Here is a 55730-nt window from a genome sequence, read left to right on the forward strand (position 1 = left end):
TGGACCCGGGCGCCGCCGGCCAGCTCTCCCCGGCCGAAGCCGAAGCACTGGCCCAGAAGATCAAGGACGCGGACAAGCCGGTCTTCGTCGCCGTGCTGCCCGCGACCCCCGCCTTCCCGGCGGACAGCATCCTCAGGACCGTGCGTACCGAGACCGGCATCACCGGGCTGTACGCGATCCGGCTCGGCAACGGTTTCGACGCCGGCGCGGACCGCAGCGTCATGGCCCCCCAGGCCGTCCGCAATCTCACCGACGCCGTGAAGGCCGGTGGGCCGGTCGACGCCGCCACCCAGCTCGACAACTTCGTCGACCAGGCGCTCCCGCAGGTCCGCGGCAGCGCACCCGCCTCCTGGGACGCGGGCTCGGCCGCCGACGGCGGCGTCAGCGCCGTCGGCCTGGTCACCCTCGGCGCGATCGCCGCCGCGGGCGGCGCCACCGCGTTCGCGGTCGTCCGCAACAAGCGCCGCCGCAAGGCCGAGGAGGAGCGGGCCGCACTCGAGAAGCTGCGCGTGGTCGTCGACGAGGACATCACCGCCTTCGGGGAGGAGCTCGACCGCCTCGACTTCCACCCCTCGGAGAAGGGCGCGGACGACGCCATGCGCGCCGACTACGAGCGCGCACTCGACTCGTACGACGTGGCCAAATCGCGCATGGGCGCGGCCGGACACCCCTCGGACGTACGGAGCGTCACCGAGGCACTGGACGACGGCCGTCACTCGCTGGCGGTCCTGGCCGCGCGCCGCGGGGGCAGGCCCGTACCGGAGCGCCGCGCCCCCTGCTTCTTCGACCCCCGCCACGGCCCCTCGGCCACCGATGTCTCCTGGTCCCCGACCGGCGGCACCGCCCGCGACGTCCCCGTCTGCGCCGCGGACGCGGCGCGCCTGAAGAACGGCCAGGACCCCATGGCCCGCACCGTCGAGACGGACGACGGCCGCAGGCCCTACTGGGAGGCCGGCCCGGCGTACGGCCCCTGGGCCGGCGGCTACTTCGGCGGCGGTCTCCTGCCCGGCCTGCTGGCGGGCACGTTGCTCGGCACCATGCTCTCCACCCCGGCGTACGCATCCGAGTACGGCGGCGGCGACTTCGCGGGCGGTGACTACTCCGGTGGCGACTTCGGCTCCTCCGACTTCGGCGGCGGGGGCTGGGGCGGCGGCGGCGACTTCGGGGGAGGCGGCGGCTTCGACGGGGGCGGCGGGTTCTAGTCACCGCGTCGGCGCGGCAGCCCAGGGCATGTACGGCAAACGGCGGGGTGCGGACCGGGTGTGCTACTGAAAGAAGCGAATCACTACACCCGGTGATTGTCCGGGATCGCCTTCGGTGTTTGCCTCGTGCGCATGCGAAAAAGCACGAGGCTCAGTTCACTGGTGGCCGCCGCTCTCACCGCGACGCTGCTGACGGCCGGCGCGCTCCCGGCGTCCGCCCGGTCCGACCACACCCCCGTCCAGGAACCCGCTCCGCTGTACCGCTCGGCCGATGCCGTGCCCGGCCAGTACATCGTGACGCTCAGCAAGACCGCGGACTCGACCCAGATGTCGGACCGATTCGGCGTCAGGCCGATGTTCACCTACGAGTCGGCGCTGCACGGATTCGCCGTGGCGCTCACCCCGCTCCAGCTGCAGATCCTGCGCCGGACGCCGGGTGTCGAGTCTGTCGAGGAGGACGCGAGGGCGACCGCGTTCGCAACCGGCGGCAGCGACCCCCGGGCGGCGGCCGCGTCCTGGGGACTGGACCGTATCGACCAGCGCACCCCTGCGCTCGACGGTGCCTTCACGCCGAACAGCACAGGCCGGGGCGCCACCGCGTACATCCTCGACACCGGCATCGACTACGCGCACGCGGAGTTCGGCGGGCGCGCCACGTTCGGTTTCGACGCGGTCGGCGACGGGCGGCTCGGCCAGGACTGCAACGGTCATGGCACGCACGTCGCCGGCACGGTCGGGGGCAGGACGTACGGTGTGGCACGTGAGGTCACGCTGGTCAGCGTCCGCGTGCTGGACTGCCAGGGCACGGGCACCTGGTCGCAGATCGTCGCCGGGCTGGACTGGGTGGCCGCCAACGCCACGCAGCCGGCCGTGCTCAACATGTCCCTGGGCGGCAGGCGTTCCGAGGCCGTGAACAGCGCCGCCACCGCCATCGCCGCCGAGGGGATCCTGCCGGTGGTCGCCGCGGGAAACAGCTCCGAGGACGCTTGTGACATCTCCCCGGCCTCGGCTCAGGACGTGGTGACCGTCGGCGCCACCGACCGGAGCGACGAGCAGACGTCCTTCTCCAACTACGGCGCATGCCTGTGGGTGTACGCCCCTGGAGCGTCCATCGTCTCGGCCGGGCTCGGCGGCGGCACCGTCGCTCTGAACGGCACCTCCATGGCCTCCCCGCATGTCGCCGGTGTCGCGGCGCTCTACAGCGCGAAGCACCCGGAACAGCCCCCGCAGGAGGTCGCCCGATGGCTGGCCGACACATCCACGAAGGATGCGGTGGCCGGCGCCGGCGGCGGCTCGCCCAATCGTCTGCTGTTCACCGACGGGCTCTGAGCGGGCGCGGGCACGACCGAGCGACCGCCCTTGCCGCGGGGGCGGAGGGGCGGTCGGGCTCGTCCGGCCCCTGGTTCCCGGCGCTGTCCGCCGTGGCGGTGCACCACTCGTGTGCTCCGGGCCGGACCGGCCGGGTCGGAGTGCCGGATCGCGGGTGGTCGGGTCAGGCGGCCTGCGGAGCGGCCTTGATCGCGGAGATGTCGAAGGTCAGCTTCACCTTGTCGCTCACCATCACGCCGCCGGCCTCCAGCGCCGCGTTCCAGGTCAGGCCCCAGTCGGAGCGCAGGATCTCGGCACCGCCCTCGAAGCCCACGCGCTCGTTGCCGTACGCGTCGGTGGCGCTGCCGTTGAAGTCCAGGTCGATGGCGAGCGGACGGGCCACGTCCTTGATCGTCAGGTCTCCGGTGATCCGGTACGTGTCGCCGCCCAGCTGCTCGGCGCCGGTGGAGCGGAAGGTCATCTTCGGGAACTTCTCCGCGTCGAAGAAGTCGCCGCTGCGCAGATGGCCGTCACGGTCGGCAATACCCGTGTCGATGCTGGCGATGTCGACGTCGATCGAGGCGCTGGAGCGGGACGGGTCCGCACCGTCCAGGGTCAGGGTGCCCTCGTGGGAGCCGAAGCTGCCGCGGACGTTGGTGACCATGGCGTGCCGGACGGTGAAGCCGATGCTGCTGTGGGCGGGGTCGATGCTGTAGTCGCCGCTGAGCGCCGCCAGCGCGGGATCCACCTCGAGCGTGGAGGTGGCCGGTGAAACGGTGGCGTCGCTGTTCTTGCGGTTGAAGAGGCCCATGACTGCTCCTTGGGGACGGGCGCCGGAGCGCTGTTGTTTAAGCTTCAACGAAAGCGACTGTAGGGCTATTCCGTTCAAAGTTCAACATCTTTGGTGAGTGAGGATTCACCCCAAGGTCGTCGCGGTCCTCCGGCGAGCGCGCGACGACGCCGGGCACCGGCGACCTGCTTCACCCGCACCGTCGCCCCATCGGGAGCGCTGTCCCCACAGGTCACTGGCGGGAGGGGCCCCTGGGTATGAGATCCCGCTCCGCTCTCGGTGCGCTCGCGCTCGCCTCGGGCGCCCTGTCGGCTTCGGCGCGCCCGCGAGGCCGGTACGGGCCGGGCAGGCGAAAGGCTCCGACCGCATCGCGGTCGGAGCCTTTCGCCATGCGTCCCCAACTCGCCTGCGGGGGAGCCGTGTCCACCAGGAGACACCGGGTCGGGGCAGCTCCGCCTCGGCGCCTGTTTCGGCACCGTCTACGAGATCACCCTCGGCGACATCGGCCCGCACGAGTCCGGCAGCGCGAGCGGATCGCTGTCCGCCGTCGGGCAACTCGCCAACAGCATCGGTGCGGCGGCCATCACCACGATCTACTTCCACACCTCCGGCGGCTCGGCGAACGCCGCCGCCCACAGCCTCGCCGTGGTCGCCGCGGCCACTCTCCTCTGCTGCGCCCTGGTGTGGCTGCTGCCCCGCAAGGCCCGGCCCCGGCACCACTGACCGGGAGGGCGGCCGCCCGGGAGCGTGGGCCGGCCGGCGCGCAAAGGGCCGCTGTGCCGGCGGGGACGGCCGGGTGTGGGTTCACGCCAATATCGCGGTGTGAACGGCGGTGGCCGGGTGCACCCGCTCGGCCCAACCCTCGCGAACTTTTGGGAGCCCGGTACTGTGGGCCCGCGCACCACGACACCGCCGACCTGCGTCCCGGACCCTCGCGTACCCCCTGTGATCAGCAAGAATGTGCCCCTCGAGCTACGTGCCACCGGGCGGTGTGCGGCGGCTGTGCGTCACCCCGGGAAGCGCCGGGGCGGATGACGTCCATGAGGTGACGCCCGCCTGAACGGGGTTGTAAGACCCCCACAACGGAAGAGCACTCCCAGCTGGAGAATGACGCTGAGTGCGAAATGGTTCTGTGAGAGCCCCACAGTAGAACGGGCGCGAGACTGTACAGAGTCAACGGCAGGGTTTTCTTGGTCCGGTCCGTAGGGTCGATGCATGACCGTTTTGGACGAGACCACCAGTGAGCCAGTCGACGTCGTCGAGGCCGTCGAGGCCACCGACGCGCGTGGCCGCGTGGCCGAGCTGCACGCCCTGCGCGAGGAGGCCCGGCGAGGCCCCAGCGACCGTGCCACCGAGGCACAGCACGCGAAGGGCAAGCTGACCGCCCGCGAGCGCATCGCGCTGCTGCTGGACGAGGGTTCGTTCCGTGAGGTCGAGCAGCTGCGCCGGCACCGGGCGACCGGTTTCGGCCTGGAGGCCAAGAAGCCGTACACCGACGGTGTCATCACCGGCTGGGGCACGGTCGAGGGCCGCACGGTTTTCGTCTACGCCCACGACTTCCGGATCTTCGGCGGCGCGCTGGGCGAGGCCCACGCCACCAAGATCCACAAGATCATGGACATGGCGATCTCGGCGGGGGCGCCGCTGGTGTCGCTGAACGACGGCGCCGGAGCGCGTATCCAGGAGGGCGTCTCCGCGCTCGCCGGATACGGCGGCATCTTCCAGCGCAACACGCGGGCGTCCGGTGTCATCCCGCAGATCAGCGTGATGCTCGGCCCGTGCGCGGGCGGCGCGGCGTACTCGCCGGCGCTCACCGATTTCGTGTTCATGGTCCGCGAGACCTCGCAGATGTTCATCACCGGACCGGACGTCGTCAAGGCCGTCACCGGTGAGGAGATCACCCAGAACGGGCTGGGCGGCGCGGATGTGCACGCCGAGACCTCGGGCGTCGCGCACTTCGCGTACGACGACGAGGAGACCTGCATCGCCGAGGTGCGCTACCTGCTCGGAATGCTCCCCTCCAACAACCGGGAGAACCCGCCGACGGTCCAGGCCGACGACGCGTCCGACCGGCGTTCGGACGTGCTGCTGGACCTGGTCCCGGCCGACGGCAACCGCCCGTACGACATGCACAAGGTCATCGAGGAGCTTGTCGACGACGGCGACTACCTCGAGATCCACGAGCGCTGGGCGCGCAACATCATCTGCTCGCTCGCCCGGCTCGACGGCCAGGTGGTGGGCATCGTCGCCAACCAGCCGCAGTCCCTGGCCGGTGTCCTGGACATCGAAGCCTCCGAGAAGGCCGCGCGCTTCGTGCAGATGTGCGACGCGTTCAACATCCCGATCATCACGCTTCTGGACGTACCGGGCTTTCTGCCCGGCGTCGACCAGGAGCACGGTGGAATCATCCGGCACGGTGCGAAGCTGCTCTACGCGTACTGCAACGCCACGGTGCCGAGGATCTCGCTGATCCTGCGCAAGGCGTACGGCGGTGCGTACATCGTCATGGACTCCCAGTCCATCGGCGCCGACCTCACCTACGCCTGGCCGACCAACGAGATCGCGGTGATGGGCGCCGAGGGTGCCGCCAATGTCATCTTCCGCAGGCAGATCGCCGAGGCCGACGACCCCGAGACCATGCGCAAGCACATGGTCAAGGAGTACAAGGCCGAGCTGATGCACCCCTACTACGCCGCGGAGCGCGGTCTGGTCGACGACGTCATCGACCCGGCCGAGACACGCGAGGTGCTCATCCGCTCCCTCGCGATGCTCCGTACCAAGCACGCCGACCTGCCGTCCCGCAAGCACGGCAACCCCCCGCAGTAATCCTGCGACGAGACTGGAGCCACGAAGCTCATGAGCACTCCGATCGAGTCCTCCTCCCTCCTCCGCGTCGAGAAGGGCCAGGCGGACCCTGAGGAACTGGCGGCCATCACCGCGGTCCTCATGGCCCGCGCGGCTTCCTCCTCCTCCACCACTCAGCCCCACCGCGGCCGCTCCACCGCCGGCTGGCGCCGCCTGGAGCGCCAGTCGGGCTTCCGCACGGCCCACAGCTGGCAGGGCTGACACCCGTACGGCCTCGCAAGGCCCCCGCTCGCGCAGTTGCGAGCGGGGGCCTTGCGTTTCCCCGCCGGCCCCCGATCCCGGCTGCGCCGTCCCCGCACCGGACGATCCTGCCGGGCAGCGTTCGCCGCTTCGGTCACGAGCAGCAGCCCCCGGCCGCCCCCTCGGGCCCCGGGCACCGCCGTCGCCCGCTGTCGTGCGGCTCGACCCGCACCACCTCTTCACCACGATGGCGTCGGCACAGGGAACAGCCCCGCACTCCTCTCGCTCGGAGTGCGGGGCTGTTCCCTGCGGCCGGACAGGGATCCGGTGCGGAAGGACTACCGAAGGCGGGCCATCAGTGCGTGCTCGACCAGGGTGATGAGGGCGCTCTTGGCGTCCGCGCGGTGGCGGGCGTCGGTGGTGATGATCGGGGTGTCGGGGCCGATCTGGAGTGCCTCGCGGACTTCTTCGGGGTTGTAGGGCTGGTGTCCCTCGAAGCCGTTGAGAGCGACGACGAAGGGCAGGCCGCTGTTCTCGAAGTAGTCGACCGCGGGGAAGCAGTCGGCGAGGCGTCGGGTGTCGACGAGGACGACGGCGCCGATGGCGCCGCGGACCAGGTCGTCCCACATGAACCAGAAGCGGTCCTGGCCCGGTGTACCGAAGAGGTACAGGATCAGGTCCTGGTCGAGCGTGATGCGGCCGAAGTCCATGGCGACGGTGGTGGTGGTCTTGTCGCCGGTGTGGGTGAGGTCGTCGATGCCGGCCGATGCGGACGTCATGACGGCTTCGGTACGCAGCGGGTTGATCTCCGAGACGGCGCCGACGAACGTGGTCTTGCCCACGCCGAAGCCGCCCGCCACCACAATCTTTGCGCTGGTGGTTGAGCGGGCTGCACCGCCGCTAGAGCTTGCGAAGTCCACTGAGCACCCTTTCGAGCAGTGTCACGGCTGGCTGGCCGCCGGCGGCCTCGTCGCCGCCTGGCTGGTGGATGGCGACAAGTCCGGCCTCCGCCAGGTCGGCGACAAGGATCCGGGCAACGCCGAGGGGGATGGTGAGAAGTGCCGAGATCTCGGCGACCGACTTGATCTCGATGCACAGCCGACAGATCCGCTGGTGCTCGGGCAACTGCCCTTGCAGCCGGGACGGATCGGCCGTGGTGCTGACCAGTGCCTCGATGGCGAGCTGGTAACGCGGCCGGGTCCGGCCGCCGGTCATGGCATACGGACGCACCAGCGGATTGCTGCTGCCCGACGCCGTCGTGGGCTCAGGACGCTTCCGCGGCTGCACCGGCTGGATACGGGGCTGCTGCGGCTGGTCGTACGGCTGGCCGTACGGCGACTGCGGCTGCTGGTAAGGCTGTTGCGGGCCCTGTCTGCTCGGGGTCGAAGGAAAGTTGAAGCGGTTCGCCTGGGGATCGCCCGGGGGTTGATGACCACCCTCGTATGGGCGTCCGCCTGGGGGTGTTGCCACGTTTCCTCCTCCGACTGCCGGTAGCCGGTCCCTGTCCCTGTGGAGCCGCGCCACCGCACCTTACGGTGCGGTGGCGTGAAACGCACTGTCTGCCTGTTAGTTGAGAAGACTTCCCTGGAGCTCCGCCCGCAGGTCGGGGGTGAGCACACTGCCCGCACGGTCGACCAGGAGGGCCATCTCGTAGCCCACGAGGCCGATGTCGGCGTCGGGGTGGGCGAGTACGGCCAGTGAGGAGCCGTCGGAGATGGACATGATGAAGAGGAATCCGCGTTCCATCTCCACAACCGTCTGGTTGACGGCGCCGCCTTCGAAGATCCGGGATGCTCCCGCGGTCAGCGAGGTCAGTCCGGAGGCCACTGCCGCCAGCTGATCGGCGCGGTCGCGCGGGAAACCTTCGGACATCGCCAGCAGGAGTCCGTCGGCGGAGACCACCACGGTGTGGGACACCCCGGGGGTGTTGTCCACGAAGTTGGTGATCAACCAGTTCAGATTCTGCGCCGCCTGGCTCATCGGGCTCACACTAACGCTCCTGGTTGTAGGTACTACCCGGGCCACTGTGTCGATCGTAAGTGGCCGGTCCGTTCGTGTCCGTCCCCGCGCTGCGTCCCTGCTGGACACCGCGTCGCAGGTTGCTCAACCTGCCACGCACGTCCTCAGGGGCGCGGGAGACCTGGGGGCCGCCCTGCGGCGTCTGCTCCGCCGTTCCCTCGACCAGATTGGCCTTGGGCACGCGCCGCGGGAGGCCGGAGGGGGTGACCCCGCCCGCCTTCGGGTCGCGGAGCTTCTCCGCCCGCTGCCAGCGCTCGTCGTTCTTCGAGCGCCATTCGCTGTCGGAGTCGGAGGAGGGGCCGAAGTTGAACCCCTTGCCGCCGCCGTTGTCGGACCGTCCGCTCTGTGGAGCTTGCGGGGCCTGCTCGGCGGGCTGCTGCTGCCACTGCTGGGGTGACGGCTGCTGCTGCTGCGACGGCTGGCTGCTGCCGCGCCTCGGGAGACCGGCGTTCGTCACCTCGTGGCTGCTGCTCGGAGAGGGTCCCGGACGTTCGAAGCCTACGCGCTCGGGAGCGTTCGTGGGGGCGTCGGGCGCAGATTCCGATTCGGTCCGGTAATCCGGCTCGTACGAGGCCTGGTAGCTGTCCTGATCCGACCACTGTGCCTGGTGGGGCTGGGGGTCGTACGCAGCGTCGTACTGCGGCTGGGCGCTCTGCGGAGCCTGGTAATTGGCCTCCGCATATGCCCCGGCCGAGTGCTGCTCAAGTGACTGCTGGGGCTCGGGGTAGCCGCCCTGCACCTGGTACCCGTCGTACGACGGCTGCTGGTCCTGCGCGTAGCCCTGGGCGTACTCCTGGCCGTACTCGGAGCCGTACTCCTGCTCGCCCTGGGCGTATCCCGCCTCGTCGCCGTACATGGGCTCGGTGCCCTGTGCCTGCGCCTCGAGGGCGGCCCGGCGCTCTTCGCGTGCCAGCGAGCGGCCGACCGGGTCGAGCTGGGTCGAGGGGTCCGCGAGCTGTTCGTAGCGGGAGTCGTCGAAGCCGAGTTCCGCCGCGGTGCGCATCGGGGCGATGCTCTCGTAGGACTGCGGCTGGTGCTGCTCCGGCATGATCGAGGAGACCGTGAAGTCGTCCTCGGGCAGCGCCTCGCCACCGCCACCGTGGGTGATGGCGTCGGGAAGCATGACCAGCGAGGTGGTGCCGGCCTGCTCGCCCGAGGGGCGGAGCTGAACGCGGATGCCGTGACGGTCGGAGAGTCGGCCGACCACGAACAGCCCCATGCGCTGCGAGACGGCGGCGTCCACCGTCGGCGGGTTGGCCAGCTTGTGGTTGATGTCGGCGAAGTCCTCGGCGGTCAGGCCGATGCCCTTGTCGTGGATCTCGATCATGACCCGGCCGTCGGGCAGCCGGGTGGCCGTCACGCGGACCTTGGTCTGCGGCGAGGAGAACGTCGTCGCGTTCTCCAGCAGCTCGGCGAGCAGGTGCACGAGGTCGCTCACGGCCTGGCCGTGGATTTCCGTCTCCGGGACGCCGGTGAGCTCGATGCGCTCGTAGGACTCCACCTCGGAGGAGGCGGCGCGCAGCACGTCGACCAGCGGAACCGGCTGGTTCCAGCGGCGGCCGGGCTCCTCGCCCGCGAGGACGAGAAGGTTCTCGCCGTTGCGGCGCATACGGGTCGCCAGGTGGTCCAGCTTGAAGAGGTTCTCGAGCTGGTCCGGGTCGGCCTCGTTGTTCTCCAGGTCGGTGATCAGGGTCAGCTGGCCCTCGATCAGCGACTGGTTGCGGCGCGAGAGGTTGGTGAAGATCGCGTTGACGTTGCCACGGAGCATGGCCTGCTCGGCGGCGAGCCGGACGGCCTCGCGGTGGACCTGGTCGAAGGCGCGGGCAACCTCGCCGATCTCGTCCTGGGTGTCGATCGGGATCGGCTGGACGCGGGTGTCGACGCGGCCCGGATCGGTGCGCGAGAGCTGGTCGACGAGCATCGGCAGGCGCTGCTCGGCGATGCCGAAGGCGGCGGTACGCAGCTGGCGCATCGAGCGGCTCATCTGGCGGGCCATGAGACCGGCCAGGATGAAGGCGGTGAGCAGCGCGATGATGACGATGGCGCCGTTGACGAAGGCGTCGGTCTTGGCGTCGTCGGAGATGGTCGCGGCCTCGTCCACGGCCCGGTCGACGAGGTCCTTCTCGATCTCGGTGTAGCCGTCGAACTTGGCGGTGGAGCCGCCGAACCAGGTCTCGGGCGTGATGTCCTGCGCCTTGAGCTCGGCAGCAGGCTTGCCCTGGCCGATCTGCGTGGCCATGCCGGTCAGCACGGAGCCGTCCGGGCCCTTGGGCGGGTTCAGACCCGCGGCCTGGAGCCGCTTCCCGCCTTCGGTGGCCTTGGCGGCCATGATCTCCTTGAGCCTGTCCAGGTCGGCCTGGGTGCCGCCGGAGACGTACTCGCCGATGGCGATCTGCTCGAGGTAGTTGTACGAGTTGAACGCCACGAGCTGCCGGCCGCGGACGCCTTCGTCCTTGCTGGGCCTGACCAGCAGGTGGATGCCGATGGAGCGCTGCAGCGACGTGGCTGCCTTGGCCAGCTGGACGGCATAGACGGTACGGCCGTAGCTGGTGATGTTGCCGGTGCCGAGGCCGAGCTCGTTGGAGAACTCCATCAGCGAGTGCTGGACCTTGACGTAGCCCTCTTCGGTCTGCACCGGGTCGAGCGCCTTGGTGTAGGCGACCTGGCGCAGCTTCACCAGGGTCGGCTCCTCCTCGCGGAACAGACCCAGGCGGCGCTTGAGGCCATCCGTCTGCGGCATGTCCTCGACGGCCGCGTCGAACTCGGCCGCGGCGGCGTCCGTGTCCGCATACGCCTCCCTGATGACGGCGCTCTTGCGGGCGTCCTCACTGGTGGCAAGCAGCAGGGGCTGGGCAGTGACGTCACGCTCGTTGAGCAGCGCCTGGCCGTACTTGGAGGCGGCACGCACGACGAGTGCCGTCTTCTCGGCGTCCTGGGCCTCGCTCCAGGTGTCGATCGAGGTCTTCACCTGGAAGCCGCCCATCACCAGTCCGACGAGGACGGGTATGAGCAGGATCGCGTTCAGACGGGTGGGCACCCGCCAGTTGCGCGGGGACAGCCGGCTGGAGCTGCCGGCGACCGGGGGAGTACCGGAGGAACCCGACACATCCGCAGGCGACGCCACTGCGCGCGGCGGCGGGGTGAAGTTGCCCCGCGCCTGCTGCTCTGCGGAGCTGTTCTTGCTTCGCCTCACTCGACCAACAACCTCTCGGCGTCGGCACCTACGTTGTGCCGTGTTTCGTTCAGAGCCGTACTACTCGGGAGTTCGACGAATTCCAGCACGTCGAGGGGTCCCGTTCCAAACACCTGGAATCTGCGATTCCGAGTGGCCTGTGCCTCAGATGAAACGGGCATAAGGAACGAGCCCTGACAAAAGGCGAGGCTCACGTGAGCGCAGTGATACCAGCCGTGTGCGGCGGGTGGTCGCTGCGGGTCAATTCTCTGTCGAAATGTTATGAACATGGAGGCGGGCCGTGTCAAAACAGACACAGCCCGTCCCTCCACAACTACGACAACTGCCGTATAGCGACGTCTACTTGAGCCGCGCCATCAAAGCGTGTTCGACGAGTGTGATCAGGGCGCTCTTGGCGTCCGCGCGGTGGCGGGCGTCGGTGGTGATGATCGGGGTGTCGGGGCCGATCTGGAGTGCCTCGCGGACTTCTTCGGGGTTGTAGGGCTGGTGTCCCTCGAAGCCGTTGAGAGCGACGACGAAGGGCAGGCCGCTGTTCTCGAAGTAGTCGACCGCGGGGAAGCAGTCGGCGAGGCGTCGGGTGTCGACGAGGACGACGGCGCCGATGGCGCCGCGGACCAGGTCGTCCCACATGAACCAGAAGCGGTCCTGGCCCGGTGTACCGAAGAGGTACAGGATCAGGTCCTGGTCGAGCGTGATGCGGCCGAAGTCCATGGCGACCGTCGTGGTGGTCTTGCCGCCGGTGTGGGTGAGGTCGTCGATGCCGGCCGAAGCGGACGTCATGACGGCTTCCGTACGCAGCGGGTTGATCTCCGAGACGGCGCCGACGAACGTGGTCTTGCCCACGCCGAAGCCGCCCGCCACCACAATCTTTGCGCTGGTGGTCGACCGGGCCGCACCGCCGCTAGAGCTTGCGAAGTCCACTGAGCACCCTTTCGAGCAGTGTCACATCCGGCGTGCCGCCGGCCTCTCCGTTGCCCGGCTGGTGAATGGCCACCATGCCGGCCTCCGCCAGGTCCGCGACGAGGATCCGGGCGACGCCGAGCGGCATCGACAGCAGAGCCGACACCTCGGCGACCGACTTGACCTCCCGGCACAGATGGCAGATCCGCTGGTGCTCGGGGAGCAGCCCGGCAAGGAGCGCGGGGTCGGCCGTCGTGCTGACCAGTGCCTCGATGGCGAGCTGGTAACGCGGCCGGGTCCGGCCGCCGGTCATGGCGTACGGACGGACCAGCGGCTGGTCGCCCTCAAAACCGTAGGACGCGTCTACCGAGGCGCCGTACGGATCGTGAGAGGCGGTTGGCGGGGTCATGAATCCTCCGGGCGTGACGGCACGTGGTCTGCGTGACGTCTGAGTGGGCCGGTGGGGGGCCTAACGGCGGCCTGACGGATGTCTGTGCGGTGGGGCGCAATGGGCTACCTGGGTCTGTGCGTGGGGGGAACGGTGACTCAGTGCAGCAGGCTTCCCTGAAGTTCCGCCCGCAGGTCCGGGGTGAGGACGCTCCCGGCCCGGTCGACCAGGAGAGCCATCTCGTAGCCCACCAGGCCGATATCGGCGTCGGGGTGCGCCAGCACGGCCAGCGAGGACCCGTCGGATACGGACATCAGGAACAGGAAGCCGCGTTCCATTTCGACCACGGTCTGGCTGACCGGACCGCCTTCGAAGATCCGGGACGCCCCCGCGGTCAGCGAGGTCAGCCCCGATGCCACCGCTGCCAGCTGATCGGCACGGTCGCGGGGAAATCCTTCGGACATGGCCAGCAGCAGACCGTCGGCGGAGACCACCACTGTGTGGGACACCCCAGGGGTGTTGTCCACAAAGTTGGTGATCAACCAGTTCAGATTCTGCGCGGCCTGGCTCATCGGGCTCAACTAACGCTCCTGCTGGTGAGTCGGGCCGAGGTTGAAGCTGCCGGTCGTGCTGTTCTGCTGCCGGCCTTGCTGGATACCCCGTCGGAGATTGGTCAGCCGGCCGCGCACATCGTCGGGCGCACGGGAAACCTGCGGACCTGTCTGGTGGTTCTGTTCCTGCGCGGTACCCGGCACGAGGTTGGCGCGCGGGACCCGGCGGGGCAGACCGGAGGTGGTGACGCCGCCCGCCGCGGGCTTTCTGACCCGCTCGGCCTGGCGTACCAACTCGTCGTTGGGCGAGGTGCGCCACGTGGCGCCACTCGCGTTCTGCGCGTTGCCCGGGGTTGCCGGGCTCGGCGCAGGGGAGCGCTGCGGTATCGGCGGAACGGAACGTTCCGGCGACGTCGGCGGGATGCCGGGGTCCTGCTGGCCGGCGGACCGGCCACCCTGCGCACCATGGAACCAGTTGGTCTCCAGAGTGTCATACAGGGGCGTACGTCCGTCTCCGGGACCGGAGGCCGGCGGCAGCGCCTCCGGCTGATACGGCGCGGGCAGCCCGTTCGCGGGCCCGTTCGCGGGCCGCGGCGGAGCGAAGCCCGAGGTGTCGCGCGGACGCGGAGCGGGCGCGTTCTGCTGCTGAGCAGAGCTGCCGTAGACATCGGGGCGTACGAACTGGCCTGTGGACGAGCCGTTGCCGCCGGCTCCCGCACCGCGCGGCGGCGGGGAGTTGTAGTCCGGTCGCGGGAACTCGGCCGTCGCACCGGGGCCACGGGTGTCGTGGTCCTCGTGCCCGCGCGGCGCGTCCGCGGAAGGACGCTGCTGCGGGACCGACGGCTGCTCGCTGCCCCAACTGGCGGCCTGGGGGCGCTGCTGGCGCGGCGGTACGGACTCGTCGCGGCGGCCGGACGGACCACCGGGCAGCTCGGCACGCGGACCGCCGGAAGCCGGCAACTGCCGGCCGCGGTCGCCCGCACCGGGCCCGCTCTGTTGGGGGGTCTCGTTACGGGAAGGAGCAGCATGCGCACCACGGGGCGCGCCGAAACCGGCACCCTGACGTGAGGTGTCCTGCTGACCGCCTGTCGGGCCGCCCTGACCGGGGCGCGGAGCCCCGTCACGGGGCGGCAGCGCCGCCCGCGGGGCAGCAGCGCCACCGACCTGTCCACGGGGCGCGCCCGCGCCGAGCCGGCCGCTGGGGGCACCTCCCATGGGGGAGGGTGCACCGCCGGCTGCGCCGCCGAGGCCGGGACGGCTTGCGCCGGCCGGAGCACCGGGCCGCCCGCCGGCCGCCGGGGGAACAGCGCCCTGGCCGCCCGCACCGGGCTTGCCCGGCACCTTCTTGCCGCCGTGGGCGACATCGACGGGCAGCATGACGAGCGCGGTGGTGCCACCGGAGTCGGAGGGACGCAGCTGGATGCGGATGCCGTGTCGCAGCGACAGGCGGCCGACCACGAACAGACCCATGCGGCGGGAGACCGAGACGTCCACGGTGGGCGGCGACGCCAGCCGCTCGTTGATCGCGGCGAGGTCCTCGGGGGAGAGGCCGATACCGGTGTCGTGGATCTCGACGAGCACCCGGCCGTCGGGCAGGGCGTGACCGGTGACCTTGACCTTGGTCTGCGGGGAGGAGAACGACGTCGCGTTCTCGAGCAGCTCGGCGAGCAGGTGCACAAGGTCGTTGACGACGCGGCCGGCGACCTCGGTCGCGGGGACCGCCGCGAGCTCGATGCGCTCGTACTGCTCCACCTCGGAGGCGGCGGCACGGAGCACGTCGACCAGCGGGACCGGACGGGTCCACCGGCGGCCGGGCTCCTCGCCCGCGAGGACGAGGAGGTTTTCGCCGTTCCGGCGCATACGGGTCGCGAGGTGGTCCAGCTTGAAGAGCGAGGACAGCTGGTCCGGGTCGGCCTCGCGGGACTCCAGCTCGGAGATGAGCGAGAGCTGACGCTGGATAAGACCCTGGCTGCGGCGCGAGAGGTTGGTGAACATCGCGTTGACGTTGCCCCGCAGAAGAGCCTGCTCGGCAGCGAGGCGGACCGCCTCGCGGTGCACGTCGTCGAAGGCCGCGGCCACCTTGCCGATCTCGTCCCGGGAGTGCACACCGACGGACTCGACAGAGGTGTCCACGTCCTGCGGGTCGGCCTCGGACAGCTGCTTGACGAGCTCGGGCAGGCGGTCCGAGGCGACCTTGGTCGCGGTGTCCTGCAGCCGCCGCAGCGAGCGGATCATGGAACGGGCCACGACGAAAGCGCCGACGAGCGAGACACCGAGGACGACGAGGATCAGGGCACCGTTGATGATCGCTTCGCGCTGCGACTCCTCGCGGAGCTCACGGGCCTTGCTCTCCATCTGGTCGAGCAGCGTGCCCTCGATCTGCTTCATCGCGTTGATGCGGACCGAGTAGTCGTCGGTCCAGTCCAGGTGCGAACGCTCCGGCAGCCGCTCGAGGTTGCCCTTCGTGTCCAGCACGCGCTTGGCGTACAGCTCGGACGCGGTGATCGTCGGGTTGCCGTTGTCCAGCGGAGCGGTCAGCTCCTCGGAGTCGCCGCCGGCGGACTCGTAGATCGACTTGAAGGTCTTGAGCTCGGTCTTGCCGTTCTCCAGAGCCGCCTTGCCGTACAGCCGGTCGTTCTCTGTCAGGCCCGGGGCCTTGGCGTCGCTGCCGCCGGGCAGCGCCGCGGCGATGATGGCGCGCTGGATGGACGCGTACTCCTTGGCGGAGGAGAAGGCCGCGAGAGCACGCGTCCGCTTGATCATGTCCGGGTTGCTGGTCGCCTGCGCCATGTCCTGGGAGAGGCTCAGCAGCGACTCGATCAGCCGGCTGTAGCTCTCGACGGTCAGGGAGTTGGCATCCTGTTCGTATGCGCTGTCCCGGATCGTGCCGAGGGTGTTGACCTGCACGGCGATCTGGTTCGCGTTGGCGCGGATGCTCTCCAGCGCCTCGTCGCCGTCCGTGTTGGGGATGTCACGCGTGGCCTCGAGGAAGGCCTTGCGCGCCCGGTCGGTCTGGGTACGCGGCCCGGAGACCTTGAAGTCCGTCTCGGGGGTGCCGTTGGCCAGCGGACCGGCGGACAGGTCACGCTCCGCCTGGAGCGCCTGCGCCAGCTCGGTCGCTTCCTGGGTCATCTTGGTGAGCAGCTGCATGTGATCCAGCTGCTTCATGTCGTCCATGGACTCCTGGATACGGAGTCCGCCCAGTGTGGTCGCCGCGACGACCGGCAGGGTGAGCAGGGACACCAGTCGCGTGCTGATGCGCCAGTTGCGCAGCGCTATTCGCGATCCGGTGTCCGTCGGGCCCTTGGAGCCCCTGAAATCCCTGAAGCTCCTGGGCTTGGCCGAAGCCGTGGACCCGTCGCCGGGCGTCGCCGCACCGGGGCGCGCGGCACGCTCGCCGCTGTCGCCGGACCCAGCCGGTCCCTGGTTGTGGGTGTGCTGGGGCGAGGAGCCGCGGTCGGTCCCGCCGCGCGGCTCCTGTTCCGCCGCAGCGCTGCCATCCCTCTTGAAACGTCCCTGCACTAGCGTCGCAACCTCTGGACCAGGCGTCCCCCCGCTTGCACGGTGGGACGGTGTCGGCGTCTTGGGGCGAAGACTGCCCCATGGGTGGTCGTGATTGACCGGCGCTTCCTCCCCCTTTCACCGCCGCTCGACGGCGCTGCGTTGCGCCCTTGCGCGCCGGCATGAAACCCGCGGCGGTGCGTGGAATTCCAGCACAGTGCCGGATCTCCAACAAGAGCGGCGTACCGGGCTGTGACCTTGGTGACGCGATGTGAGCGACGTGTCACAACCCGTAGAAAGGGTTCATGGATGAATCGGGCTTTTTCGTACGAGTCATTTACGGGTGGGGGGTGTCCCAGTCGCGATGATCAGGAGCGGAATGGTGCATTCAGTGGCGCAATGTCCGATTCCGTGACGGTGATCCAGAGTCCGGATTGCCGGAATTCACACTCAAGTCGTGAGGAAACTCACACCTAGATCGTTGAGTCTTCCGGGCTTTGGCTGGGAATTGGATGTTTAGCCTGTCGCTTTACAGGGATAAGCAATCCGTCAACCGGCGCTCACGCAGTGCCCGTAGCACGACGAGGTCTGAAACAACCCATGAAGACGACGATGATGTTCCGCAACATAGCCAACCCCCGGCGCACCACACTCGCCCACCTCACGGACGCGGACGAGCTGCAGGGGCCGGAGCAGCAGGAGCACTCGCTCGATCTTCCCGCCCAGACCGCGAACCCCCGCCGCACCACTCTCATGGACGCGCCGGTTTCCTGAGGGGCCGGTTCGGCTCGGCCGCCGGTGACGTCACTCGCCCATGGGCCGAGCGCCACCCGCTCGGTGACGTCCCCTGCGGGGTGATGCGCACGGCGGGTGCCGCCTGCCGCGTTAGCCTGGAGCGTCAGTCTCCGGCCAGCGAGCAAGTAGTGAGGGGCGACAGCATCCCGTGCGCATCGCCAGATTCTCCATCGACGGCAATGTCGCCTTCGGCGCGGTCGAGGACGGCCCCGACGGGCTCGTCCTCGACATCATCAAGGGCATTCCGTACGCCGACTTCGAACTCTCCGGAACCAAGGTTCCGCTGAGCAAGGTCCGGCTGCTGCCGCCCGTGCTCCCCAACAAGGTCGTGGCCATCGGCCGCAACTACGCGGAGCACGCGGCAGAGCTCGGCAACGAGGTCCCGGACGTCCCCGTCGCCTTCTTCAAGCCCACCACCTCGGTGATCGGCTCCGGTGACGCCATCGAGTACCCCTCGTTCTCCAACGAGCTGCACCACGAGGCCGAGCTCGCCGTCGTCATCGGCCGCATGTGCCGCGAGGTCCCGCGCGAGCGTGTCAAGGACGTCGTCCTCGGCTACACCTGCGCCAACGACGTCACCGCGCGTGACGCCCAGAAGCGCGAGAAGCAGTGGGCCCGCGCCAAGGGCTTCGACACCTCGTGCCCCCTCGGCCCCTGGGTGGAGACCGACCTCGACCCGAGCGACCTCACGATCCAGTGCACGGTCAACGGCGAACAGCGCCAGCTCGGTCGTACGAGCGACATGGTCCGCTCCATCGAGGACCTGGTCGTCCACATCACGGAGGCCATGACCCTGCTCCCGGGCGATGTCATCCTCACCGGCACGCCCGCCGGGGTCGGCCCCCTCAACGTCGGCGACGAGGTCGCCGTCACCATCGAAGGCATCGGCACTCTCACCAACAAGGTGATCAAGCGTGGCTAACGGATCCGTCCGCGTACGTTTTTGTCCCTCCCCGACCGGCAACCCCCATGTGGGCCTGGTCCGCACCGCGCTGTTCAACTGGGCGTTCGCCCGGCACAGCGGCGGCACCATGGTCTTCCGCATCGAGGACACCGACGCGGCCCGCGACTCCGAGGAGTCGTACAACCAGCTGCTCGACTCGCTGCGCTGGCTCGGTCTCGACTGGGACGAGGGCCCCGAGGTCGGCGGCCCGCACGCCCCCTACCGGCAGTCCCGGCGCATGGACATCTACCGGGACGTCGCCGGGAAGCTGGTGGCCGGCGGATACGCCTACCCCTGTTACTGCACCTCCCTCGAGCTCGAGGCCCGCCGCGACGCCGCCCGCGCCGCCGGCAAGCCCTCCGGCTACGACGGCAAGTGCCGCGACCTGAGTGCCGAGCAGAAGGCCGCGTACGAGGCCGAGGGCCGGGAGGCGATCATCCGCTTCCGGATGCCCGACGAGCCGATCACCTTCACGGACCTGGTCCGCGGCGAGCTCACCTTCACCCCGGACAACGTCCCGGACTACGGCATCGTCCGCGCCAACGGTGCGCCGCTGTACACCCTGGTCAACCCGGTGGACGACGCCCTGATGGAGATCACCCACGTCCTGCGCGGCGAGGACCTGCTCTCCTCCACCCCCCGCCAGATCGCCCTCTACAAGGCGCTGATCGAGCTGGGCGTGGCCAAGGAGATCCCGGCCTTCGGCCACCTCCCGTACGTCATGGGCGAGGGCAACAAGAAGCTCTCCAAGCGCGACCCGCAGGCGAACCTCAACATCTACCGGGAGCGCGGCTTCCTCCCCGAGGGCCTCCTCAACTACCTCTCGCTGCTCGGCTGGTCCTTCTCCGCGGACCAGGACATCTTCTCGATCGCCGAGCTGATCGAGAGGTTCGACGTCGCGGACGTCAACGCGAACCCGGCCCGCTTCGACCTGAAGAAGGCCGAGGCGATCAACGCCGACCACATCCGCCGCCTCGATGTGAAGGCGTTCACCGAAGCCTGTGAACCCTGGCTGAAGGCCCCGCACGCCAACTGGGCGCCCGAGGACTTCGACCGGTCCGCGTGGGAGGCGATCGCCCCGTACGCCCAGACCCGTCTGACGGTCCTGTCCGACATCACGCAGAACGTCGACTTCCTCTTCCTGAAGGAGCCTGTCGAGGACGAGGCGTCCTGGACCAAGGCGATGAAGGAGGGCTCGGACGATCTGCTGCGCACCGCCCGCGAGAAGCTCGAGGCCGCGGACTGGACGAGCCCGGAGTCGCTGAAGGAGGCCGTCCTGGCGGCCGGCGAGGCCCACGGACTCAAGCTCGGCAAGGCCCAGGCCCCGGTCCGCGTCGCGGTCACCGGCCGTACGGTGGGCCTGCCGCTCTTCGAGTCCCTGCAGATCCTGGGCAAGGACCGCACGCTTTCCCGGATCGACGCCGCGCTGGAGAAGCTGAGGGCCTAGCCTCGGATCATGCCGATCCGCGCGGTCCTGTGGGACATCGACGACACGATCTTCGACTACGCCCGCGCCGACCGCGCCGGTATGCAGCAGCACCTCGAGGCCGAGGGCCTGGCGGACGGATACGACTCCGTCGACCAGGCCCTCGGCCGTTGGCGCGAGCTCACCGCTCAGCACTGGGAGCGCTTCTCCGCCGGTGAGACGGACTGGCAGGGGCAGCGCCGGGACCGGGTGCGTGCCTTCACCGGCCAGGTCCTGGGCGACGACGATGCCGACGCGTGGTTCGACCGCTACGTGGTCCACTACGAGGCCGCCTGGACGCTCTTCCCCGACGCGGTCCCGGCCCTGGACGAACTGGCGGGCGACTACCGCCAAGCCGTCCTGTCCAACTCCTCGCTCCTCAACCAGGACCGCAAGCTGCGCGTCCTCGGGGTACGCGACCGGTTCGAGGCCGTCCTGTGCGCGGTCGAGCTGGGGGTCTCCAAGCCCGCGGTGAAGGCGTTCCACGCCGCCTGTGAGGCCCTTGCGCTGCCGCCCGAAGAGGTCGCGTACGTGGGGGACCAGCCCGACATCGACGCCGGTGGGGCCGTTGCGGCCGGGCTCGTGGGTGTCTGGCTGGATCGCGGGGGACTCGGCGGGCGGCCCGAGCTCAGCCGTATCACCGGTCTCGACCAGCTCCCCGCCCTGCTGCGGGCGGATACCCGTTTTGGAGCGCCGTCCACCTTCGGGTAATGTTCTTCCTGCGCCGCCCGAGCGGGGCCGAAAGGTCCGGCCGCAAAGCGCAAGCAGAACAAGACCCCCTTCCAGGGGGTTGAGTTTTGGTGGCCTATGGTGTAATTGGCAGCACGACTGATTCTGGTTCAGTTAGTCTAGGTTCGAGTCCTGGTAGGCCAGCTCGCAGAGCTTATCTGCAAAGCCCCCGTTGTGTAGCGGCCTAGCACGCTGCCCTCTCAAGGCAGTAGCGCCGGTTCGAATCCGGTCGGGGGTACAGATCCTTCCCGCGTGATTACTTGGGTCGCACCCGACTGATCGCGATGCAGGATCGCTAGGGCCCCCGTTGTGTAGCGGCCTAGCACGCCGCCCTCTCAAGGCGGTAGCGCCGGTTCGAATCCGGTCGGGGGTACTGGTCTCAAACCACCATGGGCTATGGTGTAATTGGCAGCACGAGTGATTCTGGTTCATTTAGTCTAGGTTCGAGTCCTGGTAGCCCAGCACAGTGTCGATCATGCGATTCCGTCGCGTGGCTCTCAGATCTTGCCCCCGTTGTGTAGCGGCCTAGCACGCCGCCCTCTCAAGGCGGTAGCGCCGGTTCGAATCCGGTCGGGGGTACGTGAAGGAAAGGCCCTCCCCGGTCGGGGAGGGCCTTTTCTCGTGTGCGGCGCTCATGTGTAGCGACGGCGGGACTCCTCCGCCTGTGCCAGTCTGCGCAGGCTCAGCAGCACCGGCTCGTACAGCACGGTGAATGCCACTGCCGCTTCCAGTTGTTCCTCCTCCTGCTCGTACCGCTCGATCAAGTCCAGGTCGACGACAGCCAGTTCGGCCGCGGCTTGGGCGTACGGCAGCAGCTGTGCCACATCGCAGGGGTAGCCGAGCCGGTCCATCGAGGTGATCGCCTCGACCAGCATCCGGTACGCCGGTGACTCGGCCCCCAGTTCGCGGCCGAAGCTCCAGCCGAGCTGCTCCAGCAGTGCGTCGGCGGTGCGGTGCGCGGCCGCGGTGGCGGGGTCCTTCTCGTCCGGGTCCGGGCCGTGCGGGATGGCCCAGACGGCAGCGCCGAGCCGCATGTGGTGGTCGAGGGAGTCGTCGTCGACGGCGGCGAGCACCTCGCGGGCCGTCGCCACCGGTACCCGGCCGACCTGGATCAGGGCCCGCACCAGGCGGAGGCGGCGCAAGTGCTCGTCGTCGTACTCGGCCTGGGTGGCGCTGAGACGGCGCCCCGGGGGCAGCAGTCGCTCACGCAGGTAGTACTTGATCGTCGCGGTGGGTACGCCGCTGCGTTCGCTGAGCTCCGCCAGTCGCATCCGTGTGCATCCTTCGCTTGCATCCTTCATTGGAGAGTGTCACTATCCAATTCTAGATGGATAGCTCCACTATCCAACCTTCTTCGCAAGGGGGAACCCGCGATGAGCAGCAAGCCGATCCAGGGGCGCATGACCGCGGAGTCCGAGGGCGGGGTGACCGTCTTCCTCATCGGTATGCGCATCAACAGCTTCCGGGCGGTCCGCAGTTGGTGGCCGACCCTCAGGGCCATGCCGCGGATGCTGAGGGAGCTGTCGCAGGAGAAGGACAGCGGGCTTCTGGGACATCAACTGCTTCTGGGCGGACCCAGGCTGGTGTACGTGGTGCAGTACTGGGGGTCGAAGGACAAGCTCCTCGCCTACGCCTCGGCGCCGGACCAGGAGCACCGCCCCGCCTGGGCGGCCTTCAACCGCCGGATGCGCGAGGGCAGGGGCAAGGTCGGCTTCTGGCACGAGACGTACGTCGTCCCGGCGGGCTCGTACGAGTCCGTCTATGTGAACATGCCCGCCTTCGGCCTGGGTGCGGCGACGGACGTCGTCCCGGTCGGCCGCCGCGGTGAACGTGCCGCGGACCGGCTGAAGCCGGCGGCCTGAGACCGATTCGGGTGATGTTCGGCGGCCGGCTGCTCCCGCGGCGGCGGTCGCCGGCCGGTGCTGCCCGGGGGCCGTGCCCGGCCGGCTCAGGCACTCGGTGGTACGGGTGTGTCTCGTCCGCGGGGTGGCCGGCGTGCTCGTGTACGCGCTGCACAGCCTCCGCCGAGGGGCTCGCGGACAGGCAGTGGAACGCTCCCGACGACGGATCGGCCCAGGTGTGCTTGAAGCGCACACCCTCTTCGCCCTCGATCGCCGGGATCCGCGCCATGCGCACCTTGCGCAGATGGTCGTCGTGGCCTCGGATCCTGCTGTTCCTGCCGGGCGGCGTCACGCCCCGCAGGGGCGATCCGTCACAGGGCCGTCACCGGCACACAGGTCCGGCCGGCCCCTGCGGCGTCGAAGGGGCCGGCCGGATCTGGACGAAGGGGGTTCAGCCGCGGCGCAGGGCCTCGCTCAGCCGTGCCGCGGCATCGATCACGGCCTGGGCGTGCATGCGGCCGGGGTGGCGGGTCAGCCGCTCGATCGGTCCGGAGACCGAGACGGCGGCGACCACACGGTTCGACGGGCCGCGCACCGGCGCGGAGACCGAGGCGACACCCGGCTCACGCTCGCCGATCGACTGGGCCCAGCCCCGTCGCCGTACGCCCGAGAGCGCCGTCGCGGTGAAGCGGGCGCCCTGCAGTCCGCGATGCAGACGCTCCGGCTCCTCCCAGGCCATCAGGATCTGGGCCGAGGAGCCGGCCTTCATCGTGAGCGTGGAGCCGACCGGCACGGTGTCCCGCAGTCCGGACAGCCGCTCGGCCGCCGCCACACAGATGCGCATGTCGCCCTGTCGGCGGTAGAGCTGCGCGCTCTCGCCCGTGACATCGCGCAGATGCGTGAGCACCGGCCCGGCCGTGGCCAGCAACCGGTCCTCGCCCGCCGCGGCGGCGAGCTCCGCCAGCCGCGGGCCCAGGATGAACCGGCCCTGCATGTCCCGCGCCACCATGCGGTGGTGTTCCAGTGCCACGGCCAGGCGATGTGCCGTGGGTCGTGCGAGCCCTGTCGCCGCGACCAGCCCGGCGAGGGTGGCCGGACCGGACTCCAGTGCGCTCAGTACCAGAGCTGCCTTGTCGAGAACGCCGACGCCGCTAGAGTTGTCCATGCAACGATATTCACGTCTCACACTGTGAAACGCAAGTTCAATTTTCTCCGGAACTTGCGACGCTGTAGTTGCGGCCCGCGGACCAACGGGCTCCGCACAAGATCTCTAGTTGCGTCGGCGGCACAGTCGGCCGGAGGGAAAGCGATGGGTAGGACACTCGCGGAGAAGGTCTGGGACGACCATGTCGTCCGGCGCGCAGAGGGCGAGCCCGACCTCCTTTTCATCGATCTTCATCTGCTGCACGAGGTGACCAGCCCGCAGGCGTTCGACGGTCTGCGGTTGAACGGTCGCCAGGTGCGCCGCCTCGACCTCACCATCGCGACCGAGGACCACAACACTCCGACCCTGGACATCGACAAGCCGATCGCGGACCCGGTTTCACGGGTTCAGCTGGAGACGCTGCGCAAGAACTGCGCCGAGTTCGGGGTGCGGCTGCACCCGCTGGGCGATGTGGAGCAGGGTGTCGTGCACGTCGTGGGTCCGCAGCTGGGTCTGACCCAGCCCGGCACCACTGTGGTCTGCGGTGATTCCCACACCTCCACGCACGGTGCGTTCGGTGCGCTCGCGTTCGGCATCGGCACCTCGCAGGTGGAGCACGTGCTGGCCACGCAGACGCTGCCGCTGGCACGTCCGAAGACGATGGCGATCACCGTGGAGGGCGAACTGCCCGACGGCGTGACGGCCAAGGACCTGATCCTGGCGATCATCGCCAGGATCGGTACCGGCGGCGGTCAGGGCTACATCCTGGAGTACCGCGGCAGCGCCATCGACAAGCTGTCGATGGAAGCCCGGATGACGATCTGCAACATGTCGATCGAGGCGGGCGCCCGCGCGGGCATGATCGCCCCGGACGAGACCACGTTCGACTACCTGAAGGGCCGCGACCACGCGCCCGAGGGCGCCGACTGGGACGCCGCGGTCGAGTACTGGAAGACGCTGCGCACCGACGACGACGCGGTCTTCGACGCCGAGGTGTTCATCGACGCCGCGGAACTCTCCCCGTTCGTCACCTGGGGCACCAACCCCGGCCAGGGCGCGCCCCTGTCGGCGAACGTCCCCGACCCGGCTTCGTACGAGGATGCTTCGGAGCGGCACGCGGCGGAAAAGGCCCTGGAGTACATGGGGTTGACCGCCGGGCAGCAGCTGAGGGACATCAGGGTCGACACCGTCTTCGTAGGCTCGTGCACCAACGGCCGTATCGAGGACCTGCGCAACGCGGCCGCGATCCTGGACGGCCGCAAAGTCGCCGACGGCGTACGGATGCTGGTTGTTCCCGGCTCCGTGCGGGTCGCGCTGCAGGCCGTCGAGGAGGGCCTGGACAAGGTCTTCAAGGAGGCCGGCGCCGAGTGGCGGCACGCGGGATGCTCGATGTGTCTGGGGATGAATCCCGACCAACTGGCCCCCGGGGAGCGTTCCGCTTCCACCTCGAACCGCAACTTCGAGGGCAGGCAGGGCAAGGGCGGCCGCACGCATCTGGTCTCGCCGCAGGTTGCCGCGGCCACCGCGGTGCTGGGCCATCTGGCCTCTCCTGCCGATCTGTCCGACACCCGTACGCCTGCTGGAGTGTGACCACGATGGAAGCTTTCACCACACACACCGGACGGGCCGTGCCGCTGCGGCGCAGCAATGTCGACACCGACCAGATCATTCCGGCGCACTGGCTGAAGAAGGTCACGCGCGACGGGTTCGAGGACGGGCTGTTCGAGGCCTGGCGCAAGAACCCCGACTTCGTCCTCAACCGCCCGGAGCGGGCGGGTGCCACGGTGCTGGTCGCCGGGCCGGACTTCGGCACCGGCTCCTCGCGTGAGCACGCGGTGTGGGCACTGCAGAACTACGGTTTCAAGGCCGTCATCTCCTCCCGGTTCGCCGACATCTTCCGTGGCAACTCGCTCAAGAACGGTCTGCTGACCGTGGTCTTGGAGCAGAAGGTCGTGGACGCGCTGTGGGAGCTGACCGAGGCAGACCCGACGGCCGACATCACCGTGGACTTGGAGAAGCGCCAGGTCCTGGCCGAGGGCATCACCGCCGACTTCGAGCTCGACGAGAACGCCCGTTGGCGCCTCCTGAACGGCCTCGACGACATCAGCCTCACCCTTCAGAACGAAGCGGACATCTCCGCCTACGAGGCGGACCGGCCCACCTTCAAGCCCCGGACGATTGAGGCCTGAGCAGCGCTTTTCCCGAACTGCGCCCTCCACCGACAGGTGGAGGGCGCAGTCGTTTGTTGAGACCCCGTCGGGCGACAACTCGCCCCAGATGGCACAATCGGTGCATGGAACGCGACAGCCAACTCGAGCTCTACGCGGCAGTCGCAGCCAGATTGAAGGAAGCGCACGCAAGAGTGCGCGCACTGCAAGTCCCGGAGGGCGTAAGGATGGCGCTGTCCCGGAAGCTGCTGGTCGTCACGGCAGCGGCGAAGCACGATCTCCCGGACGCGGCAAGGCGTCTGGACCGGTTGATGAAGGACCTCGATGAGGGTCGTTTCCCCGAAGGCGACTGACACCCAGAACTCCGGGGCGGTCGACATCGTTGCGGCACTAGGGTGATTAGCCCGTTTCGTGTTTGATTTGCGGTATATATCTGCCTAACGTGCGAAAAGGCCAGAACGCATTCGTTCCGGCAATGTCTCCGAAGGGGAAGACGTGAACAAGGCGCAGCTCGTAGAAGCGATTGCCGACAAGCTCGGCGGCCGTCAGCAGGCCGCTGACGCTGTCGACGCAGTACTTGACGCGATCGTCCGCGCAGTGGTCGGCGGAGACCGGGTGTCGGTCACCGGCTTCGGCTCGTTCGAGAAGGTCGACCGCCCCGCCCGATACGCCCGTAACCCGCAGACGGGTGAGCGCGTCCGGGTCAAGAAGACGTCCGTGCCGCGCTTCCGCGCCGGCCAGGGCTTCAAGGACCTGGTGAGCGGCTCCAAGAAGCTGCCCAGGGGCGGCGAGGTCGCCGTCAAGAAGGCTCCCAAGGGCAGCCTTTCGGGCGGAATTTCCCGTACGACGGCCAAGGCCGCGGCCAAGAAGGCCACCGCCAAGAAGGCCGCCGCCAAGAAGACGACCGCCAAGAAGGCCGCCGCCAAGAAGACCACGGCGAAGAAGACCACGGCGAAGAAGACGACCGCCAAGAAGACGACCGCGGCCGCCAAGAAGACCGCGACCAAGACCGCGGCCGCCAAGAAGACCGCGCCGGCCAAGAAGGCCACGGCCAAGAAGGCGCCGGCCAAGAAGACAACGGCGCGCAAGACGGCCGCCAAGAAGACCACTGCCAGGAAGAAGTAAGCGGCACAGGGTCACACAGCCACTCACGCGCCGGGCCGGTTTCCCCTTGGGGAGACCGGCCCGCGGCGTGCCCGGGCCGCTGCCGGGGTTTCCGGGGGCTCCCGGGGATGCCTCGAGGCTGTCAGAGGGTCTGCAGCGTCACCAGCGTGATGCGGCGCGCCTCGCCCTCGCCCTCCGTCTCGATCCGCACCCGCTGCCCCGGCCGCAGCAGCCGGAGGCCGCCCGCGTCGAAGGCCGCGGCATCGAACTCCACCGGGGTGCCGTCATCGAGCAGCACGCTCCCGCTGCGGGTTTCGGGGTCGTATGTGTACGAGGTCGCCTGCATGTGCCGCAGCCTATCCGCCCGCCCGGCCGTCCAGAGCGTGAGCTTCGGCCCAGCGTCCGGCCGTGTGCGAGCCCACCCCCAGCGAGAGCGCGGCCGTCAGATCGTCCGCGGTGTCCACGTCCTGGCGTACGGAATCGACGCCCTCGAGAAGGATTTCGGCCGCCCCCGACATCAAATGCCGACGGCGAGAAGGACCGCCGAATGCCGGCCTTAATTCCACGCCTGGTGCGGCGCAGAGCAATGTCGTCCCGATTCCGGTCGCATCCGCCAGAAATGCCCGATTGAATACCGAAGCTGCGACAAGTACACGTGCCAATTCCGTGGGGCGCAATGCGGGCAGATCGGCGTTGAGTGCGGCGACCGGCGCCCGGGCCCGTAGTGCGCGCACCGAATCGGCCCCGTGGACGAGCGCCGCGTTGAGCCCCGAGGCGGGTGCGTCCGGCACGATCCGCGCCCCCAGCGCCGCGAGTGAGGCCGCGGCCGCGGGATCGTCCGTGACGACCGCCACATCACGTACGGCCGGGCAGGCCAGCGCCGCAGCCACGGTGTCCTGCGCGAACGCGAGCGCCAGATGAGGCCGCAGGCCGGCGTCCGCGGCACCCGCCAGCCTGCTCTTTGCCCGGGCAAGGGGCTTCAGCGGAACGATCAGGGACCACAGGAGGGGCGGCTCGGTGCTCGCGGCGAGCTCTGGGTCGATGCGCATCGGGCCCATTGTGGCCCGCTGTGCGAAGGTGCGGGGACCGGGGTGAGGGCCGCCCGCGGGGTCGGGGCGTACCGTGTCCTCGACAGACCAGGGGCCTGGGGCGACACTTGACCCCCAGCAGCCAGGCAGTAGCCCGGTCATAGAGGAAGGTGTCCGAGTGTCCCGCCGTAGAATCGGCTTCTGGTACCGCCTGGCGGCGGTCATCGCAAAGCCGCCGCTGGTTGTTCTGTTCAAGCGGGACTGGCGGGGAATGGAACACATTCCGGCCGACGGCGGATTCATCACCGTGGTCAACCACAACTCGTATCTGGACCCACTGTCCTACGGCCACTTCCAGTACAACACCGGACGCGTGCCGCGCTTTCTCGCCAAGGCCGCCCTCTTCAAGGGCTCCTTCGTGGGCATGATGCTGCGCGGCACCCAGCAGATCCCCGTCTACCGCGAGACCACCAACGCGCTGGACGCGTTCCGCGCCGCCGTGGAAGCCATCGAGCGCGGTGAATGCGTGGCCTTCTACCCCGAGGGCACCATCACCCGCGACCCGCATATGTGGCCGATGGCCGGCAAGACCGGCGCCGCCCGGGTCGCCCTGATGACCCGCGTCCCGGTCGTCCCCGTCGCCCAGTGGGGCGCCAACCTGGCGATGCCGCCGTATGCCAAGGAGAACAAGCTCCGGCTGTTCCCGCGCAAGACTCTCTCGGTGCTCGCCGGACCGCCTGTCGACCTGACCCGGTTCTACGACCTCGAGCCCACCCCCGAGGTGCTGCGCGAGGCCACCGAGATCATCATGGCCGCCATCACGGCGCTGCTCGAGGACGTGCGCGGCGAACAGGCGCCGGGCGATCCGTACGACCACCGCACGGCCCGTGCAGAACAGCGGCGCAGGGCCGCTGAGGAGGAAGCGAAGTGACCCACCCCGTCAAGGCAGCCGTCTTCGGAACAGGCTCGTGGGGTACGGCTTTCGGCATGGTGCTCGCGGACGCGGGCTGCGAGGTCACCCTCTGGGGCCGCCGCGCCGAACTTGTCGACGCCGTCAACACCACCCGTACCAACCCCGACTATCTGCCCGGGATCGAGCTCCCGGCCACCATGCGGGCCACCACCGACCCGGCCGAGGCGCTGCAGGGCGCGGACTTCACCGTCCTCGCCGTCCCTTCCCAGACCCTGCGCGGCAACCTCGCCGCGTGGGTGCCGAAACTGCCCGCCGACACCGTCCTCGTCTCCCTGATGAAGGGCGTCGAACTCGGCACCGCCAAGCGGATGAGCGAGGTGATCGAGGAAGTGGCCGAGGTGCCGGCGGATCGCGTCGCCGTGGTCACAGGCCCCAATCTCGCCAAGGAGATCGCCTCCCGCCGCCCGGCCGCCGCCGTGGTCGCCTGCCGCGACGAAGCGGTCGCACAGCGCCTCCAGGCCGCCTGCCACACCCCTTACTTCCGCCCGTACACCAACACCGACGTCGTCGGCTGCGAACTGGGCGGCGCGGTCAAGAACGTGATCGGACTCGCCGTCGGGATCGCCGACGGCATGGGCCTCGGCGACAATGCCAAGGGCTCGCTGATCACCCGCGGTCTCGCCGAGACCACCCGCCTCGGTCTCGCGATGGGCGCGGACGCGCTCACCTTCTCCGGGCTCGCCGGCCTCGGCGACCTGGTGGCGACCTGCTCCTCGCCGCTGTCCAGGAACCACACGTTCGGCACCAACCTCGGCCGCGGTATGACGCTCCAGGAGACCATCGCCGTCACCAGGCAGACCGCCGAAGGCGTCAAGTCCTGCGAGTCGGTGCTGGATCTGGCCCGTCGGCACGGCGTCGACATGCCCATCACGGAAATGGTCGTCGGCATCGTCCACGAGGGGAAGCCACCAGTGGTCGCGCTCAAGGAATTGATGTCGCGCGCAGCCAAGCCCGAGCGGCGCTGACGTCGCAGGGACCAGCGGGTAGTCTCATCGCGATATGAGCACCGAGAACCTCCCCCAGAGCCCCGAGCAGCAGGTCCGCAAGCCGCGCGTAGCCGTCGTCTTCGGCGGCCGCAGCTCCGAACACGGGATCTCCGTGGTCACCGCGGGCGCGGTGCTGCGCGCCATCGACCGCACCAAGTACGACGTGCTGCCGATCGGCATCACCACCGACGGCCGGTGGGCGCTCACCGCCGACGAGCCGGAGCGGATGGCGATCGCCGACCGCAGGATGCCGAACGTCCAGGAGCTCGCCGAGTCCGACGAGGGCGGCGTGGTGCTCTCCGTCGACCCAAGCAGCCGCGAGGTCGTGTACAGCGAGCCCGGTTCCGTGCCCAAGGCCCTCGGCGAGGTCGACGTCGTCTTCCCGATGCTGCACGGCCCCTACGGCGAGGACGGCACCCTGCAGGGGCTGCTGGAGCTCGCGGGCGTCCCGTACGTCGGCTCCGGAGTGCTCGCCTCCGCCGTCGGCCAGGACAAGGAGTACATGAAGCGGGTCTTCATCTCCTTCGGGCTGTCCGTCGGACCGTACGAGGTGATCAGGCCGCGCGAGTGGGAGCAGGATCCGTCCGCCGCCCGGAAGAAGATCGCCGACTTCGCGGGCGAGCATGGCTGGCCGCTGTTCATCAAGCCCGCGCGCGCCGGGTCCTCGATCGGCATCACGAAGGTCGACGACGTCTCCGGCCTCGACGCGGCGATCGAGGAGGCACAGCGCCACGACCCCAAGATCCTCGTCGAGGCGCTGCTGCGCGGCCGCGAGATCGAGTGCGGGGTGCTGGAGTTCGAGGACGGCCCGCGCGCCAGCGTCCCGGCCGAGATCCCGCCGGTCAGCAGCCACGACTTCTACGACTTCGAGGCCAAGTACATCGACTCGGCGTCCGGGATCGTGCCCGCGCCGCTGAGCGAGGAGCAGACGGCGAAGGTGCGCAGGCTCGCGGTCCAGGCCTTCGACGCGGCCTCCTGCGAGGGCCTCGTGCGCGCGGACTTCTTCCTCACCGAGGACGGCGAGTTCGTCATCAACGAGATCAACACCATGCCCGGCTTCACGCCGATCTCCATGTACCCGCGGATGTGGCAGGAGACCGGCGTGGGCTACCCGGAGCTGGTGGACCGGCTGATCCAGGCGGCCCTTCGCCGCCCGACCGGTCTGCGCTAGATCCCACCCCCAGGGGACCTCGGGCGTGGCCGGCACCGTCTTCTCGACGGCGTGGGCCGGCTCGGCGAGCGGGGTCACGTCATGGGCGTACCGCTCGGACCATCGTGACCTCGACGTAGGTCCCGCGGTACGTGGTCGTGGAGCATCGGGTTGTCGCCGTTCGCCTCCTCGTCTCGGACCGGGGCGCTCATCCTCCGCGGCCGGGGGACGCCGCAGCGCAGTACGATCGCGGCATCGCCCCAGCCGGCGGTCAGTTCGGACGCGGGCTCGGGATCGCGGCGGTCCTGTCCGCGGCGGACTGCGGCAGCTTGTTGTGCAGCGCGGGGCACGGGGAGGCTTCCTCCGGCGGGAGACCGGGAACCGTGACCGACGCCGCCGCGTCCGTGGATGAGCAGCCCGCGGCAGCCGCCAGGACCACGGCGGCTGCGGCGGACAGGGAGAGACCGGCGAGACGAAGGTGTCACCGGCGAAGCGCAGACGGGGGCTAGAGGTGCACGACCGGGCAGGTCAGGGTGCGGGTGATGCCGTCCACTTGCTGGACCTTGGCGACCACCATCCGACCGAGGTCATCGACGGTGTCGGCCTGTGCGCGCACAATCACGTCGTACGGGCCGGTCACGTCCTCGGCCTGGATCACACCGGGAATCTTGCCGATGGTCTCGGCGACCGTCGACGCCTTGCCCACCTCGGTCTGAATGAGGATGTACGCCTGTACCACGGAACCTCCAGGGCGGCACGAGGATCATGTCCCCTACCGTCGGTGGGGAGATCCCAGGGAGCGGGGTCGCCACGGTATCGCGTCGCCGCGGGCCAGGGGGAGACCCGCGCGGCGTACGACGCCCGCAGCGCGGCGTACGGGAAGCAGAAGTTGACGTATCTCTTGACGGTACCGACAGCAGTGACTGCTCGCGACCGCAAGCGCACTGGGGCAGAAGGGGCACAGCGATGAAGGGCACTGTGGGCGAGCTGGGGGAGTTCGGGCTGATCAGGGAGCTGACCTCCCGGCTCACCTCCACCCCCGCGGTACGACTCGGGCCGGGTGACGACGCCGCGGTCGTGGCCGCACCCGACCGCAGGGTCGTGGCGAGCACGGACATCCTGCTGGAGGGGCGGCACTTCCGCCGCGACTGGTCGACGGCGTACGACGTCGGGCGCAAGGCCGCGGCACAGAATCTGGCCGACATCGCGGCCATGGGCGCCGTCCCGACCGCCCTGCTGCTCGGACTGGTCGTCCCGGCCGAACTCCCGGTCACCTGGGCCACCGAGCTGATGGACGGTATCCGGGACGAGTGCCAGGTCGCCGGGGCGGCAGTGGTCGGCGGCGATGTCGTTCGCGGAGATGTGATCACCGTCGCCATCACGGCACTGGGCGATCTGCGCAACCACGAACCGGTCACCCGGGCCGGCGCCCAGCCCGGCGATGTCGTCGCCTACACCGGCTGGTTGGGCTGGTCGGCCGCCGGGCACGCGGTGCTCTCGCGCGGCTTCCGCTCACCCCGCGCGTTCGTGGAGGCGCACCGCAGACCTGAACCGCCGTACCACGCGGGCCCCGCGGCGGCCGGACTCGGCGCCACCGCCATGACCGATGTCAGTGACGGGCTCGTCGCCGACCTCGGACACATCGCGGAGGCCAGCAAGGTCAGGATCGATCTGCGCTCCGGACTGATCGACATCCCCTCCCAGATGAACGACATCGGCCAGGCCGTCGGTGTCGACCCGCTGCAGTGGGTGCTGACCGGGGGAGAGGACCACGCGATCGTCGCGACGTTCCCGCCGGACGCGAAACTGCCGGCGCGCTGGAAGGTGATCGGCGAGGTGCTCAACCCGTCGGCTCTGCCGCAGGTGACCGTCGACGGTGCGCCGTGGACCAGTAAGAGCGGCTGGGACCACTTCGGGGACATCGAGGACGGCAAGTAGATTCGGGGCATGCGTACACCCCTTCGCGAGATACCCCCTCGCGTGCTCACCGTCGCCGGATCCGACTCCGGCGGCGGTGCGGGCATTCAGGCCGACCTCAAGACCATGCTGGCGCACGGAGTGCACGGCATGAGCGTGCTGACCGCTGTCACCGCCCAGAACTCCCTGGGCGTCCAGGGAGCGTGGGAACTGCCCGTCGAGGCCGTACGGGCCCAGTACCGCAGCGTCGTCGACGACATCGGCGTACAGGCCGTGAAAACCGGGATGCTGGCGTCCGCGGAGCTCGTCGAGACGGTCGCGGAACTCCTCGCGACCATGGACGCGCCCGTGGTCGTGGACCCGGTCGGAGTCTCCAAGCACGGAGATCCGCTGCTGGCGGCGTCCGCCCTCGACTCCGTACGGACACAACTGCTCCCCGCCGCCACCGTGGCCACCCCCAACCTCGACGAGGTCACCCAGCTCACCGGTCTGGTGGTCGAGGACGAGGCGGGGATGCGCCGGGCCGCGGAGGCCGTGCTGGGCTTCGGGCCGCGCTGGGCACTGATCAAGGGCGGGCATCTCGCCGGCGACGCGGTGGACCTGCTGACCGACGGCACCGAGGAGCACTGGCTGCGCGCGCCGCGTCACGACAACCGGCACACGCACGGCACGGGCTGCACGCTCGCGTCGGCGGTCGCGGCCGGGCTGGCGAAAGGGATGGGCGTACCGGAAGCCGTTCGGGCGGCGAAGGAGTACGTGACCGGGGCCATCGCGGCCGGATTCGCACTCGGCGGCGGGATCGGCCCGGTGGATCACGCGTGGCGGCTGCGCTGACCGCTCCGCCGCCCGCGCGCGCACCGCAAGGGGATCGGTCGTGCGGGGACAGAAAAAAGCCGGTCCACCGAGGTGGACCGGCTTTTCAGGCAACCGGAAGGCTGCGCCACGACGAAACGTCGGCGTTAGCGCGAGACCTTGCCGGCCTTGATGCACGAGGTGCAGACGTTGAGCCGCTTCGGCGTCCGACCGACCACGGCACGCACGCGCTGGATGTTCGGGTTCCAGCGACGGGACGTACGGCGGTGCGAGTGCGAAATGTTGTTGCCGAAGCCCGGCCCCTTGCCGCAGACGTCGCAGTTGGCAGCCACGGGTCACTCCAAAGACTTCAGATGCACTTACAGTGAATTCCGGCGCGACCGGAATCAGTGATCTGACGGTGGCTTTGCCGGGGGAATGGCCCGACTTTCATCGGGCAACCGGAGCAGCATACAACGGCTGCGTCGGTAGAACGAAACTACCATGCCTTCCGCCGCCCCCGCCCAGGTCACCGGCGGCGAGCGGGTCTACTCTGCGAGGCAGCCGGCCGCCTACGGCCCGCACGGCCGCCCGAGGAGGATCACAGGTGCCTGAGATGGAGGGGCGGCTCGCAGGGCCTCCGCCCGGGGCGGCGGCGGGAGACGGGCGGGCACTGGACGCCGGGGCGGTACGCGTCTGGTGCTCACTGGCCCTGGAGGCCCTGGGCCGCGAGCGCGCGGAGATCGATGCGATCAACGTGTACCCGGTCGCGGACGGCGACACCGGCACCAACCTGTATCTCACCGTGGAGTCGGCGGCCCAGGCGGTCGAGGCCGTGTTCGCCGCCCACGAGACCGGGAGGACGGCGCCCTCCCTCGCCGACGTCGTGCGCGCGATGGCGCACGGGGCGCTGCTGGGCGCCCGCGGGAACTCGGGGACGATCCTCGCGCAGCTGCTGCGGGGCATGGCGGAGCGGATCAGCGACGGGGACCACCTCGCCGGGGCGCTGCGGCGCGCCGCCGAACTGGCACGCGAGGCGGTCGCGCACCCCGTCGAGGGCACCATCCTGACCGTGGCGTCGGCGGCCGCTTCCGCGGCGGAGAGCTCCCCGGCGGATGCGCTGCGAGCCGCGTACGCGGGAGCCCGGACCGCACTGGACGCGACCCCGGGACAGCTGGAGGTCCTCGGCCGCGCGGGGGTCGTCGACGCGGGCGGACGCGGCCTGCTGATGGTGCTCGGGGCGCTGGTCGAGGCGATTGCCGGGGAGGCCCCGGTGGCGCCCGCGCTGGAGCACGTGCGACGGGATCCGCAGACGCAGGAGCCGCGGCCGTGCGCCGACGGGGGCCCCGCGTTCGAGGTCATCTATCTCCTGGAGGCGGACGACAGCGCCGTGGCCAGGCTGCGGACGCGGCTCGACGCTCTCGGCGACTCGCTCGTCGTCGTCGGCGGCGACGGCCTGTGGAACATCCATGTGCACGTCGACGACGCGGGCGCGGCGGTGGAAGCGGGCGTCGAGGCCGGCCGGCCGCACCGGATCCGCATCACCCACTTCGACACGGCGGCGGCCACGGCGACGCCACGGGCACAGGTCCAGCGGGCGGTCGTGGCGGTCGTGCCCGGAGAGGGACTGGCGAGCCTGTGCACCGACGCCGGCGCGACCACCGTGCGCGCGCTCGCGGGTGAACCCCCGGCCAGCGGTGAACTCGTCGACGCGATCCGCCGGGCCCACGCCCGTGAGGTGGTCCTCCTCCCTAACGATCCGGCCCTGCGCCACCCTGCGGCGGCCGCCGCGGAACAGGCCCGCACGGAGGGCATTCGCGTCGCGCTGATCCCCACCCGCTCCCCGGTCCAGGGCATCGCGGCCCTGGCGGTCCACGAGCCGGACCGGCGCTTCGACGAGGACGTGGTCGCCATGACGGCGGCCGCGGGCGCGACGCGCTACGCCGAACTGGCCGTCGCCGAACGCCAGTCGTGGACCTCTGCGGGTGTGTGCCAGGCGGGCGACATCCTGGGCCTGATCGACGGCGACGTCGCGGTGATCGGCGAGGAACTGACGTCAACGGCCCTGACGGTGCTGGAGCGCATGCTCTCGTCGGGTGGCGAGCTGGTCACCCTGATACTCGGCAGCTCCGCCCCCAAAGCCCTTGCGACCAGCCTGGAACGCCACGTCCGCGAGGGCTACCTGGCGGTCGACACGGTGACGTACGAGGGCGGCGACGCCGGGACACCCCTGCTGATCGGCGTGGAGTAGCCGCGCCGGCCCCGTCCGTGCCACGCGTCCCCGGGGGCCCTCGGTGGCGCCCGCCGTCACCGGGCGGACGACCGCTTTCGCCGCCGGCACCTCACGTCGGCCGGTCGCGTGCTCCTTGCCGCGGCGGGCGCGGGGGCGGTCCGATCGGCCGCGTGCCCCCGCGCCGCGGATCCGGCATGTCCAGCGGTACCCGTCCGCAGGCCCGGGGGCCTGCCCCCGGTTTCGGGAAGGGGCGGGGTGAGGGGAGAGGCCCCCTACTCCCGGCCCACGTACCCCAGTACCGACCTCGCCTCCGCGCACCTCGACGATGCCGCCTCTGCGTCCGGCGCCGACTCGTACCGCGTCAGTACCGAACGCGCCCTCGCCTCCGCCGCGTCGGCCCGGCCGAGGTCCGCCTCCAGCCAGGCGGCCATGAGGTCGGATGCCGTGCGCAGGTCCGTGAAGGACTCGCCCGCCTCGGCGAAGCCCTCGACCGCGCGGACCACGTACGACAGAGCCTCCTCGTACGCCGTCCGTGCCGAGCCGTCCGCGTCCCGGTCGCCCGGCTTGCCCTCGCAGCTGTTCGCGATCAGCTCCCCGGTCTGGCGGTAGGTGTCCGCCAGTTCCGCGCGCAGCCGGACAGCGGCCTGGGCGTCCTGCGACGCGGCCAGCGCCGTCTCGCACTCCCGCGCCGCCGACGCCATGAACTCCCGCGCGGCCCCCGGCCCCGCCTGGCCCTCGCGGGTCGCGATCCAGGCCCGTACCCGAAGCGTGCGCACCAGCGCGTGGGTGTCGTCGAGCGACCGCCACAGCTCGCCGGCCCGTTCGTACGCCAGCTCGGCCTCGGAGTCGAGGTGCGCCCGGTACAGCGCCTCGCCCGCCAGGTTCGCGAGCATCGCGTGGTCGCGCTGCCGCGGCCAGCCGCGGGCGATGTCCGCCGCCCGCAGCCAGTGCTCGGCCGCACGGCGCGGCTCCTCGATCGCCGTCATGCAGTCGCCCAGCCACCACAGTGTCTGGACGACCATGCCCTCGCCGTGGGTCTCGGGTGAGAGGTCCGGCAGCACGGACTCCAGCACCGCCGCGCTCTCGTCCACCCGCCCGAGTTCCAGCAGCAGCCCACCGAGCCGGTGGCGTGCGTACGCGCCGGTGCCGGTGGTCTCGCCCGCCTCGTCCGACCAGTGGGCCGCCTCCAGGGCGTGTTCGGCCGCTTCCTCGATGCTGCCGGTGTCGGCGAGGGTCTCGACGAGCTGGAGATGGAGGCGGGCCCTGCCACCGGGTTCAGGGAAGTGCGCCGCGTGCTCCAGTGCGGCACGGGAGGCGCGTTCGGCCGTCTCCAGGTCGCCGAGATGGCGGCTCACCCCGGCGAGCTGGGACTCGGGCTCGACGGCGTACCAGGGCACGCCGGACGCGATGTACACCTCGGCCGAGCGCGCGTACAGCTCCTTGGCCCCCTGCGGATCGCCGCGGAAGGCCGTGATGTTGCCCAGAGAGCCGAGGGCTTCCCCGATCGCGGAGCCCACACCGGGATCGGCGCTGTGCGGCTCGGCGAGCGCGAGGAGTTCGCGTACGGACTCCTCCAGCGCGGTAACCGCGGCCGCCACCGCTTCCTGGTCCCCGGCCTCCTGGATGCGGTCGTTGAGGATCCGGGTGCGGCTCAGCAGGGTACGGCTCGCCTGCCGCGCCGTGGCCGCACCCTCGGCGAACAGGGTGAGGACGCGGTGACAGGGCCCCGCCACCGCTGCCAGCGCCTCGTCGGAGCGGCCGTCGAGGGCCAGACAGTACGCGGCCCTCGCGAGGGCGCTCGCCGCGCGGCCCGGCTCACCGGCCGACTCGTACAGCCCGGCCGCCGCGGTGAAGTGCGCGACCGACTCGGCGGGCGGCTCCTCCGGATTCATGCCCCGGTGCTCGGCGATCTCGGCGCGGTCGATCACCTCGAGGCCCGTTGTCTGCTCACCGGTGGCGCGGACGACCGCCGCCCAGGCGTCGACCGAGTCCGGGTGCAGTGCCTCGGAGAGCTGTCGCGCCTTCGCCAGCAGCCCGGCCGGATCGCCGGCCGGAGCCGAACCGGATGACGGCACGGGCCGACGCGGTACGGACACCTGCCGCACCACCCGGATTCCCAGCGGCAGCCGCTCCAGCAGCGGCTCCTGGTCCATGCGCTCCCGGGTCGACGTGCTCACATACGCGGTGCCGTTGCGTTCGTCGAACCGGGCCGCGAGCGCCAGCGCCTCCTTGCGCGTGTGCACCGCGAGCTCACCGGCACTCCACGTGCGGCCGCCCGGCCCCGGCAGGCTCTGCTCCCCGTGACCGAGCGCGACGAGCCGGTCGGTGAGCAGCGTCGTGACCTCCAGATAGTCCAGCAGGCTGCTGGGCTCCCCGGTGTCGGTGAAGTACGCGGGACGCTCCGCGAGAATCTCAAGTCCCCGCGCCTCGTTGCCGGTCAGCGCACAGAACTCGACATGCCTGGCCACGGTGGCGCGCATGCTCTCCTTCGAGCGCGCCAGCCGGTAGCCGCGCAGATGATGTGCCCGGGCCTCGTCGGCGCGCCCGAGCCGCAGCAGCGGCAGCAGCGAGGACGCGAGCACCGCGTGCGGCTCGTGGGCGCAGGTGAACTCGCCCTCCAGCACCGGCCGCCAGGCCTCGAGCGCCGCCTCCCGGTCGCCCCGGTGGTCCTGCCACGACCCCTGGCCGTGCAGCTCGCAGGCACGGCAGTCGCTCTTGCTGTCCCGGTCGGCGGCCTGCCACGCGTCGTACGCACGCTCGGCGCGCTCCATGTCGCCCAGGTGCCGCGCGATCCGCAGCTCCCCCTGGCGCACGGCCCGCTCGGAGTGCCCGGCTAGCCGGTAGCGGCGCTCCATCTCCGCCTGCCACTTCTCGATGGAGGAGAGCGGAATGTGCGGCTGGTCGATCATGCCGCTGGAGACCCACTTGAACATCCAGAACAGACCGTGGACCTGCCGCTCGTCGAAGTCCTCGGGCCGCTCGTCCCACATTCGCAGCAGCCGCGCGAACGGGACGAACATCTTGTCCTGCTCGGAGCTGTAGTTGTAGACCTCCAGCAGATGGTCGAGACCGTCGATCAGCAGCCCCGTGTCGCCGAGCTGCTCGATCTCGGCGAACAGCCGCTCCGCGCGGGCATTGCGGGAAGGGCCCTCCGGCTCCTCGGAGTTGTCCCGCATCGCCTGGCGCAAGGCGGTGGCATCGAGGGTCATCGGCCGTTCTCCCGATCGTGGGTGGCCCACTCCAGCAGGCCGAGGAAAGCGCGGTTGAGCAGCGCGGAGTCGGCAGGACGCAGCGGACGCCGGGCCATCAGCAGGGCCTGTCCGTACAAGGCTTCCGTTGCTGTCCCCGCCAGCTCGCCGTCGAGCGAACTGATCCTGCGGATCAGCGGGTTGAGATGGTTCAGTACCAGCCGGGCGCGCGGCGCACTGCCGCGCAGCGAACCGAGGATGCCCGCCCACAGATCGTCGGCCTGCTCCTCGGCCTCGGCCCGTGCCTGCTCGTGACGCGCCGCGCGGTCGTCGAGATGCAGGGCCGGGACCGTCAGCGGATGGAAGGCGCGCAGCGCCACATCGCAGCCGAGCGGATCGAGCCGGGCGCGGGCGGCGGCGAGGAAGCCGGCGAGCGCCAGCTCCTGCGCCGGGTCGACGGTGTCGAGATGGGCGGTGACGGTGTCGGCGTCGAGCTCCGAGACGGCCGTCCCCGGCCGCACCCTCGGCAGGCGCTCCACCAGCTCGGTGTCGTACGTGTAGCCGCCGTTGACCACACCGATGCCCTGCGCGGACGCGATCGGCGCGACCTGCCGGTACTCCTCGACGGTCCGGGTGAAGTGCACCACCGGATGCCGCTGCGCGAACTCCTCCAGCGACAGCCGGCCGTCGGTCGTCTCGAACGGCAGCCACGGCAGCATCGTGCGCAGCATGTCGTCGTCGTGCCGGGCCAGTGACTTCACACCCAGGTGGTGCACGGACAGGAACTGCGCGAGACGCTCGGGGTCGCCCGCGGCCAGCCCCGTCAGCCACTCCCGGATACGTCCGCCCAGCGCCTCCCGTACGGCGGCGAGCGTCTCGTCCGCGTACAGCGACTCCCGCGACGCGGTGGGCCGCAGGCTGTCGGTGTCGATGACGCACCGCACGAAGAAGGCCCAGTCCGGCAGGAGTTCGTCGGCCCGGTCGGTGAGCAGCATGCCCTTGAGATGCACCCGGTGCCCCGAACGCTGGGCCGGGCTCACGGCTGACGGCAGTACGTACGCGACCCCGCGTACCCCGGCGACCGGCAGATCCAGCTCGACCGTGTCGAGCGGGGTGAAGCCGAACAGCTGGTGGCAGTGGCCCGCGAGCGCCACGCGGCGCTCGGCGGGACCGGCGTACGCGCGGTCCCACGGCGCCGGGAGTTCGGTGACGGCGCTGTCGCCGACCCGTACGTCGTACGGCAGCAGCGAGCCGAAGTCCCGCGCGAGCGTCAGCACCCGTTCCTCGGCCAGCCATTCGCCGCTGCCGGGCCGGGCGCCGAGGTACACGGTCGTACCGGGCTCCGGCCGGGCGCTGTCCGGCAGGGTGCGCACGGTGTACGAGCCGTCGTCCCGCGCCGCCCACTCCACCGGCGGCGCGTCCGGTGTCCGGGCCGATCGGCTGACCACCCGGATCTCGGCCGCGACGACGAAGCAGGCGAGCAGCCCGATTCCGAACTGGCCGAGGAAATCGGCGCGTGCGGACGCGATGCCGTCGGCACCGGCGCGTTTGGAGCTGCGGCCGATGGTTGCCAGCAGGCTGTGGACATCGGCCTCGGTCAGCCCGATGCCGGAGTCCTCGACGCGCAGCCCGCCGTCGGCGGCGTACAGCCGTACCCGCGCGGGCGCGTCGGGCTGATCGGCGCGGCGGGCGGTGATCGCGTCCACGGCGTTCTGCAGCAGCTCGCGCAGATAGACCTTGGGACTGGAGTAGAGGTGGTGGGACAGCAGGTCCACCAGGCCACGCAGATCGACCTGGAAGGTGTGCGGTGTCGTCTCAGGTGTCGTCATCGTCGCTGCGCCGGTGGGGGGACGGGCGGGCGGCGCGGGTCGGGCGGTCCCGCAGAACGGTGACCGCGGCGTGGGAAGGCGGGGAAATCCGTGAAATCCGCGCCATCCTAGGGGTGGGGGCACGGTGGTGACCAGGTGATATCCATCGGTGCGCGACGACTGTCGGTGTGGTGGTGTGCAATGGATCGCGTGTCCGTACTGGATGAACCACTCAAGAAGTTCCTCTGCCCCGCGACCGCGAAGGTCATGGCCGAGACCCTCGGCCTGGCCGTGCTGGTTCGGGGAGCGACCCCCGGGCCCCCGGCAGAGTGCCGGATCGGGGACTGCCGGGAGGCGTCGTGCTGAGCGAGCCGCTGAAGAAGTCCCTCGGCTCCGCGACCGCGAAGGTCATGGCCGAGAACCTCGATCTGCACACCGTCGGTGATCTGCTCCACCACTATCCGAGACGGTACGAGGAGCGCGGGCAGCTGACGCGGCTGGCCGAGCTGCCCCTCGACGAGCACGTCACCGTGGTCGCCCAGGTGGCGGACTCCCGGGTGCACACCTTCAACGGCGGCCGCGGGCAGCGGCTGGAGATCACCATCACCGACGGCAGCGGCCGGCTCCAGCTGGTCTTCTTCGGGCGCGGCGTGCACAAGCCGCACAAGGACCTGCCGCCCGGCAGCCGCGCGATGTTCGCCGGCAAGGTGTCCATGTTCAACCGCAAGCTCCAGCTCGCCCACCCGACGTACGAACGGCTGGACGCGGACAGCGGCGACGGGGCCGTGAGCGCCTTTGCGGGCAAGCTCATCCCGATCTATCCCGCCTGCAAGGGCCTGGAGTCCTGGAAGATCGCCAAGGCGGTCGACGCGGTCCTCCCGCAGGCAGGGGAAGCAGGTGACCCGCTGCCGCCCGCCCTGCGGGAGGGCCGGGGCTTCGTCCCCCTGCCCGAGGCCCTGCTCAAGATCCACCGCCCGCAGTCCAGGGCGGACGTCGAGGACGCCCGGCAGCGCCTGAAGTGGGACGAGGCGTTCGTCCTCCAGGTCGCCCTCGCCCGGCGGCGGTTCGCCGACACCCAACTGCCCGCGGTCGCCCGCAGGCCCGTGCCGGACGGAATGCTCGACGCCTTCGACGCCAAGCTGCCCTTCACCCTCACCGAGGGCCAGCGGCAGGTCAGCAAGGAGATCTTCGACGATCTGGCGACCGAGCATCCGATGCACCGGCTGCTCCAGGGCGAGGTGGGTTCGGGCAAGACGATGGTGGCGCTGCGGGCCATGCTCGCCGTCGTGGACGCCGGCGGGCAGGCCGCGATGCTCGCGCCCACCGAGGTTCTCGCCCAGCAGCACCACCGGTCCATCACCGAGATGATGGGTGAACTCGCCGAGGGGGGAATGCTCGGCGGGTCCGAGCACGGCACCAAGGTGGTGCTGCTCACCGGTTCCATGGGCGTGGCCGCCCGCAGGCAGGCGCTGCTGGACCTGGTGACCGGCGAGGCGGGCATCGTCATCGGCACCCATGCCCTGATCGAGGACAAGGTGCAGTTCCACGACCTGGGCCTGGTCGTCGTCGACGAGCAGCACCGCTTCGGCGTCGAACAGCGCGATGCCCTGCGTTCGAAGGGCAGGCAACCGCCGCATCTGCTGGTCATGACCGCGACCCCCATCCCGCGTACGGTCGCGATGACGGTCTTCGGCGACCTGGAGACCTCCGTGCTGGACCAGCTGCCGGCCGGCCGTTCGCCGATCGCCACCCATGTGGTGCCCGCCCAGGACAAGCCGCACTTCCTGGCACGGGCCTGGGAGCGGGTGCGCGAGGAGGTCGAGAACGGCCACCAGGCGTATGTGGTGTGCCCCCGTATCGGCGACGACGAGGACGAGAAGCCGAAGAAGACGTCGGCGGAGGACGAGGCGGAGAAGCGGCCGCCGCTCGCCGTCCTGGAGATTGCCGAACAGCTCGCGGCGGGCCCGCTCGCGGGTCTGCGCGTCGAAGTGCTGCACGGGCGGATGCAGCCGGACGACAAGGACGACGTGATGCGCCGCTTCGCCGCCGGTGAGGTCGATGTGCTGGTGGCCACCACGGTGATCGAGGTCGGTGTGAACGTTCCGAACGCCACCGCCATGGTGATCATGGACGCCGACCGGTTCGGTGTCTCGCAGCTGCACCAGCTGCGCGGACGGGTCGGCCGCGGCTCGGCCCCCGGGCTGTGCCTGCTGGTCACCGAGATGCCCGAGGCGAGCCCCGCCCGGGCCCGGCTCGGCGCGGTCGCCGCCACCCTCGACGGCTTCGAGCTCTCCCGTATCGACCTCGAACAGCGCCGGGAAGGCGATGTGCTCGGCCAGGCCCAGTCCGGTGTGCGCTCCTCGCTGCGGGTGCTCAGCGTCATCGAGGACGAGGAGGTCATCGCGGCCGCCCGTGAGGAGGCTGTGGCGGTGGTCGGGGCCGACCCGGACCTGAAGCGGCTGCCCGAGCTGCGTACCGCCCTGGACGCCCTGCTCGACAAGGAGCGGGAGCAGTACCTGGACAAGGGCTGAGAGACTGGTCGCGAAGACTTCGCCCGGACTCCGCTCCCCCGAGCACAGTCCGCTCACCTACTAAGGACCGAGATGACCCGCGTGATCGCCGGCGCGGCCGGCGGACGCCGTCTCGCCGTTCCACCAGGCAACGGCACCCGCCCCACCTCCGACCGCGCCCGCGAAGGGCTGTTCTCCAGCTGGGAGTCGTTGCTCGGCACGCTGCAGGGCATCCGTGTCGCCGATCTGTACGCGGGTTCCGGCGCCGTCGGCCTGGAGGCGCTGTCCCGCGGCGCGGACCACGCCCTGCTCGTCGAGGCCGACACCCGCGCCGCGCGCGTCGTCCGGGAGAACGTCCGCGTTCTGGGACTGCCCGGCGCCGAGGTCCGTACCGGCAAAGCGGAACAGATCGTCACGGGACCGGCCCCCGAGACCCCGTACGACGTGGTGTTTCTCGATCCTCCGTACGCTGTCACGGACGACGATCTTGGCGAGATTCTGCTCACACTCCGCTCTCAGGGCTGGCTCACGGACGACGCGCTCGTCACCGTGGAGCGCAGCACCAGAGGCGGAGAGTTCAACTGGCCCAAGGGCTTCGAGCCGTTGCGGGCCCGTCGTTACGGCGAGGGCACGCTTTGGTACGGTCGCGCCGCCTCTCGTTGCGAAGAAGCACGATGAACGGACCGGAGAGCGAGGGACTTCAGTTGCGCCGCGCAGTCTGTCCCGGGTCATTCGACCCCATTACCAATGGACACCTCGACATCATTGCCCGCGCCTCCAAGCTGTACGACGTCGTACATGTCGCGGTGATGATCAACCAGTCCAAGCAGGGGCTGTTCACGGTCGAGGAGCGGATCGACCTGATCCGCCAGGTCACGGGCGAGTACGGGAACGTGGTCGTCGAGTCCCACCACGGCCTGCTCGTCGACTTCTGCAAGGAACGCGACATTCCGGCCATCGTGAAGGGCCTGCGTGCCGTCAGCGACTTCGACTACGAGCTGCAGATGGCCCAGATGAACAACGGCCTCTCCGGTGTGGAGACCCTGTTCGTCCCGACCAATCCCACCTACAGCTTCCTCTCCTCCAGCCTGGTCAAGGAGGTCGCGGCCTGGGGTGGGGACGTCTCCCACCTGCTGCCTCCCGTCGTGCACCGGGCCCTGGTCGAGCGCCTGGCCGCCAAGGGCTGACCTGACGGTCTGTCACCCGGTGTCGGACGGGCGCCGTCTGCCCGTACAGTCGTTCCGTCCGTCTCCAAACAGCAGTAGAGAGTGGCGAACCACGGTGGACGTGCAGAAGAAGCTCGACGAGATCGTCGAGGCGGTCGGGAGCGCCCGGTCCATGCCCATGTCGGCCTCCTGCGTGGTCAACCGCGCCGAGCTGCTCGCCATGCTCGAGGAGGTGCGCGAGGCGCTGCCCGGCTCGCTGGCCCAGGCGCAGGAGCTCATCGGCGGCCGTGAGCAGCTGGTCGAGCAGGCCCGCCAGGAGGCCGAGCGCATCATCGAGTCCGCGCACGCCGAGCGCGGCTCTCTGATCTCCGACACCCAGGTCGCCCGCCGGTCCCAGGACGAGGCGGACCGCATTCTCTCGGAGGCGCGCCGCGAGGCCGAGGAGATCCGCGCCGAGGCGGACGACTACGTCGACTCCAAGCTCGCCAACTTCGAGGTCGTCCTCACCAAGACCATCGGCTCGGTCGACCGGGGCCGCGAGAAGCTGCTCGGCCGCGGCCCCGCCGGAGCCGGGCAGCACTACGCGGAGGCCGAGGACGACGACGCCCCCGAGTACAGCGCCGACCCTCAGACCCTCAAGCAGCGCGCGGACCAGTACGTCGACGCCAAGCTGGGTGCCTTCGAGGCCGTGCTCTCCAAGACGCTCGACGCGGTGGGCCGCGGCCGGCAGAAGCTGCACGGCCGGATCGCCAGCGACGACCTCGGTGCGCACATGGCCGCCCAGGACGCCGCAGGGGCACACCAGCACACCAGCGACGCCGACTATCTGGCCGGCCTCGCCGAGATCGCCGACCCCCAGCCGCAGGCACCGGCCCCGCAGCAGGACGCGTACGCGTACCAGGCGCAGGCCGAGCCGCAGATGCCCGCCCAGCAGGACCCCTACGCGTATGCCCAGCAGGACGCCTACGCGGGCTACCAGCAGCAGGACCCGTACGCCGCCGCGGGGGCCGGAGCCTACGGGGGGCAGCAGCAGGGCTACGACCAGCAGTACAGCGACCAGCAGTACGGCGGGCCGGATCCGTACGGGTACCCGCCGCAGCCCCAGCAGCAGCCGCCTCAGGTCCCGGCCCAGCAGGGTGCGGCCCTCGACGAGACCAGCCTTTTCGACACCGGCATGATCGACCTGGACCAGCTGCACCGGTACGAACAGGGACGCTGAGACGCCCGGATTGGGTCTACGGCGGCCGTTCCAGTATCCTGGCTCTTCGGTCGCGCGCAGTCTCGCGATCCCGGCTGTCCGCTTCGACTCCGAATCGGGACGGCCCCTCCTCACGATCCGAAAGCAGGAAGAGCCCTGAGCACGCGCCTCGACCACCGCAACCCCCTCGTGTTCGACACGCACGAGCTGGGACGGCGGCCCGGTGCCCTCCAGCGGCTGTCCCGCACGGTGGAGGCGCCCGGTCCGCCGGCGGTCTTCGGTATCGACGGGGTCATCGGTGTACCGGAAGGCGCACCGGTGGAGCTGGACCTCCGCCTCGAGTCGGTCATGGAAGGGGTGCTTGTCACAGGCACCGCCCGTGCAGCGGCCGAGGGGGAGTGCGTAAGGTGTCTGGAGCCGCTGCGCCATGAGGTCGCCGCGGACTTCCAGGAGATGTTCACGTACCCCGACGCCGACGACCGGGGCCGCAGTCACGCTGTGGAGCCCGTCGACGACGCCGAGGACGAGGACACTCTCTTTCTCGAGGACGGCCTGTTCGACCTCGAGCCCGTGCTGCGTGACGCGGTGGTGCTCGCACTGCCGATGCAGCCGGTGTGCCGGGAGAGTTGTGCCGGTCTGTGCTCCGAATGCGGGGTTCGGCTGGACGAGAACCCGGACCACCACCATGACGCCGTCGACATCCGTTGGGCGGCACTGCAGGGACTCGCCGAGACCGTTCAGGACGGCGAGAAGGACAACATGGGCGGCGCCGAAGCGGGCGTCGACGAGAAGCAGGAGAAGTAGCCGTGGCTGTTCCGAAGCGGAAGATGTCGCGCAGCAACACGCGCCACCGCCGGTCGCAGTGGAAGGCTGCGGTCCCCACCCTGGTTTCGTGTGAGCGTTGCCAGGAGCCGAAGCAGCAGCACATCGCGTGCCCGAGCTGCGGCACCTACAACAAGCGCCAGGTCCTCGAGGTCTGAGCGGCTGGTGAGAGGCCCGATGTCTGAGCTGTCCAATGCCAAGAAGCAGGCAGACGCAGTAAACACAGCCAACGCAGCCTCGTCCCACACGCTTCTGGAAGGGCGGCTCGGGTACCACCTCGAGTCCGCCCTTCTGGTACGTGCGCTGACCCACCGTTCGTACGCGTACGAGAACGGCGGTCTGCCCACCAACGAGCGGCTGGAGTTCCTCGGGGACTCGGTGCTCGGCCTGGTGGTCACGGACACGCTGTATCGCACCCACCCCGACCTGCCCGAGGGCCAGCTGGCGAAGCTGCGGGCCGCGGTGGTCAATTCCCGTGCGCTGGCGGAGGTCGGCCGTGGCCTGGAGCTCGGTTCGTTCATCCGGCTCGGCCGGGGCGAAGAGGGCACGGGCGGCCGGGACAAGGCGTCCATCCTCGCCGACACCCTTGAAGCGGTGATCGGCGCGGTCTATCTCGACCAGGGCCTCGAAGCGGCGTCCGAGCTGGTGCACCGGCTCTTCGACCCGCTCATCGAGAAGTCCTCGAACCTCGGTGCCGGCCTGGACTGGAAGACCAGCCTCCAGGAGCTCACGGCTGCCGAGGGGCTCGGAGTACCGGAGTATCTCGTCACCGAGACCGGCCCGGACCATGAGAAGACCTTCACTGCTGCCGCCCGCGTCGGTGGTGTCTCGTACGGCACCGGCACCGGCCGCAGCAAGAAGGAAGCGGAGCAGCAGGCGGCCGAGTCCGCGTGGCGGGAGATCCGTGCCGCCGCGGACGAGCGCGCGGTGGCGGTCAAGGCCTCCGCCGCGACGGCTGCCTCTGACGAAGGGGCCGCCGACGTCCCTTCGGAGTCTGCACCTGCGGACCGGGCCTCGGCCTGAGTCCATGCTTCCGGCTGTTGTCCCCGAGGTCCCTCGCCCCTGGTGAGGGACCTCGGGGCGTTGTGGGTGCGCCCCGCGGCCGGTCGGGGCCCGTGCCTATGGGCCCCATCCGCCGACCGGCGTCAGGGGTGCGGGTGGCGGGGGGCCCGCTGGCACGTCGGGCACCAGTACGCGGAACGGTTCATCCACTTCGCCCGGCGAATCGGCGACCCGCACCGCGGGCACGGTTCACCTTCCCGCCCGTAGACGTTGAGGGACCGGTCGAAGTAGCCGGACCGACCGTTCACGTTCACGTACAGCGCGTCGAACGATGTACCGCCCACCGCGATGGCTTCGTCGAGGACCTCCCGGACCGAGGCGAGCAGACGAGCGGTCACGGGCCGCGTCATCGTCTCCGTCGGGCGCGCCCAGTGCAGCCGGCAGCGCCACAGGGCCTCATCGGCGTAGATCGCCCCAATGCCGCTGACCAGTGTCTGGTCGAGCAGGGCGCGCTTCAGGCCGGTGCGCTTCCCGCGCAGGTTGCGCGCGAAGCCTTCGTCGTCGAACGCCGGGTCGACCGGGTCGCGGGCGATGTGCGCGATGGACGAGGGGAGCGCGGCGCCGCCCGCCGAGACCGACAGGCCGCCGAAGGTGCGCTGGTCCACGAAGCGCAGGTCCGGCCCTCCGTCCTCGAAGGTGAGCGTCACCCGCAGGTGTCTCTCCGGAGCGGTGCCGGAGGGCACCACCAGCAACTGGCCGCTCATCCCCAGGTGCACCACCAGCGCGTCTCCGGAGTCCAGCGGGAGCCAGAGGTACTTTCCCCGTCGCTGCGCCGCCGTCATGGCCCGACCGACGAGCAGCGCGCGGAAGTCATCAGCTCCGGGCAGATGCCGCCGGACGGCCCGAGGGTGGGCCACGGACACGTTCCTGATCGTGCGGTCGAGAGCCCAGCGTTCCAGGCCCAGACGAATCGTCTCGACCTCCGGCAGCTCCGGCACGTGCTCTGCCCTCCACTCTCGGCCCCTACGGCAGCGACGGTTGTCCCATAGATTGTGGCAGCCCCCCGCCGATGCGTTCCGGGCGCCGTATCCCAGGAGGCCCTCGGCAGGGAGCCCCGCCGCGGCGCGACCGAAACGTCCGCTCGTGGCGATCTGCGGACGACCGGGAACCGCGCTATCCGATCGTGGTCGCTTGCTCGCGATGGGCCTTGGAGCTCCACCTCTGCCGCCGGAGTCCTTCGAGTCCGTCGAGGAGAAGATCGAGCGCGAACTCGAACTCGAACTGGTCGTCGCAGCCCGGGCCGACAACCGACCGTTCGTCGTGGGCAGCCCCTGACGCGATCTCCGCGAGGTGGGGGTACGTGCCCGCCATCTCGCGCAGCATGGCTTCCCGCACAGCCGGGTCGACGCCTGCGGAGTCGTCGAACAGCTCCTGCGTGAACCCGAACATGCGGCTGCCGAGCGCGTGCATCGCATGATGTGTGAGGTCGACGGAGAAGCCGTCGGCCCGGAACATCCCGGTCATCGAGTCCATGTACTCCAACACGACCGGAGTCGGCGTGGTGCGCGACTCGATCACCCGAGAAGCCCACGGGTGGCGCAGAAGCGCCCGGCGCGCGGAGAGGATCCTCCGCCGGACCGCCGTCCTCCACTCCGTGCCGGGATGCGGCGGGTCGATCTCGCCGACCACGACGTCGACCATGCCTGCCAGAAGCTCTTCCTTGTTCGCCACGTGCTTGTAGAGCGCCATCGGCACAACACCCAGCTCCTGAGCGAGCTTGCGCATGCTGACGGCGTCGATCCCGGAGGCGTCGGCGAGCGCGACGGCGGCGCGCAGCACCCGGTCCCTGCTCAAGGGGACTCGGCGCGCGGCCTCCCTCTGCTCTCCCATCGGATCACCTTCCCACGCGACGTCGCCGCCCGACGCCCCCTTGACAGGTGTACAGCGTACACCTATGGTCCCGAGTGGATTGGGTGTACGCCGTACACCTAGCCGTGGAAGAGGGTCGACATGAGTTCAAGCAGAAAGTCCGCAGTGGTCGCGGGCGTGTTCTTCCTGGTCACGGAGATCGCCGCGATCGCCGGGCTGGTGCTGTACCAGCCGGTCCTGAGCGACGTGAACTACGTCATCGGCGCCGGCGCCGACACGCGCGTACTGCTGGGCGGGTTCTTCGAGGTCATCCTTGTCGTCGCCGTCATCGGCACAGGGGTCACGCTGTATCCGGTCGTCAAGAGGCAGAACCGCAGCGTCGCCCTCGGATACCTCTGCGCACGCCTTCTGGAAGCCGCCGTCATCGTCGTCGGCATCATCGGCGTCCTGTCGGTCGTGACGTTGCGCCAGGACCTCGCGGGAGCTGCGGGCGCGGACAGGGCTGCGCTCACCGTCGTCGGGAGGTCGCTCGTCGCCGTCCACGACTGGACGTTCCTGCTCGGCCCCAACCTCGTTCTGGGAGCGAACAGCCTGCTGCTGGCCCACCTGATGTACCGGTCCCGGCTCGTGCCGCGGTTCATCGCCGTGCTGGGGCTCGTCGGAGGCCCCCTCATCTGCGCGTCGGCGATCGCCGTGCTGTTCGGGCTCTACGACCAGCTCTCCGTGTGGGGCTCGATCGCCGCACTCCCCGTGTTCGCGTGGGAGGTCAGTCTTGCCGTCCATCTCATCGCCAAGGGGTTCAAGCCGCCGCCCGTTGCCGCCCGCGGCGTCCCCGCCGTCGAACCGAACCCAGGGCTGTCCGCCGCGTGAGAGCCGTGACCTCGCGGTCCGCGGTCGCCCCGTACTCGCGGGGCGGCCGCGTCATGCCGACCGAGCCCGCCCGCGGTGTCAGAGGCCGTCGCCGCGCTCCGTGCTCCGGCTTTTGGCGTCGTAGTTGTGCCGAGCGGCCAATACCTCGGGCATCCGGCCCTCCACCAGGTGAATGAGCCCGAGCAGTCGCTCGGCTACGGCCCGGCCGAGGTCGGTGAGCTCGTAGTCCACCCGCGGCGGATTCGTCGGCTGGGCCTCCCGGTGCACCAGTCCGTCCCGCTCCAGAGCGTGCAGCGTCTGGGAGAGCATTTTCTCGCTCACCCCGTCGATGCGGCGCCGCAGCTCGTTGAAGCGCAGGGACCCCTCGTACAGGGCGCCGATCGTCAGGCTGCCCCAGCGTCCCGTCACATGCTCCAGCGTGCCGCGCGAGGGGCACTGCCGGGAGAACACGTCGAACGCCAGGTCGTTGTCCATGCTGGCCAACCATACTCGAGTGCAGCGCTAACTCTAAGGTTGCGCTTTCGAATGGTTAGTGCTTTCCTTTCGTCATCCACTGAGCAGCACCGTCGACGAGGAGTCCCCTGCCGTGACCACGCCTGTCGTCTCGATCGCCTATCACTCCGGCTACGGCCACACCGCTGTTGTCGCCGAAGCCGTCCGCGCCGGCGCCGCCGAGGCCGGCGCCACCGCCCACCTGATCAAGGTCGACGAGATCACCGACACCGAATGGGAGCTGCTGGACGGCTCCGACGCGATCATCTTCGGCTCGCCGACCTACATGGGTACCGCCTCCGGTGCCTTCCATCAGTTCGCCGAGGAGACCTCCAAGCGCTGGTTCAGCAAGTCCTGGCACGACAAGCTGGCCGCCGGATTCACCAACTCGGGTTCCAAGAGCGGCGACAAGCTGCACACCCTGCAGTTCTTCCAGACGCTGGCCTCCCAGCACGCCATGATCTGGGTGCCGCTGGGTCTGGCCCCGGGCTGGAACTCCACCGAGGGCTCCGAGAACGACCTCAACCGCCTCGGCTTCTTCGCCGGCGCCGCCGCCCAGACCAATGCCGACGAGGGCCCGGAGGGCGTGCACAAGGCGGACATCGCGACCGCCGAGCACCTCGGCCGCCGGGTCGCCGAGACGGCCCGGGTCTTCTCCGCAGGACGTATCGCCGTCGCTGCGTAACGCGTACGGCCAGGGCCCCGAACACCGTCCGGTGTTCGGGGCCCTGGCCGTTCGTACTGCTGCCGCTACGGCTGGAAGCCGAAGTCCTGTGTCCACCACGGGCCGCCGTCGCCCATGAACACGCCGACGCCCAGCGTCTTGTAGTCGCAGTTCAGGATGTTCTGGCGGTGACCCTCGCTGTTCATCCAGGCGTCCATCACCGCGGCGGCGTCGGCCTGCCCGCGAGCGATGTTCTCACCGCCCAGGTTGGTGACGCCTGCCTTGGCGGCGCGGTCCCACGGAGTGGCCCCGTCGGGGTTGGTGTGGTCGAAGAAGCCGCGCTCGGCCATGTCGACGCTGAAGGCGTCCGCCAGCTTTGCCAGTCCGGGATCGGCCTTGACCGGGCTGCAGCCGACCTTCTCGCGCTCGTCGTTCACCAGCTTCAGCACGGCTGCCTCGGCGGTGGTCTCGGCGCTCGGCGTGGTCGGGGCTGCCGGCTTCGACGGCTTCGACGGCTCGGCGGTTCGGATGGGAGCACTCGAGCGCTCGCGGGTGGGAGCCGGGCTCGGCTTCTTCTTGGCCTCGGGTGCCTTCGCGGCCTTCGAAGGCGCGGCCGACGGCTTGGTCGGCGGCTTGGGCTGCTTGGCCGGCTTGGTCGGCGCGGCAGAGGGCTTCTTCGCCGGCGCCGTGGGACGTACGGAGTCGTGGCTCGGCGAGGCGGGGATGCCGGCGGTCGGCTTCGCGCTCGTCTCGCCCTGCGTCCGCAGTTCGGGGGCACTCCGGGTGCGCACCTGCGAACTGGAGTCGCCCGCGGAACCCACGGTGAACGTGTCGCCGCCCGGCAGCAGACCGGTGGTCACGGCCACCGCGCCGACCGCCATGGCTGCGGAGGCGCCGAGCAGCCCGGTGCGTATGGGCAGACCCTTCTTCCGGCGATGGCGTCCCATCTGCACTGCCTTCCTAGGTATTCGGCGTACGTCCTATTCGACGTCCGACGTCCGCATACTCACCCATTCGAGTGAGTCTCATTGGGTGGGGACTGTACGCGAATACGCGTGGGGGTGAAGTGCTGCCTGAGTAATGCGCCGGTTACCGTGCACTCATGACAGATGCTGCACGGCTCACCGCCTGGGTACGCGGCCGAGTACAGGGAGTGGGCTTTCGCTGGTTCACCAGGGCAAACGCTTTGGAGATCGGTGGCCTCACCGGCTTCGCCGTGAATCTTGAGGACGGCCGGGTGCAGGTTGTCGCCGAGGGTCCACGTGAGAATTGCCACCGTTTGCTGGAGTGGCTTCGCTCCGGCGACACGCCCGGCCGGGTCGACGGAGTCACTGAGATCTGGGACACCCCCCGCGGCGGTTACGAGGACTTCGCCATTCGCTGAGCCGGGCCCCGGGCACCCCGCGGCGCGCCGTGTCACGTTCTCCACGATCGGCGGAAGGGACATGCCAAAGGCAGCTGCGTTCGGCGGGAATGACCTGGTGGTTGCCAAGAAGAGGCATCTCGTGCCAGGCTGCGCGAGTAACGATGATCGCCACGCCCCCCAGGGCCCCGCAGGTCAGGCTCCGCCGCAGGTTTCAGCGGCCGTACGCCCCCGGGTTGCCCGCCGATACGGGGTGTGATCGTGTTGACCGTCAAACTTTTTGGTGAGACTCTGGAAGTCCCCGCGCACCTCAGCTGTTTGGCAGTGAGCATCGCAGCGACAACAAGCAGTAATCACGCACTGCCAGGCACCGCGGGTGCGAATCCCTCACGACCCACACCGATTCGGTCGGTCACTCAGTGTGGAGGACCATCCATCATGGCAAAGGCGCTTCTCGGTTATGTCGGCGGTTCCGATCCGCGACTCCTCGCCGAGATGCGACGGCTTCAGCAGCGCGTCCAGGATCTTGAATCCGAGCTTGTACGGATTCAGTCCGAGAATGACGCGCTCAATGCTGCCGTCGCTCAGCACCCTGGAGAGTCGCTGCTCGACGGCATCGACATCGATGTACCCCAGGCGGAGCCCGCACTCACCTGAGCACGGTTCTGCTGGAGTTCATCGAAGCAAGATATGCAAGGGACGCCTAGGCGTCCCTTCTTTCTTTTCGGCTCGGCCGCAGCCGGTACCTCGCCCCCTTGCAGTGCTTCCTTTAACGTCTGATGTGCCCTGCACCTTCATGGGTGAAACCGCAAGCGAAAGGTAGAGTCCGGCGGCGTGCACCTCAAGGCCATGACCCTGCGCGGCTTCAAGTCGTTCGCCTCCGCCACCACGCTTCGGTTCGAGCCGGGCATCACCTGCGTGGTGGGCCCCAACGGCTCCGGCAAGTCCAATGTGGTGGACGCGCTTTCCTGGGTCATGGGTGAACAGGGAGCCAAGTCGCTGCGCGGCGGGAAGATGGAGGACGTCATCTTCGCCGGGACGACCGGGCGGCCGCCGCTCGGCCGCGCCGAGGTCTCCCTCACCATCGACAACTCCGACGGCGCGCTCCCCATCGAATACGCCGAGGTCACCATCACGCGGATCATGTTCCGCAACGGCGGCAGCGAATACCAGATCAACGGCGACACCTGTCGGCTGCTGGACATCCAGGAGCTCTTGTCGGACTCCGGCATCGGCCGCGAGATGCACGTCATCGTCGGGCAGGGCCAGCTGGACTCCGTCCTGCACGCCGACCCCATGGGACGCCGGGCCTTCATCGAGGAGGCCGCCGGCGTTCTCAAGCACCGCAAGCGCAAAGAGAAGGCGCTGCGGAAGCTGGACGCGATGCAGGCCAACCTCGCCCGCGTCCAGGACCTGACCGACGAACTGCGCCGCCAGCTCAAGCCGCTGGGACGACAGGCGGCCGTCGCCCGGCGGGCCGCCGTCATCCAGGCCGATCTGCGCGACGCCCGGCTGCGGCTGCTCGCCGACGATCTCGTGAGGATGCGGCAGGCACTGCGCAGCGAGATCGCCGACGAGGCCGCGCTCAAGGAACGCAAGGACGCCGCGGAGGCGGAGCTCAAGGCGGCGCTGACCCGTGAGGCGGAGCTGGAGGACGAGGTACGGCGCCTCGCGCCGCGGCTGCAGCGCGCCCAGCAGAACTGGTACGAGCTCTCCCAGCTCGCCGAACGCGTGCGCGGCACGATCTCGCTCGCGGACGCTCGGGTCAAGAGCGCCACCGCCCAGCCCGCCGAGGAGCGGCGTGGGCGCGAACCGGAGGACATGGAGCGCGAGGCCGCACGCATCCGCGAGCAGGAGGCGGAGCTCGAGGCCGCGCTGGAGGCGGCGGAGCGCGCCTTGGAGGACACTGTCGCGCACCGCGCCGAACTGGAGCGGGAGCTCACGGTCGAGGAGCGCCGGCTCAAGGACGTGGCCCGGGCGATCGCCGACCGGCGCGAGGGGCTCGCCCGACTGAACGGACAGGTCAACGCGGCCCGTTCGCGCGCGGCATCGGCTCAGGCCGAGATCGACCGCCTCGCTGCCGCACGTGACGAGGCCCAGGAGCGGGCCGTCGCCGCGCAGGAGGAGTACGAGCAGCTCAAGGCCGAGGTCGACGGCCTGGACGCCGGCGACTCGGCGCTCGCCGAACAGCACGACGCGGCCAAGCGTGAGAAGGCCGAGGCGGAGACGGCGCTCGGCGCGGCCAGGGAGGCGCTGACCGCCGCGGAACGCCGACGCGCCGCGGTGGCCGCCCGGCGCGAGGCACTCGCGCTCGGCCTGCGCCGCAAGGACGGCACCGGAACGCTGCTCGCCGCACAGGACCGCCTCGGCGGTCTGCTCGGCCCGGCCGCACGGCTGCTCACTGTGACCCCCGGCTTCGAGATCCCGGTGGCCGCCGCCCTGGGCGCGGCGGCGGACGCGGTGGCGGTCTCCAGCCCCGCCACGGCCGCAGAAGCGATCCGCCTGCTGCGCAAACAGGACGGCGGCCGGGCGGCAATGCTGCTGGCGGGCGCTGTCGGGCCGGATCCGGACGGGGCACATGACGAGGTGTGCGATGCCGTGCGCGGCGGTGGC

Annotated in this window: 54 protein-coding genes, 5 tRNA genes and 2 pseudogenes (2 of these 61 cut by a window edge); 38 read left to right on the top strand and 23 right to left on the bottom strand. The window is 70.0% G+C overall.

Annotated features, from left to right (window positions below):
- Both ACFYWI_RS01760 and ACFYWI_RS01765 read left to right on the top strand, forming a co-directional pair.
- A protein-coding gene (locus ACFYWI_RS01760; protein ID WP_389223875.1) for a hypothetical protein crosses the window boundary here: on the top strand, positions 1-1202 show its 3' portion. It extends 139 nt beyond the left edge of the window; only the last 1202 of its 1341 coding nucleotides appear in the window; the start codon falls outside the window, past its left edge; the stop codon is at positions 1200-1202.
- 132 nt (positions 1203-1334) lie between these two features.
- On the top strand, positions 1335-2531 hold the full coding sequence (locus tag ACFYWI_RS01765; RefSeq protein ID WP_389223878.1) for a S8 family peptidase: 1197 nt from the start codon (positions 1335-1337) through the stop codon (positions 2529-2531).
- 163 nt (positions 2532-2694) lie between these two features.
- On the opposite strand, the gene ACFYWI_RS01770 is transcribed toward ACFYWI_RS01765, so the two are convergent.
- The gene (locus ACFYWI_RS01770) at positions 2695-3321 is read right to left on the bottom strand and encodes a YceI family protein (protein WP_389223881.1); all 627 of its coding nucleotides are present in this window, start codon (positions 3319-3321) and stop codon (positions 2695-2697) included.
- A gap of 258 nt (positions 3322-3579) precedes the next feature.
- On the opposite strand from ACFYWI_RS01770, the gene ACFYWI_RS01775 reads away from it, so the two are divergent.
- From ACFYWI_RS01775 to ACFYWI_RS01785, 3 genes are all read left to right on the top strand, one after another.
- Positions 3580-4023 (top strand): hypothetical protein, encoded by a 444-nt coding sequence (locus tag ACFYWI_RS01775; protein WP_389223884.1) that lies wholly within the window; start codon positions 3580-3582, stop codon positions 4021-4023.
- 492 nt (positions 4024-4515) lie between these two features.
- Positions 4516-6126: an acyl-CoA carboxylase subunit beta gene (locus ACFYWI_RS01780; RefSeq protein WP_389223887.1), complete on the top strand. Its 1611-nt coding sequence runs from the start codon at positions 4516-4518 to the stop codon at positions 6124-6126.
- 30 nt (positions 6127-6156) lie between these two features.
- Entirely contained in the window at positions 6157-6366 is a 210-nt protein-coding gene (locus ACFYWI_RS01785; RefSeq protein WP_389223890.1) for an acyl-CoA carboxylase subunit epsilon, read from the top strand.
- 317 nt (positions 6367-6683) lie between these two features.
- Here the strand turns inward: ACFYWI_RS01785 and ACFYWI_RS01790 are convergent, their stop codons facing one another.
- The 8 genes from ACFYWI_RS01790 to ACFYWI_RS01825 all read right to left on the bottom strand — a co-directional run bounded on the left by ACFYWI_RS01790 (position 6684) and on the right by ACFYWI_RS01825 (position 16918).
- On the bottom strand, positions 6684-7265 hold the full coding sequence (locus ACFYWI_RS01790; RefSeq protein ID WP_215097095.1) for an ATP/GTP-binding protein: 582 nt from the start codon (positions 7263-7265) through the stop codon (positions 6684-6686).
- On the bottom strand, positions 7246-7815 hold the full coding sequence (locus tag ACFYWI_RS01795) for a DUF742 domain-containing protein (protein WP_389223894.1): 570 nt from the start codon (positions 7813-7815) through the stop codon (positions 7246-7248). Before ACFYWI_RS01795 ends, ACFYWI_RS01790 begins: the two co-directional genes overlap by 20 nt.
- Before the next feature lie 96 nt (positions 7816-7911).
- A complete protein-coding gene (locus tag ACFYWI_RS01800; protein WP_006127847.1) occupies positions 7912-8325 on the bottom strand; it encodes a roadblock/LC7 domain-containing protein in 414 nt (137 codons plus the stop codon).
- Positions 8326-8335: 10 nt separating this feature from the next.
- Positions 8336-11557 (bottom strand): nitrate- and nitrite sensing domain-containing protein, encoded by a 3222-nt coding sequence (locus ACFYWI_RS01805; protein WP_389223897.1) that lies wholly within the window; start codon positions 11555-11557, stop codon positions 8336-8338.
- Between the two features lie 339 nt (positions 11558-11896).
- Positions 11897-12478 (bottom strand): ATP/GTP-binding protein, encoded by a 582-nt coding sequence (locus tag ACFYWI_RS01810; protein WP_326652837.1) that lies wholly within the window; start codon positions 12476-12478, stop codon positions 11897-11899.
- The gene (locus ACFYWI_RS01815; RefSeq protein ID WP_389223900.1) at positions 12459-12866 is read right to left on the bottom strand and encodes a DUF742 domain-containing protein; all 408 of its coding nucleotides are present in this window, start codon (positions 12864-12866) and stop codon (positions 12459-12461) included. The genes ACFYWI_RS01810 and ACFYWI_RS01815 overlap by 20 nt, the downstream gene beginning before the upstream one ends.
- Before the next feature lie 137 nt (positions 12867-13003).
- Positions 13004-13417: a roadblock/LC7 domain-containing protein gene (locus tag ACFYWI_RS01820; RefSeq protein WP_215177658.1), complete on the bottom strand. Its 414-nt coding sequence runs from the start codon at positions 13415-13417 to the stop codon at positions 13004-13006.
- Between the two features lie 9 nt (positions 13418-13426).
- Positions 13427-16918, bottom strand: coding sequence for a nitrate- and nitrite sensing domain-containing protein (locus ACFYWI_RS01825; protein WP_389223903.1), 3492 nt, complete (start codon positions 16916-16918; stop codon positions 13427-13429).
- Positions 16919-17497: 579 nt separating this feature from the next.
- On the opposite strand from ACFYWI_RS01825, the gene ACFYWI_RS01830 reads away from it, so the two are divergent.
- The 9 genes from ACFYWI_RS01830 (at position 17498) to ACFYWI_RS01870 (ending at position 21408) form a co-directional block, all read left to right on the top strand.
- Complete coding sequence (locus ACFYWI_RS01830; protein ID WP_389223906.1) at positions 17498-17671, top strand: hypothetical protein; 174 nt, start codon at positions 17498-17500, stop codon at positions 17669-17671.
- Between the two features lie 169 nt (positions 17672-17840).
- Positions 17841-18614 (top strand): fumarylacetoacetate hydrolase family protein, encoded by a 774-nt coding sequence (locus ACFYWI_RS01835; protein WP_389223909.1) that lies wholly within the window; start codon positions 17841-17843, stop codon positions 18612-18614.
- The gene (gltX, locus tag ACFYWI_RS01840; RefSeq protein WP_389223912.1) at positions 18607-20082 is read left to right on the top strand and encodes a glutamate--tRNA ligase; all 1476 of its coding nucleotides are present in this window, start codon (positions 18607-18609) and stop codon (positions 20080-20082) included. Before ACFYWI_RS01835 ends, gltX begins: the two co-directional genes overlap by 8 nt.
- A 9-nt stretch (positions 20083-20091) precedes the next feature.
- Entirely contained in the window at positions 20092-20811 is a 720-nt protein-coding gene (locus tag ACFYWI_RS01845; protein ID WP_389223915.1) for an HAD family hydrolase, read from the top strand.
- Between the two features lie 90 nt (positions 20812-20901).
- Positions 20902-20973, top strand: a tRNA-Gln gene (locus tag ACFYWI_RS01850).
- Positions 20974-20994: 21 nt separating this feature from the next.
- Positions 20995-21067: transfer RNA gene (locus tag ACFYWI_RS01855), tRNA-Glu, on the top strand.
- 62 nt (positions 21068-21129) lie between these two features.
- Positions 21130-21202: transfer RNA gene (locus ACFYWI_RS01860), tRNA-Glu, on the top strand.
- A 17-nt stretch (positions 21203-21219) separates the two neighbouring features.
- A tRNA-Gln gene (locus ACFYWI_RS01865) sits at positions 21220-21291 on the top strand.
- Between the two features lie 44 nt (positions 21292-21335).
- Positions 21336-21408 (top strand) — tRNA-Glu (locus tag ACFYWI_RS01870).
- Positions 21409-21461: 53 nt separating this feature from the next.
- On the opposite strand, the gene ACFYWI_RS01875 is transcribed toward ACFYWI_RS01870, so the two are convergent.
- Positions 21462-22100, bottom strand: coding sequence for a MerR family transcriptional regulator (locus ACFYWI_RS01875; protein WP_389223918.1), 639 nt, complete (start codon positions 22098-22100; stop codon positions 21462-21464).
- A 102-nt stretch (positions 22101-22202) separates the two neighbouring features.
- On the opposite strand from ACFYWI_RS01875, the gene ACFYWI_RS01880 reads away from it, so the two are divergent.
- Positions 22203-22691 (top strand): DUF4188 domain-containing protein, encoded by a 489-nt coding sequence (locus ACFYWI_RS01880; RefSeq protein ID WP_389223921.1) that lies wholly within the window; start codon positions 22203-22205, stop codon positions 22689-22691.
- A gap of 106 nt (positions 22692-22797) precedes the next feature.
- Here ACFYWI_RS01880 and ACFYWI_RS01885 read toward each other — a convergent pair.
- Positions 22798-22995 (bottom strand): annotated as a pseudogene (locus tag ACFYWI_RS01885) (nickel-binding protein); the annotation flags it as partial.
- A 126-nt stretch (positions 22996-23121) separates the two neighbouring features.
- Complete coding sequence (ndgR, locus tag ACFYWI_RS01890; RefSeq protein ID WP_389223924.1) at positions 23122-23835, bottom strand: IclR family transcriptional regulator NdgR; 714 nt, start codon at positions 23833-23835, stop codon at positions 23122-23124.
- A gap of 144 nt (positions 23836-23979) precedes the next feature.
- Here ndgR and leuC point away from each other — a divergent pair, with 144 nt between their 5' ends.
- The 4 genes from leuC (at position 23980) to ACFYWI_RS01910 (ending at position 27107) form a co-directional block, all read left to right on the top strand.
- A complete protein-coding gene (leuC, locus tag ACFYWI_RS01895; protein WP_389223927.1) occupies positions 23980-25404 on the top strand; it encodes a 3-isopropylmalate dehydratase large subunit in 1425 nt (474 codons plus the stop codon).
- 5 nt (positions 25405-25409) lie between these two features.
- Complete coding sequence (gene leuD, locus ACFYWI_RS01900; protein WP_389223930.1) at positions 25410-26003, top strand: 3-isopropylmalate dehydratase small subunit; 594 nt, start codon at positions 25410-25412, stop codon at positions 26001-26003.
- A gap of 104 nt (positions 26004-26107) precedes the next feature.
- Positions 26108-26335, top strand: coding sequence for a hypothetical protein (locus ACFYWI_RS01905; RefSeq protein WP_389223933.1), 228 nt, complete (start codon positions 26108-26110; stop codon positions 26333-26335).
- Positions 26336-26477: 142 nt separating this feature from the next.
- Positions 26478-27107, top strand: coding sequence for an HU family DNA-binding protein (locus tag ACFYWI_RS01910; protein WP_389223936.1), 630 nt, complete (start codon positions 26478-26480; stop codon positions 27105-27107).
- Positions 27108-27228: 121 nt separating this feature from the next.
- Here the strand turns inward: ACFYWI_RS01910 and ACFYWI_RS01915 are convergent, their stop codons facing one another.
- Together ACFYWI_RS01915 and cofC are read right to left on the bottom strand one after the other, a co-directional pair.
- Positions 27229-27432 carry a hypothetical protein gene (locus ACFYWI_RS01915; protein ID WP_389223939.1) on the bottom strand — a complete coding sequence of 68 codons (204 nt, stop codon included), beginning with the start codon at positions 27430-27432 and terminating at the stop codon, positions 27229-27231.
- Positions 27433-27442: 10 nt separating this feature from the next.
- Positions 27443-28135, bottom strand: coding sequence for a 2-phospho-L-lactate guanylyltransferase (gene cofC, locus ACFYWI_RS01920; protein ID WP_389223942.1), 693 nt, complete (start codon positions 28133-28135; stop codon positions 27443-27445).
- A gap of 157 nt (positions 28136-28292) precedes the next feature.
- On the opposite strand from cofC, the gene ACFYWI_RS01925 reads away from it, so the two are divergent.
- The 3 genes from ACFYWI_RS01925 to ACFYWI_RS01935 are packed head-to-tail and all read left to right on the top strand — an operon-like array spanning position 28293 to position 31244.
- On the top strand, positions 28293-29045 hold the full coding sequence (locus ACFYWI_RS01925; RefSeq protein ID WP_389223945.1) for a lysophospholipid acyltransferase family protein: 753 nt from the start codon (positions 28293-28295) through the stop codon (positions 29043-29045).
- Positions 29042-30052, top strand: coding sequence for an NAD(P)H-dependent glycerol-3-phosphate dehydrogenase (locus tag ACFYWI_RS01930; RefSeq protein ID WP_389223948.1), 1011 nt, complete (start codon positions 29042-29044; stop codon positions 30050-30052). Before ACFYWI_RS01925 ends, ACFYWI_RS01930 begins: the two co-directional genes overlap by 4 nt.
- A gap of 34 nt (positions 30053-30086) precedes the next feature.
- Positions 30087-31244 carry a D-alanine--D-alanine ligase family protein gene (locus ACFYWI_RS01935; protein ID WP_389223951.1) on the top strand — a complete coding sequence of 386 codons (1158 nt, stop codon included), beginning with the start codon at positions 30087-30089 and terminating at the stop codon, positions 31242-31244.
- Between the two features lie 30 nt (positions 31245-31274).
- On the opposite strand, the pseudogene ACFYWI_RS01940 reads toward ACFYWI_RS01935, so the two are convergent.
- Both ACFYWI_RS01940 and ACFYWI_RS01945 read right to left on the bottom strand, forming a co-directional pair.
- A pseudogene (locus tag ACFYWI_RS01940) lies at positions 31275-31680 on the bottom strand (DUF3515 family protein); the annotation flags it as partial.
- A gap of 48 nt (positions 31681-31728) precedes the next feature.
- Positions 31729-31962: an Lrp/AsnC family transcriptional regulator gene (locus ACFYWI_RS01945; RefSeq protein ID WP_029384521.1), complete on the bottom strand. Its 234-nt coding sequence runs from the start codon at positions 31960-31962 to the stop codon at positions 31729-31731.
- A gap of 227 nt (positions 31963-32189) precedes the next feature.
- Here ACFYWI_RS01945 and ACFYWI_RS01950 point away from each other — a divergent pair, with 227 nt between their 5' ends.
- Both ACFYWI_RS01950 and thiD read left to right on the top strand, forming a co-directional pair.
- Positions 32190-33161, top strand: coding sequence for a thiamine-phosphate kinase (locus ACFYWI_RS01950; RefSeq protein ID WP_389223954.1), 972 nt, complete (start codon positions 32190-32192; stop codon positions 33159-33161).
- A 9-nt stretch (positions 33162-33170) separates the two neighbouring features.
- Complete coding sequence (thiD, locus tag ACFYWI_RS01955) at positions 33171-33974, top strand: bifunctional hydroxymethylpyrimidine kinase/phosphomethylpyrimidine kinase (protein WP_389223957.1); 804 nt, start codon at positions 33171-33173, stop codon at positions 33972-33974.
- A gap of 125 nt (positions 33975-34099) precedes the next feature.
- Here thiD and rpmB read toward each other — a convergent pair whose 3' ends face one another.
- Entirely contained in the window at positions 34100-34285 is a 186-nt protein-coding gene (rpmB, locus tag ACFYWI_RS01960; RefSeq protein ID WP_003957616.1) for a 50S ribosomal protein L28, read from the bottom strand.
- A 263-nt stretch (positions 34286-34548) separates the two neighbouring features.
- Here rpmB and ACFYWI_RS01965 point away from each other — a divergent pair, with 263 nt between their 5' ends.
- Positions 34549-36183, top strand: coding sequence for a DAK2 domain-containing protein (locus ACFYWI_RS01965; protein ID WP_389224435.1), 1635 nt, complete (start codon positions 34549-34551; stop codon positions 36181-36183).
- Between the two features lie 254 nt (positions 36184-36437).
- Here the strand turns inward: ACFYWI_RS01965 and ACFYWI_RS01970 are convergent, their stop codons facing one another.
- On the bottom strand, positions 36438-39374 hold the full coding sequence (locus ACFYWI_RS01970; RefSeq protein ID WP_389223960.1) for a tetratricopeptide repeat protein: 2937 nt from the start codon (positions 39372-39374) through the stop codon (positions 36438-36440).
- The gene (locus ACFYWI_RS01975; RefSeq protein WP_389223963.1) at positions 39371-41182 is read right to left on the bottom strand and encodes an HSP90 family protein; all 1812 of its coding nucleotides are present in this window, start codon (positions 41180-41182) and stop codon (positions 39371-39373) included. Before ACFYWI_RS01975 ends, ACFYWI_RS01970 begins: the two co-directional genes overlap by 4 nt.
- A gap of 189 nt (positions 41183-41371) precedes the next feature.
- Between ACFYWI_RS01975 and ACFYWI_RS01980 the strand changes: the two genes are divergently transcribed.
- From ACFYWI_RS01980 to rnc, 8 genes are all read left to right on the top strand, one after another.
- Positions 41372-41527, top strand: coding sequence for a hypothetical protein (locus ACFYWI_RS01980; protein ID WP_389223966.1), 156 nt, complete (start codon positions 41372-41374; stop codon positions 41525-41527).
- A gap of 44 nt (positions 41528-41571) precedes the next feature.
- A complete protein-coding gene (gene recG, locus ACFYWI_RS01985; protein WP_389224437.1) occupies positions 41572-43692 on the top strand; it encodes an ATP-dependent DNA helicase RecG in 2121 nt (706 codons plus the stop codon).
- A gap of 72 nt (positions 43693-43764) precedes the next feature.
- Positions 43765-44349, top strand: coding sequence for a 16S rRNA (guanine(966)-N(2))-methyltransferase RsmD (gene rsmD, locus ACFYWI_RS01990; RefSeq protein WP_389223969.1), 585 nt, complete (start codon positions 43765-43767; stop codon positions 44347-44349).
- Positions 44346-44858, top strand: a complete 513-nt coding sequence (gene coaD / locus ACFYWI_RS01995) for a pantetheine-phosphate adenylyltransferase (protein WP_389223972.1) — start codon at positions 44346-44348, stop codon at positions 44856-44858. The genes rsmD and coaD overlap by 4 nt, the downstream gene beginning before the upstream one ends.
- 94 nt (positions 44859-44952) lie before the next feature.
- On the top strand, positions 44953-46056 hold the full coding sequence (locus ACFYWI_RS02000; RefSeq protein WP_389223975.1) for an ATP synthase F0 subunit B: 1104 nt from the start codon (positions 44953-44955) through the stop codon (positions 46054-46056).
- Between the two features lie 168 nt (positions 46057-46224).
- A complete protein-coding gene (locus ACFYWI_RS02005) occupies positions 46225-46839 on the top strand; it encodes a YceD family protein (protein ID WP_389223978.1) in 615 nt (204 codons plus the stop codon).
- A 2-nt stretch (positions 46840-46841) separates the two neighbouring features.
- Positions 46842-47015 carry a 50S ribosomal protein L32 gene (gene rpmF, locus ACFYWI_RS02010; RefSeq protein WP_026165248.1) on the top strand — a complete coding sequence of 58 codons (174 nt, stop codon included), beginning with the start codon at positions 46842-46844 and terminating at the stop codon, positions 47013-47015.
- Between the two features lie 19 nt (positions 47016-47034).
- Complete coding sequence (rnc, locus tag ACFYWI_RS02015) at positions 47035-47880, top strand: ribonuclease III (RefSeq protein WP_389223982.1); 846 nt, start codon at positions 47035-47037, stop codon at positions 47878-47880.
- A 122-nt stretch (positions 47881-48002) separates the two neighbouring features.
- On the opposite strand, the gene mutM is transcribed toward rnc, so the two are convergent.
- Both mutM and ACFYWI_RS02025 read right to left on the bottom strand, forming a co-directional pair.
- Complete coding sequence (gene mutM / locus ACFYWI_RS02020) at positions 48003-48857, bottom strand: bifunctional DNA-formamidopyrimidine glycosylase/DNA-(apurinic or apyrimidinic site) lyase (RefSeq protein ID WP_389223985.1); 855 nt, start codon at positions 48855-48857, stop codon at positions 48003-48005.
- 175 nt (positions 48858-49032) lie between these two features.
- Positions 49033-49749 (bottom strand): TetR/AcrR family transcriptional regulator, encoded by a 717-nt coding sequence (locus tag ACFYWI_RS02025; protein WP_389223988.1) that lies wholly within the window; start codon positions 49747-49749, stop codon positions 49033-49035.
- A 120-nt stretch (positions 49750-49869) separates the two neighbouring features.
- Here ACFYWI_RS02025 and ACFYWI_RS02030 point away from each other — a divergent pair, with 120 nt between their 5' ends.
- Positions 49870-50598: a DUF4386 domain-containing protein gene (locus ACFYWI_RS02030; RefSeq protein ID WP_389223991.1), complete on the top strand. Its 729-nt coding sequence runs from the start codon at positions 49870-49872 to the stop codon at positions 50596-50598.
- Between the two features lie 78 nt (positions 50599-50676).
- On the opposite strand, the gene ACFYWI_RS02035 is transcribed toward ACFYWI_RS02030, so the two are convergent.
- Positions 50677-51072 carry a winged helix-turn-helix transcriptional regulator gene (locus tag ACFYWI_RS02035; protein ID WP_389223994.1) on the bottom strand — a complete coding sequence of 132 codons (396 nt, stop codon included), beginning with the start codon at positions 51070-51072 and terminating at the stop codon, positions 50677-50679.
- Positions 51073-51184: 112 nt separating this feature from the next.
- Here ACFYWI_RS02035 and ACFYWI_RS02040 point away from each other — a divergent pair, with 112 nt between their 5' ends.
- Complete coding sequence (locus ACFYWI_RS02040) at positions 51185-51775, top strand: flavodoxin family protein (RefSeq protein ID WP_389223999.1); 591 nt, start codon at positions 51185-51187, stop codon at positions 51773-51775.
- Between the two features lie 65 nt (positions 51776-51840).
- On the opposite strand, the gene ACFYWI_RS02045 is transcribed toward ACFYWI_RS02040, so the two are convergent.
- Positions 51841-52701, bottom strand: a complete 861-nt coding sequence (locus ACFYWI_RS02045; protein WP_389224002.1) for a CAP domain-containing protein — start codon at positions 52699-52701, stop codon at positions 51841-51843.
- A 155-nt stretch (positions 52702-52856) separates the two neighbouring features.
- On the opposite strand from ACFYWI_RS02045, the gene ACFYWI_RS02050 reads away from it, so the two are divergent.
- The 3 genes from ACFYWI_RS02050 to ACFYWI_RS02060 all read left to right on the top strand — a co-directional run.
- Positions 52857-53138 (top strand): acylphosphatase, encoded by a 282-nt coding sequence (locus tag ACFYWI_RS02050; RefSeq protein ID WP_389224005.1) that lies wholly within the window; start codon positions 52857-52859, stop codon positions 53136-53138.
- Between the two features lie 417 nt (positions 53139-53555).
- Positions 53556-53774, top strand: a complete 219-nt coding sequence (locus tag ACFYWI_RS02055) for a hypothetical protein (RefSeq protein ID WP_215097132.1) — start codon at positions 53556-53558, stop codon at positions 53772-53774.
- 177 nt (positions 53775-53951) lie between these two features.
- Positions 53952-55730, top strand: the 5' end (the start) of a protein-coding gene (locus ACFYWI_RS02060; protein ID WP_389224008.1) for an AAA family ATPase. It continues 1959 nt past the right edge of the window; the window shows 1779 of its 3738 coding nt (coding positions 1-1779); its start codon is at positions 53952-53954; its stop codon lies beyond the right edge, outside the window.

The sequence above is a fragment of the Streptomyces sp. NPDC002889 genome (assembly GCF_042888425.1).
Taxonomy (GTDB): Bacteria; Actinomycetota; Actinomycetes; order Streptomycetales; family Streptomycetaceae; genus Streptomyces.

What these genes read in the sequence shown, in the direction of transcription:
- ACFYWI_RS01765 (WP_389223878.1), top strand. Translation starts at nt 1,335, where the DNA reads ATGCGAAAAAGCACGAGGCTCAGTTCACTGGTGGCCGCCGCTCTCACC.
- ACFYWI_RS01770 (WP_389223881.1), bottom strand. Translation starts at nt 3,321, where the DNA reads ATGGGCCTCTTCAACCGCAAGAACAGCGACGCCACCGTTTCACCGGCC.
- ACFYWI_RS01780 (WP_389223887.1), top strand. Translation starts at nt 4,516, where the DNA reads ATGACCGTTTTGGACGAGACCACCAGTGAGCCAGTCGACGTCGTCGAG.
- ACFYWI_RS01785 (WP_389223890.1), top strand. Translation starts at nt 6,157, where the DNA reads ATGAGCACTCCGATCGAGTCCTCCTCCCTCCTCCGCGTCGAGAAGGGC.
- ACFYWI_RS01800 (WP_006127847.1), bottom strand. Translation starts at nt 8,325, where the DNA reads ATGAGCCAGGCGGCGCAGAATCTGAACTGGTTGATCACCAACTTCGTG.
- ACFYWI_RS01815 (WP_389223900.1), bottom strand. Translation starts at nt 12,866, where the DNA reads ATGACCCCGCCAACCGCCTCTCACGATCCGTACGGCGCCTCGGTAGAC.
- ACFYWI_RS01820 (WP_215177658.1), bottom strand. Translation starts at nt 13,417, where the DNA reads ATGAGCCAGGCCGCGCAGAATCTGAACTGGTTGATCACCAACTTTGTG.
- ACFYWI_RS01830 (WP_389223906.1), top strand. Translation starts at nt 17,498, where the DNA reads ATGAAGACGACGATGATGTTCCGCAACATAGCCAACCCCCGGCGCACC.
- ACFYWI_RS01845 (WP_389223915.1), top strand. Translation starts at nt 20,092, where the DNA reads ATGCCGATCCGCGCGGTCCTGTGGGACATCGACGACACGATCTTCGAC.
- ACFYWI_RS01875 (WP_389223918.1), bottom strand. Translation starts at nt 22,100, where the DNA reads ATGCGACTGGCGGAGCTCAGCGAACGCAGCGGCGTACCCACCGCGACG.
- ACFYWI_RS01880 (WP_389223921.1), top strand. Translation starts at nt 22,203, where the DNA reads ATGAGCAGCAAGCCGATCCAGGGGCGCATGACCGCGGAGTCCGAGGGC.
- ndgR (WP_389223924.1), bottom strand. Translation starts at nt 23,835, where the DNA reads ATGGACAACTCTAGCGGCGTCGGCGTTCTCGACAAGGCAGCTCTGGTA.
- leuC (WP_389223927.1), top strand. Translation starts at nt 23,980, where the DNA reads ATGGGTAGGACACTCGCGGAGAAGGTCTGGGACGACCATGTCGTCCGG.
- leuD (WP_389223930.1), top strand. Translation starts at nt 25,410, where the DNA reads ATGGAAGCTTTCACCACACACACCGGACGGGCCGTGCCGCTGCGGCGC.
- ACFYWI_RS01905 (WP_389223933.1), top strand. Translation starts at nt 26,108, where the DNA reads ATGGAACGCGACAGCCAACTCGAGCTCTACGCGGCAGTCGCAGCCAGA.
- ACFYWI_RS01915 (WP_389223939.1), bottom strand. Translation starts at nt 27,432, where the DNA reads ATGCAGGCGACCTCGTACACATACGACCCCGAAACCCGCAGCGGGAGC.
- cofC (WP_389223942.1), bottom strand. Translation starts at nt 28,135, where the DNA reads ATGCGCATCGACCCAGAGCTCGCCGCGAGCACCGAGCCGCCCCTCCTG.
- ACFYWI_RS01935 (WP_389223951.1), top strand. Translation starts at nt 30,087, where the DNA reads ATGAGCACCGAGAACCTCCCCCAGAGCCCCGAGCAGCAGGTCCGCAAG.
- ACFYWI_RS01950 (WP_389223954.1), top strand. Translation starts at nt 32,190, where the DNA reads ATGAAGGGCACTGTGGGCGAGCTGGGGGAGTTCGGGCTGATCAGGGAG.
- thiD (WP_389223957.1), top strand. Translation starts at nt 33,171, where the DNA reads ATGCGTACACCCCTTCGCGAGATACCCCCTCGCGTGCTCACCGTCGCC.
- ACFYWI_RS01965 (WP_389224435.1), top strand. Translation starts at nt 34,549, where the DNA reads ATGGAGGGGCGGCTCGCAGGGCCTCCGCCCGGGGCGGCGGCGGGAGAC.
- ACFYWI_RS01970 (WP_389223960.1), bottom strand. Translation starts at nt 39,374, where the DNA reads ATGACCCTCGATGCCACCGCCTTGCGCCAGGCGATGCGGGACAACTCC.
- ACFYWI_RS01975 (WP_389223963.1), bottom strand. Translation starts at nt 41,182, where the DNA reads ATGACGACACCTGAGACGACACCGCACACCTTCCAGGTCGATCTGCGT.
- recG (WP_389224437.1), top strand. Translation starts at nt 41,572, where the DNA reads ATGGCCGAGAACCTCGATCTGCACACCGTCGGTGATCTGCTCCACCAC.
- rsmD (WP_389223969.1), top strand. Translation starts at nt 43,765, where the DNA reads ATGACCCGCGTGATCGCCGGCGCGGCCGGCGGACGCCGTCTCGCCGTT.
- coaD (WP_389223972.1), top strand. Translation starts at nt 44,346, where the DNA reads ATGAACGGACCGGAGAGCGAGGGACTTCAGTTGCGCCGCGCAGTCTGT.
- rnc (WP_389223982.1), top strand. Translation starts at nt 47,035, where the DNA reads ATGTCTGAGCTGTCCAATGCCAAGAAGCAGGCAGACGCAGTAAACACA.
- ACFYWI_RS02025 (WP_389223988.1), bottom strand. Translation starts at nt 49,749, where the DNA reads ATGGGAGAGCAGAGGGAGGCCGCGCGCCGAGTCCCCTTGAGCAGGGAC.
- ACFYWI_RS02030 (WP_389223991.1), top strand. Translation starts at nt 49,870, where the DNA reads ATGAGTTCAAGCAGAAAGTCCGCAGTGGTCGCGGGCGTGTTCTTCCTG.
- ACFYWI_RS02035 (WP_389223994.1), bottom strand. Translation starts at nt 51,072, where the DNA reads ATGGACAACGACCTGGCGTTCGACGTGTTCTCCCGGCAGTGCCCCTCG.
- ACFYWI_RS02045 (WP_389224002.1), bottom strand. Translation starts at nt 52,701, where the DNA reads ATGGGACGCCATCGCCGGAAGAAGGGTCTGCCCATACGCACCGGGCTG.
- ACFYWI_RS02050 (WP_389224005.1), top strand. Translation starts at nt 52,857, where the DNA reads ATGACAGATGCTGCACGGCTCACCGCCTGGGTACGCGGCCGAGTACAG.
- ACFYWI_RS02055 (WP_215097132.1), top strand. Translation starts at nt 53,556, where the DNA reads ATGGCAAAGGCGCTTCTCGGTTATGTCGGCGGTTCCGATCCGCGACTC.